General features: G+C 61.5%; 53 protein-coding genes (2 of these 53 running past the window's edge). 17 read left to right on the forward strand and 36 right to left on the reverse strand.

Annotated features, from left to right (window positions below; genetic code table 11):
* The 21 genes from glmS to rpmH form a co-directional block, all read right to left on the reverse strand.
* Positions 1-1523, reverse strand: partial view of a glutamine--fructose-6-phosphate transaminase (isomerizing) gene (gene glmS, locus N430_RS21725; RefSeq protein WP_110638896.1) — the 5' portion only. The gene continues 313 nt to the left of window position 1, outside the view; only the first 1523 of its 1836 coding nucleotides appear in the window; it begins with the start codon at positions 1521-1523; its stop codon lies off the left edge, out of view.
* Positions 1524-1525: 2 nt separating this feature from the next.
* On the reverse strand, positions 1526-2302 hold the full coding sequence (locus tag N430_RS21730) for a DeoR/GlpR family DNA-binding transcription regulator (protein WP_110638897.1): 777 nt from the start codon (positions 2300-2302) through the stop codon (positions 1526-1528).
* Positions 2303-2505: 203 nt separating this feature from the next.
* Positions 2506-3873 carry a bifunctional UDP-N-acetylglucosamine diphosphorylase/glucosamine-1-phosphate N-acetyltransferase GlmU gene (gene glmU, locus N430_RS21735; RefSeq protein WP_110638898.1) on the reverse strand — a complete coding sequence of 456 codons (1368 nt, stop codon included), beginning with the start codon at positions 3871-3873 and terminating at the stop codon, positions 2506-2508.
* 121 nt (positions 3874-3994) lie between these two features.
* A complete protein-coding gene (locus N430_RS21740; RefSeq protein WP_011536500.1) occupies positions 3995-4414 on the reverse strand; it encodes a F0F1 ATP synthase subunit epsilon in 420 nt (139 codons plus the stop codon).
* A gap of 44 nt (positions 4415-4458) precedes the next feature.
* The gene (gene atpD / locus N430_RS21745; protein ID WP_008092236.1) at positions 4459-5835 is read right to left on the reverse strand and encodes a F0F1 ATP synthase subunit beta; all 1377 of its coding nucleotides are present in this window, start codon (positions 5833-5835) and stop codon (positions 4459-4461) included.
* Between the two features lie 27 nt (positions 5836-5862).
* Positions 5863-6723 carry a F0F1 ATP synthase subunit gamma gene (gene atpG / locus N430_RS21750; RefSeq protein WP_013974905.1) on the reverse strand — a complete coding sequence of 287 codons (861 nt, stop codon included), beginning with the start codon at positions 6721-6723 and terminating at the stop codon, positions 5863-5865.
* A 48-nt stretch (positions 6724-6771) separates the two neighbouring features.
* A complete protein-coding gene (atpA, locus tag N430_RS21755) occupies positions 6772-8316 on the reverse strand; it encodes a F0F1 ATP synthase subunit alpha (RefSeq protein ID WP_110638899.1) in 1545 nt (514 codons plus the stop codon).
* Between the two features lie 21 nt (positions 8317-8337).
* Positions 8338-8874 carry a F0F1 ATP synthase subunit delta gene (locus tag N430_RS21760; protein WP_003253191.1) on the reverse strand — a complete coding sequence of 179 codons (537 nt, stop codon included), beginning with the start codon at positions 8872-8874 and terminating at the stop codon, positions 8338-8340.
* Positions 8875-8886: 12 nt separating this feature from the next.
* Positions 8887-9357, reverse strand: a complete 471-nt coding sequence (locus N430_RS21765) for a F0F1 ATP synthase subunit B (protein WP_027917106.1) — start codon at positions 9355-9357, stop codon at positions 8887-8889.
* Positions 9358-9414: 57 nt separating this feature from the next.
* Positions 9415-9672 carry a F0F1 ATP synthase subunit C gene (gene atpE / locus N430_RS21770; protein WP_003097235.1) on the reverse strand — a complete coding sequence of 86 codons (258 nt, stop codon included), beginning with the start codon at positions 9670-9672 and terminating at the stop codon, positions 9415-9417.
* A 143-nt stretch (positions 9673-9815) separates the two neighbouring features.
* Entirely contained in the window at positions 9816-10685 is an 870-nt protein-coding gene (atpB, locus tag N430_RS21775) for a F0F1 ATP synthase subunit A (protein WP_110638900.1), read from the reverse strand.
* A gap of 16 nt (positions 10686-10701) precedes the next feature.
* Positions 10702-11109 carry a F0F1 ATP synthase subunit I gene (locus N430_RS21780; protein WP_008092225.1) on the reverse strand — a complete coding sequence of 136 codons (408 nt, stop codon included), beginning with the start codon at positions 11107-11109 and terminating at the stop codon, positions 10702-10704.
* 149 nt (positions 11110-11258) lie between these two features.
* Positions 11259-12131: a ParB/RepB/Spo0J family partition protein gene (locus tag N430_RS21785; protein WP_110638901.1), complete on the reverse strand. Its 873-nt coding sequence runs from the start codon at positions 12129-12131 to the stop codon at positions 11259-11261.
* A gap of 9 nt (positions 12132-12140) precedes the next feature.
* Positions 12141-12932 (reverse strand): ParA family protein, encoded by a 792-nt coding sequence (locus N430_RS21790; protein WP_060507762.1) that lies wholly within the window; start codon positions 12930-12932, stop codon positions 12141-12143.
* A gap of 18 nt (positions 12933-12950) precedes the next feature.
* Complete coding sequence (rsmG, locus tag N430_RS21795; RefSeq protein ID WP_110638902.1) at positions 12951-13601, reverse strand: 16S rRNA (guanine(527)-N(7))-methyltransferase RsmG; 651 nt, start codon at positions 13599-13601, stop codon at positions 12951-12953.
* Positions 13598-15490: a tRNA uridine-5-carboxymethylaminomethyl(34) synthesis enzyme MnmG gene (gene mnmG, locus N430_RS21800; RefSeq protein ID WP_110638903.1), complete on the reverse strand. Its 1893-nt coding sequence runs from the start codon at positions 15488-15490 to the stop codon at positions 13598-13600. The genes rsmG and mnmG overlap by 4 nt, the downstream gene beginning before the upstream one ends.
* A gap of 558 nt (positions 15491-16048) precedes the next feature.
* Positions 16049-17419, reverse strand: a complete 1371-nt coding sequence (gene mnmE / locus N430_RS21805) for a tRNA uridine-5-carboxymethylaminomethyl(34) synthesis GTPase MnmE (RefSeq protein WP_110638904.1) — start codon at positions 17417-17419, stop codon at positions 16049-16051.
* Positions 17420-17505: 86 nt separating this feature from the next.
* Positions 17506-19182, reverse strand: a complete 1677-nt coding sequence (gene yidC / locus N430_RS21810; RefSeq protein ID WP_110638905.1) for a membrane protein insertase YidC — start codon at positions 19180-19182, stop codon at positions 17506-17508.
* A gap of 2 nt (positions 19183-19184) precedes the next feature.
* A complete protein-coding gene (yidD, locus tag N430_RS21815) occupies positions 19185-19430 on the reverse strand; it encodes a membrane protein insertion efficiency factor YidD (RefSeq protein WP_079230263.1) in 246 nt (81 codons plus the stop codon).
* Positions 19423-19827 (reverse strand): ribonuclease P protein component, encoded by a 405-nt coding sequence (gene rnpA, locus N430_RS21820; RefSeq protein ID WP_082433472.1) that lies wholly within the window; start codon positions 19825-19827, stop codon positions 19423-19425. The genes yidD and rnpA overlap by 8 nt, the downstream gene beginning before the upstream one ends.
* 13 nt (positions 19828-19840) lie before the next feature.
* The gene (gene rpmH, locus N430_RS21825; RefSeq protein WP_003253163.1) at positions 19841-19975 is read right to left on the reverse strand and encodes a 50S ribosomal protein L34; all 135 of its coding nucleotides are present in this window, start codon (positions 19973-19975) and stop codon (positions 19841-19843) included.
* A gap of 583 nt (positions 19976-20558) precedes the next feature.
* Here rpmH and dnaA point away from each other — a divergent pair.
* From dnaA to gyrB, 4 genes are read left to right on the forward strand one after another with little or no spacing between them, the layout of a single operon-like run.
* On the forward strand, positions 20559-22097 hold the full coding sequence (gene dnaA / locus N430_RS21830) for a chromosomal replication initiator protein DnaA (protein WP_110638906.1): 1539 nt from the start codon (positions 20559-20561) through the stop codon (positions 22095-22097).
* A gap of 40 nt (positions 22098-22137) precedes the next feature.
* Positions 22138-23241 (forward strand): DNA polymerase III subunit beta, encoded by a 1104-nt coding sequence (gene dnaN, locus N430_RS21835; protein ID WP_019099412.1) that lies wholly within the window; start codon positions 22138-22140, stop codon positions 23239-23241.
* A 15-nt stretch (positions 23242-23256) separates the two neighbouring features.
* Positions 23257-24360, forward strand: coding sequence for a DNA replication/repair protein RecF (gene recF, locus N430_RS21840; protein ID WP_110638907.1), 1104 nt, complete (start codon positions 23257-23259; stop codon positions 24358-24360).
* A 4-nt stretch (positions 24361-24364) separates the two neighbouring features.
* A complete protein-coding gene (gene gyrB, locus N430_RS21845) occupies positions 24365-26785 on the forward strand; it encodes a DNA topoisomerase (ATP-hydrolyzing) subunit B (protein WP_110638908.1) in 2421 nt (806 codons plus the stop codon).
* A 63-nt stretch (positions 26786-26848) separates the two neighbouring features.
* Here the strand turns inward: gyrB and N430_RS21850 are convergent, their stop codons facing one another.
* Both N430_RS21850 and N430_RS21855 read right to left on the reverse strand, forming a co-directional pair.
* Complete coding sequence (locus tag N430_RS21850; protein ID WP_110638909.1) at positions 26849-27253, reverse strand: RcnB family protein; 405 nt, start codon at positions 27251-27253, stop codon at positions 26849-26851.
* Positions 27254-27426: 173 nt separating this feature from the next.
* Positions 27427-28716, reverse strand: coding sequence for a sigma-54-dependent Fis family transcriptional regulator (locus N430_RS21855; RefSeq protein WP_110638910.1), 1290 nt, complete (start codon positions 28714-28716; stop codon positions 27427-27429).
* A gap of 223 nt (positions 28717-28939) precedes the next feature.
* Between N430_RS21855 and N430_RS21860 the strand changes: the two genes are divergently transcribed.
* Genes N430_RS21860 through N430_RS21870 form a run of 3 tightly spaced genes read left to right on the forward strand, consistent with a single transcriptional unit; the run spans position 28940 to position 31936 of the window.
* On the forward strand, positions 28940-29824 hold the full coding sequence (locus N430_RS21860) for an MBL fold metallo-hydrolase (protein WP_110638911.1): 885 nt from the start codon (positions 28940-28942) through the stop codon (positions 29822-29824).
* A gap of 40 nt (positions 29825-29864) precedes the next feature.
* On the forward strand, positions 29865-31121 hold the full coding sequence (locus N430_RS21865) for an FAD/NAD(P)-binding oxidoreductase (RefSeq protein WP_371922788.1): 1257 nt from the start codon (positions 29865-29867) through the stop codon (positions 31119-31121).
* Complete coding sequence (locus N430_RS21870; protein WP_110638913.1) at positions 31118-31936, forward strand: sulfite exporter TauE/SafE family protein; 819 nt, start codon at positions 31118-31120, stop codon at positions 31934-31936. The genes N430_RS21865 and N430_RS21870 overlap by 4 nt, the downstream gene beginning before the upstream one ends.
* On the opposite strand, the gene N430_RS21875 is transcribed toward N430_RS21870, so the two are convergent.
* On the reverse strand, positions 31925-32812 hold the full coding sequence (locus N430_RS21875; protein WP_110638914.1) for a LysR family transcriptional regulator: 888 nt from the start codon (positions 32810-32812) through the stop codon (positions 31925-31927). The two genes, N430_RS21870 and N430_RS21875, sit on opposite strands and share 12 nt — an antisense overlap.
* Positions 32813-32931: 119 nt before the next feature.
* Between N430_RS21875 and N430_RS21880 the strand changes: the two genes are divergently transcribed.
* Positions 32932-34578, forward strand: coding sequence for a GMC family oxidoreductase (locus N430_RS21880; RefSeq protein WP_110638915.1), 1647 nt, complete (start codon positions 32932-32934; stop codon positions 34576-34578).
* Between the two features lie 97 nt (positions 34579-34675).
* The gene (locus tag N430_RS21885) at positions 34676-36295 is read left to right on the forward strand and encodes an MFS transporter (RefSeq protein WP_110638916.1); all 1620 of its coding nucleotides are present in this window, start codon (positions 34676-34678) and stop codon (positions 36293-36295) included.
* 177 nt (positions 36296-36472) lie between these two features.
* Here N430_RS21885 and N430_RS21890 read toward each other — a convergent pair whose 3' ends face one another.
* The 4 genes from N430_RS21890 to glyQ form a co-directional block, all read right to left on the reverse strand.
* The gene (locus tag N430_RS21890; RefSeq protein ID WP_110638917.1) at positions 36473-37243 is read right to left on the reverse strand and encodes a 1-acyl-sn-glycerol-3-phosphate acyltransferase; all 771 of its coding nucleotides are present in this window, start codon (positions 37241-37243) and stop codon (positions 36473-36475) included.
* A 64-nt stretch (positions 37244-37307) separates the two neighbouring features.
* Positions 37308-37835 (reverse strand): D-glycero-beta-D-manno-heptose 1,7-bisphosphate 7-phosphatase, encoded by a 528-nt coding sequence (gene gmhB, locus N430_RS21895; RefSeq protein ID WP_110638918.1) that lies wholly within the window; start codon positions 37833-37835, stop codon positions 37308-37310.
* 3 nt (positions 37836-37838) lie between these two features.
* Positions 37839-39890, reverse strand: coding sequence for a glycine--tRNA ligase subunit beta (gene glyS / locus N430_RS21900; protein WP_110638919.1), 2052 nt, complete (start codon positions 39888-39890; stop codon positions 37839-37841).
* Positions 39887-40834 carry a glycine--tRNA ligase subunit alpha gene (gene glyQ / locus N430_RS21905; protein ID WP_027592054.1) on the reverse strand — a complete coding sequence of 316 codons (948 nt, stop codon included), beginning with the start codon at positions 40832-40834 and terminating at the stop codon, positions 39887-39889. Before glyQ ends, glyS begins: the two co-directional genes overlap by 4 nt.
* Positions 40835-40917: 83 nt before the next feature.
* Between glyQ and N430_RS21910 the strand changes: the two genes are divergently transcribed.
* Positions 40918-41469 carry a DNA-3-methyladenine glycosylase I gene (locus N430_RS21910; protein ID WP_110638920.1) on the forward strand — a complete coding sequence of 184 codons (552 nt, stop codon included), beginning with the start codon at positions 40918-40920 and terminating at the stop codon, positions 41467-41469.
* 40 nt (positions 41470-41509) lie between these two features.
* A complete protein-coding gene (locus N430_RS21915) occupies positions 41510-42397 on the forward strand; it encodes a lysophospholipid acyltransferase (RefSeq protein WP_085676573.1) in 888 nt (295 codons plus the stop codon).
* A gap of 152 nt (positions 42398-42549) precedes the next feature.
* Here N430_RS21915 and N430_RS21925 read toward each other — a convergent pair whose 3' ends face one another.
* The 5 genes from N430_RS21925 to def are packed head-to-tail and all read right to left on the reverse strand — an operon-like array spanning position 42550 to position 47079.
* A complete protein-coding gene (locus tag N430_RS21925) occupies positions 42550-42864 on the reverse strand; it encodes a tetratricopeptide repeat protein (RefSeq protein ID WP_110638922.1) in 315 nt (104 codons plus the stop codon).
* Between the two features lie 11 nt (positions 42865-42875).
* Positions 42876-44249: a Trk system potassium transporter TrkA gene (gene trkA, locus N430_RS21930; protein WP_110638923.1), complete on the reverse strand. Its 1374-nt coding sequence runs from the start codon at positions 44247-44249 to the stop codon at positions 42876-42878.
* A gap of 23 nt (positions 44250-44272) precedes the next feature.
* On the reverse strand, positions 44273-45583 hold the full coding sequence (gene rsmB, locus N430_RS21935; RefSeq protein WP_110638924.1) for a 16S rRNA (cytosine(967)-C(5))-methyltransferase RsmB: 1311 nt from the start codon (positions 45581-45583) through the stop codon (positions 44273-44275).
* Positions 45580-46512 (reverse strand): methionyl-tRNA formyltransferase, encoded by a 933-nt coding sequence (fmt, locus tag N430_RS21940; protein ID WP_110638925.1) that lies wholly within the window; start codon positions 46510-46512, stop codon positions 45580-45582. The genes rsmB and fmt overlap by 4 nt, the downstream gene beginning before the upstream one ends.
* 60 nt (positions 46513-46572) lie before the next feature.
* Positions 46573-47079: a peptide deformylase gene (gene def / locus N430_RS21945; protein WP_003260000.1), complete on the reverse strand. Its 507-nt coding sequence runs from the start codon at positions 47077-47079 to the stop codon at positions 46573-46575.
* 207 nt (positions 47080-47286) lie between these two features.
* Between def and dprA the strand changes: the two genes are divergently transcribed.
* The 3 genes from dprA (at position 47287) to N430_RS21960 (ending at position 49730) form a co-directional block, all read left to right on the forward strand.
* Complete coding sequence (gene dprA / locus N430_RS21950) at positions 47287-48384, forward strand: DNA-processing protein DprA (protein ID WP_110638926.1); 1098 nt, start codon at positions 47287-47289, stop codon at positions 48382-48384.
* A 42-nt stretch (positions 48385-48426) separates the two neighbouring features.
* Positions 48427-48984, forward strand: a complete 558-nt coding sequence (locus N430_RS21955; RefSeq protein ID WP_011953122.1) for an L-threonylcarbamoyladenylate synthase — start codon at positions 48427-48429, stop codon at positions 48982-48984.
* 437 nt (positions 48985-49421) lie between these two features.
* Positions 49422-49730: a DUF3077 domain-containing protein gene (locus tag N430_RS21960; protein WP_110638927.1), complete on the forward strand. Its 309-nt coding sequence runs from the start codon at positions 49422-49424 to the stop codon at positions 49728-49730.
* 354 nt (positions 49731-50084) lie between these two features.
* On the opposite strand, the gene N430_RS21975 is transcribed toward N430_RS21960, so the two are convergent.
* Complete coding sequence (locus N430_RS21975) at positions 50085-51062, reverse strand: NADPH:quinone reductase (protein ID WP_054884412.1); 978 nt, start codon at positions 51060-51062, stop codon at positions 50085-50087.
* Positions 51063-51197: 135 nt separating this feature from the next.
* Between N430_RS21975 and hemF the strand changes: the two genes are divergently transcribed.
* Both hemF and aroE read left to right on the forward strand, forming a co-directional pair.
* The gene (gene hemF, locus N430_RS21980) at positions 51198-52109 is read left to right on the forward strand and encodes an oxygen-dependent coproporphyrinogen oxidase (protein ID WP_110638928.1); all 912 of its coding nucleotides are present in this window, start codon (positions 51198-51200) and stop codon (positions 52107-52109) included.
* A 25-nt stretch (positions 52110-52134) separates the two neighbouring features.
* The gene (gene aroE / locus N430_RS21985) at positions 52135-52959 is read left to right on the forward strand and encodes a shikimate dehydrogenase (RefSeq protein WP_110638929.1); all 825 of its coding nucleotides are present in this window, start codon (positions 52135-52137) and stop codon (positions 52957-52959) included.
* A gap of 74 nt (positions 52960-53033) precedes the next feature.
* Here the strand turns inward: aroE and choX are convergent, their stop codons facing one another.
* Entirely contained in the window at positions 53034-53957 is a 924-nt protein-coding gene (gene choX, locus N430_RS21990; protein WP_110638930.1) for a choline ABC transporter substrate-binding protein, read from the reverse strand.
* A gap of 14 nt (positions 53958-53971) precedes the next feature.
* Positions 53972-55489: a choline-sulfatase gene (gene betC, locus N430_RS21995; RefSeq protein WP_110638931.1), complete on the reverse strand. Its 1518-nt coding sequence runs from the start codon at positions 55487-55489 to the stop codon at positions 53972-53974.
* 108 nt (positions 55490-55597) lie between these two features.
* On the opposite strand from betC, the gene N430_RS22000 reads away from it, so the two are divergent.
* Positions 55598-56284: the 5' portion of a LysR family transcriptional regulator gene (locus N430_RS22000; protein ID WP_110638932.1), read on the forward strand. 213 nt of this gene lie beyond the right edge of the window; only the first 687 of its 900 coding nucleotides appear in the window; its start codon is at positions 55598-55600; the stop codon falls past the right edge of the window.

Raw genomic sequence — 56284 nt, forward strand, 5'->3', positions numbered from 1 at the left:
CCGTGCTTGAGCTCACCGGCCGGGTAGGCTTCGGCATGGATGTAGGAGATTTCCTTGAGCTTGAGCGCACCTTCCATGGCCACCGGGTACTGCGCACCACGGCCGAGGAACAGGGTGTGATGCTTGTCGGCGAACAGCTCGGCGGTTTTCTCCACGGTGCTGTCCATGGCCAGGGCCTCGCCCAGGCGCGCTGGCAAGCGGCGCAGCTCTTCCACCAGCCCGGCTTCGACGCCCGCTTCGAGGGTGCCGCGCACTTGGCCAAGGGCCAGGGTCAGCAGCATCAGCGAGACCAGCTGGGTGGTGAAGGCCTTGGTCGAGGCCACGCCGATTTCCGGGCCGGCCAGGGTCAGCAGGGTCAGGTCGGACTCGCGTACCAGCGAGCTGATGCCGACGTTGCAAATGGCCAGGCTACCGAGGAAGCCCAGTTCCTTGGCGTTGCGCAGGGCGGCCAGGGTGTCGGCGGTTTCGCCGGACTGGGAGATCGAGACGAACAGGGTGTCTGGCTGCACCACTACCTTGCGATAGCGGAACTCGCTGGCCACTTCGACCTGGCAAGGAATGCCAGCCAGGCTTTCCAGCCAGTAACGGGCGACCATACCGGCGTGGTAGCTGGTGCCGCAAGCGACGATCTGCACGTTGCGCACTTTGGCGAACAGCTCGGCAGCCTGCGGGCCGAAAGCCTGGACCATCACATGGTCTTTGCCCAGACGGCCTTCCAGGGTGCGCTGGACTACAGTCGGCTGCTCGTGGATCTCTTTGAGCATGAAGTGGCGATAGGCACCTTTGTCGGCGGCTTCGGCGCCTTCGTGGTATTGCACGGTTTCACGCTGTACCGGGTGGCCAGCCTGGTCCCAGATCTTCACCTGGTCACGACGGATCTCGGCGATATCACCCTCTTCCAGGTACATGAAGCGGTCGGTGACCTGGCGCAGGGCCAGTTGGTCGGAAGCCAGGAAGTTCTCGCCGTGGCCCAGGCCAATTACCAGCGGGCTGCCACTGCGTGCGGCGACCAGGCGGTCTGGCTGTGCCACGCTGATCAGCGCCAGGCCATAGGCACCATGCAGGCGCTTGACTGCGGACTTCAGCGCATCGGCCAGGTCCGGAACGGTCTTCAGGGTTTGGTGGATCAGATGCACGATGACTTCGGTGTCGGTCTGCGAGGTAAACACGTACCCCAGGCCTTTCAGCTCTTCACGCAGCTCTTCGTGGTTTTCGATGATGCCGTTGTGCACAACGGCCACTTCGCTGCCGGAGAAATGCGGGTGGGCGTTACCTTCGGTCGGCGCACCGTGAGTGGCCCAACGGGTGTGGGCAATGCCCAGCTGGCCGTTCAGCGGCTCGGCAGCAACAGCGGCTTCCAGCTCGGCGACCTTGCCGATACGGCGGCGACGCTGCAGTTCGCCCTGTTGGGTGTACACGGCCAGGCCGGCACTGTCGTACCCGCGATACTCAAGACGCTTGAGGCCTTCGATGAGGATGGCAGTGATGTTGCGCTCGGCTACGGCACCAACGATTCCACACATGGTTATTGCTCCTGGCTGATCGCGGCGCAGATCAGGTTGATGCCGCGGGCTTGAATCTGTTCGCGTGCCGCTGCGGGCAGGCGTTCGTCTGTAATAAGGGTGTGCACGCTGCCCCAGGGCAGCTCGAGATTGGGGATCTTGCGCCCGACCTTGTCGGACTCCACCATCACGATCACTTCACGGGCCACCTCGGCCATCACTCGGCTCAGGCCAAGCAGCTCATTGAAGGTGGTGGTGCCGCGCTGCAAGTCGATGCCGTCGGCACCGATGAACAACTGGTCAAAATCGTAAGAGCGTAGTACCTGCTCGGCGACCTGGCCCTGGAACGACTCCGAATGCGGGTCCCAGGTGCCACCGGTCATCAGCAACACCGGTTCGTGCTCGACTTCGCTGATGGCGCGGGCCACATTCAATGAGTTGGTCATCACCACCAGACCAGGCTGGCGGCCCAGTTCCGGGATCATGGCGGCGGTGGTGCTGCCGCTGTCGATGATGATCCGCGCGTGCTCGCGGATACGCCCGACCGCTGCGCGGGCGATAGCCTTCTTGTAGGCAGAGATGGGTTGCGCGGGTTCACTGAGCATCTCTTGCGGTACCGGCACCGCACCGCCGTAGCGGCGCAATAGCAAGCCATTGGCCTCCAGCGCGGCAAGGTCCTTGCGAATGGTCACTTCCGAGGTTTCGAAACGCTTGGCCAAGGCGTCGACGCTCACCTCGCCTTGCTCGCTGAGCAGGGCCAGGATGTTGTGGCGGCGCTGAGGGGTGTTTCGTTTCGACATGGCTGGTTAAGTTTCGATTCGAAAGATAATGGTTGCAATCAAAACCTAAGATGAGTGTTTCGTCAAGATGTGGATAAGTTTTCCTGACAACAAACATCCCTGTGGGAGCGGGCATGCCCGCTCCCACAGGAGTTTTGTGCAAGCATAAAAAAAGCCGACTTATTCACATAAGTCGGCTTTCGAGACAAACGGCTGTGTATAACTCAGCTTTTCTTGATCTTCTCCGGCCGCTTCCAGCCCGAGATATTGCGCTGGCGCGCACGCGCCACGGCAAGGTCACCGGCTTCGACGGCCTGGGTGATGGTCGAACCGGCGGCCGTGGTCGCACCGGCCTTTATTTCCACAGGCGCCACCAACGAGTTATTGGAACCGATGAACACGTCCTCACCCATCACGGTCTTGAACTTGTTCGCACCATCGTAGTTACAGGTGATGGTGCCGGCGCCGATGTTGGTACGTGCGCCGATCTCGGCGTCGCCCAGGTAAGTCAGGTGACCGGCCTTGGCGCCTTCACCCAGGTGGGCGTTTTTCAGTTCGACGAAGTTACCCACATGGGCCTTGGCTTCCAGCACGCTGCCCGGGCGCAGGCGGGCGAACGGGCCGGCATCGCTGCCCTCGCCCATCACCGCGCCGTCGAGGTGCGTGTTGGCCTTGATGATTGCGCCCTTGCGCAGGGTGCTGTCCTTGATCACACAGTTCGGGCCGATCTGCACGTCGTCCTCGATGACCACCTTGCCTTCCAGGATCACGTTGATGTCGATCAGCACGTCGCGACCCACGGTCACTTCGCCACGTACATCGAAACGCGCAGGGTCACGCAACGTGACACCCTGGGCCATCAGGCGGCGGCCTTCACGCAGCTGGTAATGGCGCTCGAGTTCCGAGAGCTGGCGACGGTCATTGGCGCCCTGCACTTCCATCGGGTCGTGTGGCTGTTCGGTAGCGACCACCAGCCCGTCGGCCACCGCCATGGCGATGACGTCAGTGAGGTAGTACTCACCCTGGGCATTGTTGTTCGACAGGCGGCCCATCCAGTCGGCCAGGCGCGCGGCCGGCATGGCCAGGATGCCGGTGTTGCCTTCCTTGATCGCCTTCTGCGCTTCGCTGGCGTCCTTGTGCTCGACGATGGCGGTCACCTGGCCTTGGGCATCACGCACGATGCGGCCATAGCCGGTCGGGTCCTGCAGGGTCACGGTGAGCAGGCCCAGCTGCTTGTCGCTGACCTTGGCCAACAGGCGCTGCAGGGTTTCCACTTCGATCAGCGGCACATCGCCATAAAGCACCAGCACCGTGTCGGCGGTGATCGCCGGCAATGCCTGCGCAACGGCATGGCCGGTACCCAGCTGCTTGTCCTGCATGACGAAGTTCAGGTCGTCGGCGGCCAAACGCTCACGCACCAGCTCCGCACCGTGGCCGATGACCACGTGGATGCCTTGGGGCTGAAGCTGGCGCGCGCTGTGGATAACGTGGCCAAGCATGGAATTACCGGCTACCGGGTGCAGTACCTTGGGCAGCGCGGAGCGCATGCGGGTACCTTGGCCGGCGGCGAGAATGACGATATCGAGGGACATTGACTGGCTACCAATCCTGGGCGGTCAGGGATGACCGAAGCGGGGAATTCAGAAAAAGAAAAAGGGTAGCCGAGGCTACCCTTTAACTCAATCACAACGGAAGTATGCGGCCTGAACCGGATTACTTGCCCTTGCGCAATTGCTGGACGGTACGCAGCTGAGCTGCAGCCTCGGCCAGACGTGCGGCAGCAGCACCGTAGTCGAAGTCCGAGCTTTTCGCGTTCAGGGCATTCTCAGCAGCCTTGAGGGCTTCCTGAGCCTGAGCTTCGTCCAGGTCGGCAGCGCGCTGCACGGTGTCGGCAAGAACCTTGACCATGTTCGGCTGCACTTCGAGGAAGCCACCGGAGATGTAGAACACCTCACGATCGCCACCTTGCTTGGTCAGCGTGATCGGACCAGGCTTGAGATTGGTGATCAGCGGGGCGTGGCCTGGAGCGATACCAAGATCGCCCAGGTTGCCGTGCGCTACTACCATCTCGACCAGGCCGGAGAAGATCTCTCCTTCCGCGCTGACGATATCGCAATGGACTGTCATAGCCATCTGCTTGCCTCAACCTGATTAGCGCCCCTTGCGGGGCGCCGGGATTACAGTTTCTTGGCTTTCTCGATCGCTTCGTCGATGCTGCCGACCATGTAGAACGCTTGTTCTGGCAGGTGGTCGTAGTCACCTTTGAGGATGCCGCTGAAGCCAGCGATGGTGTCTTTCAGGGAAACGTACTTGCCTGGCGAACCGGTGAAGACTTCGGCCACGAAGAACGGCTGCGACAGGAAGCGCTGGATCTTACGAGCGCGGGCTACCAGTTGCTTGTCGCTTTCGGACAGTTCGTCCATACCCAGGATCGCGATGATGTCCTTCAGCTCTTTGTAGCGCTGCAGAACATACTGAACGCCACGAGCGGTGTCGTAGTGTTCGTTGCCGATCACGTTCGGGTCCAGCTGGCGCGAAGTCGAGTCCAGTGGGTCGACCGCTGGGTAGATACCCAGGGAGGCGATGTCACGGGACAGAACGACGGTGGCGTCCAGGTGGGCGAAGGTGGTCGCTGGCGACGGGTCGGTCAGGTCGTCCGCAGGTACGTATACGGCCTGTACGGAGGTGATCGAACCTTCTTTGGTCGAAGTGATACGCTCTTGCAGAACGCCCATCTCTTCGGCCAGGGTCGGCTGGTAACCTACTGCCGAAGGCATACGGCCCAGCAGTGCGGATACTTCGGTACCGGCCAGGGTGTAACGATAGATGTTGTCGACGAACAGCAGAACGTCGTTACCTTCGTCACGGAACTTCTCAGCCATGGTCAGGCCGGTCAGCGCTACGCGCAGACGGTTTCCTGGTGGCTCGTTCATCTGACCGTAGACCAGCGCTACCTTGTCGAGAACGTTGGAGTCCTTCATCTCGTGGTAGAAGTCGTTACCCTCACGAGTACGCTCACCCACACCAGCGAACACGGAGTAACCGCTGTGTTCCATGGCGATGTTACGGATCAGTTCCATCATGTTTACGGTCTTGCCGACACCGGCACCACCGAACAGACCAACCTTACCACCCTTGGCGAACGGGCAAACCAGGTCGATAACCTTGATGCCGGTTTCCAGCAGGTCGTTGCCGCCTGCCTGGTCAGCGAACGAAGGCGCTGGCTGGTGGATACCGCGACGCTCTTCTTCGCCGATCGGGCCGGCTTCGTCGATTGGGTTGCCCAGTACGTCCATGATACGGCCCAGGGTGGCCTTACCAACTGGAACGGAAATGGCAGCGCCAGTGTCGACGACATCCAGACCGCGCTTCAGGCCTTCGGTCGAGCCCATCGCAATGGTACGAACCACGCCGTCGCCCAGCTGCTGCTGAACTTCGAGGGTGGTTTCCGCGCCTTGTACTTTCAGCGCGTTGTAAACACTCGGTACGACGTCACGTGGGAATTCCACGTCGATGACGGCGCCGATGATTTGAACGATACGTCCGCTACTCATAGCTGGATCCTCTGAATTTTTGAACCGTTAAACCGCGGCAGCGCCGCCGACGATTTCCGAGATCTCCTGGGTGATCGCAGCCTGACGCGCCTTGTTGTAGATCAATTGCAGCTCTTTGATCAAATCACCGGCGTTGTCTGTGGCGTTCTTCATGGCGATCATCCGGGCTGCTTGTTCAGCAGCGTTGTTCTCGACCACCGCCTGGTATACCTGCGACTCCACGTAACGCACCATCAAGCCGTCCAGCAGCTCTTTTGCGTCGGGTTCGTACAGGTAATCCCAGTGATGCTTGAGATCCTGATCCGGGGTTGCCACCAACGGTACCAATTGCTCGACCGTCGGTTTTTGGGTCATGGTGTTGATGAACTTGTTCGAAACCACCGAGAGGCGATCGATACGGCCGTCCAGGTAGGCGTCCAGCATCACTTTGACGGAGCCGATCAGATCGTTGATCGATGGCTCTTCGCCCAGGTGGCTGATCGCGGCTACGACGTTGCCGCCAAAGATGCGGAAGAAAGTCGCACCCTTGCTGCCGATCACGCACAGGTCGATTTCAACGCCCTGTTCGCGGTTTTCGTTCATGTCCTTGACCAGGGCCTTGAACAGGTTGGTGTTCAAGCCACCGCACAGACCACGGTCACTGCTCACCACGATATAACCGGCGCGCTTTACAGGGCGCTCGATCATGAACGGGTGGCGGTATTCCGGGTTGGCGTTGGCCAGATGACCGATCACCTGGCGGATACGCTCCGCGTAAGGACGGCTAGCAGCCATGCGCATTTGTGCTTTGCGCATCTTGCTGACCGCCACTTTCTCCATGGCGCTGGTAATTTTTTGCGTGCTTTTGATGCTCGCAATCTTACTGCGAATCTCTTTTGCGCCTGCCATGTATCACCTATCAGGTTAGCAAGCGGGGGCCTGGGCCCCCGCTGCGGCTTACCAGGTCTGGGTGGCCTTGAACTTCTCGATACCGGCTTTCAGGCCAGCGTCGATTTCGTCGTTGAAGTCACCCTTCACGTTGATCTTCGCCATCAGTTCGGCGTGATCACGGTTGAAGAAGGCGATCAGTGCTTGCTCGAAGCTGCCGATCTTGGAGACTTCTACGTCAGTCAGGAAACCACGCTCAGCGGCGTACAGCGACAGGGCCATGTCCGCGATGGACATAGGCGCGTACTGCTTCTGCTTCATCAGCTCGGTTACGCGCTGACCATGCTCCAGCTGCTTGCGGGTCGCTTCGTCCAGATCGGAAGCGAACTGGGCGAATGCAGCCAGTTCACGGTACTGAGCCAGAGCGGTACGAATACCACCGGACAGCTTCTTGATGATCTTGGTCTGAGCGGCACCACCTACGCGGGATACCGAAACACCGGCGTTCACTGCAGGGCGGATGCCCGAGTTGAACATGGCCGATTCCAGGAAGATCTGACCGTCGGTGATGGAAATCACGTTGGTCGGAACGAACGCGGAAACGTCGCCAGCCTGGGTTTCGATGATCGGCAGGGCGGTCAGGGAACCGGTCTTGCCAGTGACTGCGCCGTTGGTGAACTTCTCGACGTACTCTTCCGAAACGCGCGATGCACGCTCCAGGAGACGGGAGTGGAGGTAGAACACGTCGCCTGGGTACGCTTCACGTCCTGGTGGACGGCGCAGCAGCAGGGAGATCTGACGGTAGGCAACAGCCTGCTTGGACAGGTCATCGTAAACGATCAGGGCGTCTTCACCGCGGTCACGGAAGAACTCGCCCATGGTGCAGCCGGCGTATGGCGCCAGGAACTGCAGTGCGGCGGATTCCGAAGCACTGGCAACGACCACGATGGTGTTGGCCAGGGCGCCGGTTTCTTCCAGCTTGCGAACGATGTTGGCAACGGTGGAACGCTTTTGGCCGACAGCAACATAAACACAGAAAATACCGGAGTCTTTCTGGTTGATGATGGCGTCGATGGCCATGGCGGTCTTGCCGATCTGACGGTCACCGATGATCAGCTCGCGCTGGCCACGGCCGACAGGGATCATGGCGTCGACGGACTTGTAGCCAGTCTGTACAGGCTGGTCTACCGACTTACGCCAGATCACGCCTGGAGCGACTTTCTCGACCGCGTCGGTCTGGGTGTTGCCCAGAGGACCTTTGCCGTCGATCGGGTTGCCCAGTGCGTCAACGACGCGACCCAGCAGTTCCTTACCAACCGGAACTTCCAGGATGCGGCCGGTGCACTTGGCGCTCATGCCTTCGGCGAGGGTGTCATAGGCACCCAGGATCACTGCACCTACGGAGTCTTGCTCCAGGTTCAGGGCCATGCCGAATACGCTGCCAGGGAACTCGATCATTTCGCCGTACATGACGTCGGCCAGACCGTGGATCCGCACGATACCGTCGGATACCGAAACAACGGTACCTTCGTTACGGGCTTGGGAGCTCACATCGAGGTTGTCGATGCGGCCCTTGATGATTTCACTAATTTCGGAAGGATTGAGTTGCTGCATTGCTCTGCTGCCCCTTCAAACTCAAGATTTCAATGCTTCGGCCAGTTTCGCGATCTTGCCGCGAACAGAGCCATCGATTACCAGGTCACCAGCGCGGATGACGACGCCGCCAATCAGGCTGGCATCCTCCGACGCGTGCAGGCGAACTTCCTGGCCTAGCCGTGCACTGAGAACCTTGGCGAGTTTGTCTTGCTGTTCTTGGTTCAACGCGAAGGCACTGGTGACTTCCACGTCCACGGATTTCTCTTGCTCGGCCTTGTACAGGTCGAACAGGGCGGCAATCTCCGGCAGAAGCAGGAGACGGTCGTTTTCCGCGGCAACATGAATGAAATTCTGTGCCTGTGCATTGAACTTGTCACCGCACACGTCAATGAACGTGGCGGCCTTTTCTGCGCTCGTCAGTCGCGGGGCCTTGAGCAGGCGCTGCATGGTGTCGTCTTGCGACACCGCAGCAGCCAGGCCGAGCATGGCTGACCAATTGGCCAGTTGCTGATGGGCCTGGGCATGCTCAAAGGCAGCCTTAGCGTAAGGTCGGGCCAACGTGGTCAGTTCTGCCATGATCGCCCTCGCTTAAATTTCAGCGGCCAGTTTGTTAACCAGCTCCGCATGCGCGTTTTGATCGATTGTGGCGCCAAGGATCTTTTCAGCACCGCCAACAGCCAGGGCACCCACTTGGGCACGCAGGGCGTCTTTAGCGCTGTTCAGTTCCTGTTCGATCTCGGCCAGAGCCTGAGCCTTCACACGGTCAGCTTCGACGCGGGCCTGGTCACGGGCTTCCTCGACAAGCTGAGCAGCGCGTTTCTTGCTTTGCTCAATGATTTCGGCTGCCTGTGCTTTAGCTTCACGCAGTTGCTGACCCACTTTCTCTTGGGCCAGCTCCAGGTCGCGAGCTGCGCGGTTGGCAGCGTCCAAGCCGTCGGCAATCTTCTTTTGACGCTCTTGCAGAGCAGTGATGACCGGAGGCCATACGTACTTCATGCAGAAGAGTACAAAAATCAGGAAGGCAACGGATTGGCCAATCAGGGTTGCATTAATGTTCACGCCAACACCTCGCTCGGTCTTAATTCATCACAGCCATCAACTCGTGGTTACGAGTGATTAGCCGGCGATCTGACCAACGAACGGATTCGCGAAGGTGAAGAACAGAGCGATACCAACACCGATCATGGTTACGGCGTCGAGCAGACCGGCAACGATGAACATTTTCACCTGCAGCATCGGAACCATTTCTGGTTGACGAGCAGCGCCTTCCAGGAATTTGCCGCCCAGCAGGCCGAAACCAATGGCGGTACCCAGAGCACCCAGGCCGATCAGCAGAGCAACAGCGATAGCGGTCAGACCAACTACAGTTTCCATCTTTCCTCCCGACTTTTACGTCGTATTGGTTAGGTTTTTAAGTTGAAGCGGTAAAACAAATCGTTTGGTACAGCTGCCCTTGCGGACTTTTAAAGCCCTCCCCCCAAACGAGCGGGGAAGGCTACAAGACACGCCAGGCGGTCTTAATGGTTATCTTCATGAGCCATCGACAGGTAGACGATGGTCAGCATCATGAAGATGAAAGCTTGCAGCGTGATGATCAGGATGTGGAACACAGCCCACGCCCACTGCAGCACGATACCCAGGCCGCTCAGCCAGAGGATGCCGGCGCCGAACATCACGGCGATCAGGATGAACACCAGCTCGCCGGCGTACATGTTGCCGAAAAGACGCAGTGCCAGCGAGATCGGCTTGGCGATCAGGGTGACGAATTCCAACAGGAAGTTCACCGGGATCAGCAGGATCTGAACGAAGATGTTCTTGCTGCCGAACGGGTGCAGGGTGAGCTCACCGATGAAGCCGCCCAGGCCCTTGACCTTGATGCTGTAGAAGATGATCAGGGCGAACACGCAGAAGGCCATGGCCAGGGTCGCGTTCGGGTCGGTGGTCGACACGGCACGGAACGGAATGTGCGGATCACCGGAGATCTTCATGGCCAGTTGAGGAATCCAGTCGACCGGTACCAGGTCGATGGCGTTCATCAGGAATACCCAGACGAAGATGGTCAGCGCCAGCGGAGCAATGACCGGGCTGCGGCCGTGGAAGGAGTCCTTCACGCTGCCATGGACGAAATCGACCATCACTTCAACGAAGTTCTGCAGGCCGCCTGGTTGGCCGGAAGTCGCCTTCTTGGCCGCCATGCGGAAGATGAACAGGAAGATCAGACCCAGCGCGACGGACCAACCCAGGGTGTCCACGTGGAACGCCCAGAAGCCCATTGCCTTGGCTTCTGCAGCCGAATGGGCAAAGCCCCAGCTGCCGTCTGGTAATTGACCGTAGGTCAGGTTCTGCAAGTGGTGCTGGATATAGCCCGAAGCGGTTTCTGCTGCCATGGTTGCCTCAAACGCCCTAAGGTCTCGAAAGTCTTTTATTCATCAGCAGGGGCGCGAACCAGCTGACCAAAAGGGTCAACACGAAGACGCCGAATACTGCTAACGGCGCCAGTGGCTTCACTCCTGCGAAGGTCAGTGCAAAGAGCACTGCCGTCAAAATCATCTTGCCTGCCTCGCCAGCGTAAAACGACTTGACGATAGCTTGTGCCGCCCGAGCTCCGCTGAAGCGAAAAGCCTTCCAGGCGAAATACACATTGGGCAGCCAGGCAATCAAACCTCCGCAAAGGCCTGAATATCCACTGACCGCCCCTTTCCACTGCCACAACACCAAAGTTGCCAGCAGTAGTACGACGAATTGAGCCAGCAGTACCGGAAAAACCGCCCAGCGATGGAAAGGCAGGCGGTTTGGCGTGCGGATTTCCATCACAACTGCTCCTCGGAAGTCGACCAACAAGTCAGCTATGACTTGGCATAATTTGTGCCGACAAAATGCGCGCAGAGTATAGGGGTGGATTAACCCCTATTCAACTCTTCGGTAGTGATTTCCGACTGCGCGCTACAACGGGAATTGTTTCAGCGGATGTGAGCAAGCACGCCTTGCAACTCTTCAAGCGAGTTGTAGCGAATAACCAATTGGCCTTTGCCCTTGTTGCCGTGGCGTATCTGCACGGCAGAGCCCAGGCGCTCTGCGAGCCGCTGTTCAAGGCGCGCGATGTCCGGATCAGGTTTGCTCGGTTCGACCGGCTCAGGCTTGCCGTTGAGCCACTGACGGACCAGTGCCTCGGTTTGGCGCACAGTGAGGCCACGTGCGACAACATGACGCGCCCCCTCTTCCTGACGATCTTCCTCGAGGCCGAGCAATGCACGTGCATGGCCCATCTCCAGGTCGCCGTGGGCGAGCATGGTCTTGATTGCCTCAGGCAGCGAGATCAGGCGCAGCAGGTTGGCCACGGTCACCCGCGACTTGCCCACAGCATCGGCTACCTGTTGCTGGGTCAGCTCGAACTCCTGCTGCAGGCGCTGCAGGGCCAGGGCTTCTTCCAGCGGGTTGAGGTCCTCGCGCTGGATGTTCTCGATCAACGCCATGGCGATGGCGGCTTCGTCCGGCACTTCGCGGACCATCGCCGGGATGGTGTCGAGACCGGCTTGCTGGGTGGCGCGCCAGCGGCGCTCACCGGCAATGATCTCGTAGCGGCTACCGTCGATCGGGCGGACCACGATCGGCTGCATCACCCCATGGTTGCGAATCGAGTGAGCGAGTTCTTCCAGTGCCTCGGGGTCCATGTCGCGGCGCGGCTGGTACTTGCCGCGCTGGATCAGGTCGACGGGCAGGTGTTGCAGTTCTTTCTGGTCGATCGTCACAGCCTGCTCTTCGAGCGCGCTGACGGAAGGACCACTGAGCAGTGCATCCAACCCACGTCCGAGACCCCGTTTCTTAACGGCCATGCGGATTCCTTAAGTTGTTTGTGCAGTGCGAGATTGACGGCGTTGACGGCGTACCAGTTCCCCGGCCAGGGCCAGATAGGCCAGTGCGCCACGCGATTGCTTGTCGTAGGCCAGCGCTGGCATGCCGAAGCTCGGGGCCTCGGCCAGGCGGATGTTGCGCGGAATGACCGTGTCGTACAGTTGCTCGCCGAAGTGTTCCTTGAGCTGCGCCGAAACATCGTTGTTCAGGCTCAGGCGCGGGTCGTACATGGTCCGCAGCAGGCCTTCGATCTTCAGCTGCGGGTTCAACCGGGCAGCGATGCGCTTGATGTTATCCACAAGGTCGCTGAGACCTTCCAGTGCGTAGTACTCGCACTGCATCGGGATGATCACGCCATCGGAGGCGACCAGCGCGTTGAGCGTCAGCATGGACAGCGACGGCGGGCAGTCGATGAGGATGAAATCGTAGTTTTCGCGGATCGGCGCCAGCGCGTTGCGCAGGCGGCTTTCCTTGACCTGCATTTCCAGCAGCACCACTTCCGCGGCGGTCAGGTCGCGGTTGGCCGGCAGCAGCTGGTAGGCGCCATGCTCGGAGTAGTGCATGGCCTGGGCAAGGTCGCATTCCCCGATCAGCAGGTCATAGACCGAATGCTCGAGTTCGTGTTTGTCCACACCGCTGCCCATGGTCGCGTTGCCCTGCGGATCGAGGTCGATCAGCAGCACACGACGCTTGGTCGCGGCCAGCGATGCTGCGAGGTTGATACAGGTGGTGGTCTTGCCGACACCACCTTTCTGGTTCGCGATTGCGAATACCTTAGCCATTGTTGCGTGTGTTCCCAATCAAGCCTTGCGGCGCAGTATCAGCAGATGGCGCTGGCCCTGGCAACCTGGAACGGTCAGGGCCTGCTCGCTTTCCACTGTGAAGTCTGCGGGCAATGCTACCAGTTCATCGGCAGGATGCAGCCCCTTCATTGCAAGCCATTGCGTCCCGGTGTCGCCCAGATGGCGGGTCCAGTTGGTGAAGTTCTCCATGCTGCTGAAGGCGCGGGAGATGATTCCGCTGAACGGTAGCGACGGCTGGAAGGCTTCGACCCGGCTGTGGATAACCGTGAGGTTGTCCAGTTTCAGTTCCATCTTCACCTGGGTCAGGAAACGCGTCTTCTTGCCATTGGCGTCCAGCACCGTCACCTGCTTGTGCGGATGCAGGATAGCCAATGGGATGCCGGGCATGCCACCGCCGCTGCCAACATCCAGCCAGTTGTCACGCTCGCTGTGGATAAACGACATGACACTGAGGCTGTCGAGCAGATGGCGGGAAACCATCTCATCCGGATCGCGCACGGCAGTGAGGTTGTAGGCTTTGTTCCATTTGATCAACAGGGCCAGGTAACCCAGCAGCTTTTCGTGCTGCTCGGCGCTCAGCTCGACACCAAGCTGGCGCGCACCTGTGGACAACTCTTCGGCGTGTTGCGGGGTGACCAGGGAACTCAAGCGCTTTGCTCCAATTCGCGGCCAGCGCCGCGTTTTTTCAGATGAATCAGCAACAGGGAAATCGCCGCCGGGGTAACGCCGGGGATGCGCGAAGCCTGGCCCAGGGTCTCCGGACGGGTCTGGCCGAGCTTGCCCTGGATTTCCTTCGACAGCCCGGAAATCGTGGTGTAGTCGATATCCACAGGCAGGCGGGTGTCTTCGCTGGCGCGCAGGCGAGCGATCTCGTCCTGCTGACGGTCGATGTAACCGGCGTACTTGGTCTTGATCTCGACCTGTTCGGCGACCTGTGGATCGATTTCTGCACCGCCGGTCGCTTCGATCAGCCCGGCATAGTCGATCTCTGGACGGGCCAGCAGGTTGAGCAGGCTGTACTCGTGGGCCAGCGGGGTACCGAACTTATCCACAATGGCTTGGCCTTGCTCGGTGTTCGGGCGTACCCAGGTCGACTTCAGGCGCTGCTCTTCCCGCTCGATGCCGTCGCGCTTGGCGCAGAACGCCGCCCAGCGATCATCGTCGATCAGACCGAGCTCGCGACCTTTCTCGGTCAGGCGCAGGTCGGCGTTGTCTTCGCGCAGGATCAGCCGGTATTCGGCGCGCGAAGTGAACATGCGATACGGCTCCTGGGTACCCAGGGTAATCAGGTCGTCGACCAGTACGCCGATGTACGCCTCGTCGCGACGCGGGCACCAGCTTTCGCGGCCTTGTGCACGCAGCGCGGCGTTGGTCCCGGCCAGCAGGCCCTGGGCGCCGGCTTCTTCGTAGCCGGTGGTGCCGTTGATCTGGCCGGCGAAGAACAGGCCACCGATAACTTTGGTCTCGAGGCTGTACTTCAGGTCACGCGGGTCAAAGTAGTCGTACTCGATGGCGTAGCCCGGGCGGACGATATGGGCGTTTTCCATACCGCGGATCGAGCGCACCAGCTCCAGCTGCACATCGAACGGCAGCGAAGTGGAAATACCGTTGGGATACAGCTCGTGGGTGGTCAGGCCTTCCGGCTCGATGAACACCTGGTGGCTTTCCTTGTCGGCGAAGCGGTGAATCTTGTCTTCGATCGACGGGCAATAGCGCGGGCCGACACCTTCGATCACACCGGAATACATCGGCGAACGGTCAAGGTTCGAGGCAATGATCTCGTGGGTGCGGGCGTTGGTGTGGGTAATCCAGCAACTCACCTGGCGCGGGTGCATGTCGGCGTTGCCCATGAACGACATGACCGGGATCGGCGTGTCGCCTGGCTGCTCGGTCATGACCGAGAAGTCCACGGAACGCCCGTCGATACGTGGCGGGGTACCGGTTTTCAGGCGGCCGACGCGCAGCGGCAGTTCACGCATGCGGTGAGCCAGGGCAATCGACGGCGGATCACCGGCGCGACCACCGGAATGATTCTGCAGGCCGATGTGGATAAGGCCACCGAGGAAAGTGCCGGTGGTCAGCACCACGGATTCGGCGAAGAAGCGCAGGCCCATCTGGGTCACCACGCCTTTGACCTGGTCCTGTTCGACGATCAGGTCATCACAGGACTGCTGGAATATCCACAGGTTCGGCTGGTTTTCCAGGATCTCGCGGACCACTGCCTTGTAAATGGCGCGGTCAGCCTGCGCACGGGTGGCGCGTACGGCCGGGCCCTTGCGGTTGTTCAGGATGCGGAACTGGATGCCGCTCTTGTCGGTGGCCAGCGCCATGGCGCCGCCGAGTGCATCGATCTCTTTGACCAGATGGCTTTTACCAATACCGCCGATGGCGGGGTTGCAGCTCATGTGACCGAGGGTTTCCACGTTATGGGTCAACAGCAGGGTTTTCACACCCATGCGTGCTGACGCAAGCGCAGCCTCGGTACCGGCATGGCCGCCGCCGATGACGATCACTTCAAAACGGGAAGGGAAATCCACCACGCACCTCGTGCCTGTTTTTGCGAATAGAGAAGGTAAGCGGACAAGTATAGGGACTTCACCCCCTCTAAAGGAACCGTCTGAGCAAATTTTGACCAGTCTGTGGATGAATGGCAGACAACAGAAATCAAAGAGGAGAAATTTAAAAAAGCTTTGTTTTTATGTTTATTCTTATGCACAGGCTTCTCTGTGGATAAGGTTCTACAGGCCAATACATACATAGTGTACAGAGAAATTGAACCCTGTGGCTTACCCACCATGAGGGCTATGGATAACGTCTTTTAGCCTGTGGATTAAATGGCTGTTTACCCACAGGCGGATTCGTCCTCAGAAAAAAAGCCTGCTTATCAACGGAGCTGAAGCCGGGTTTTCCACAGGGCTCCTGAACAGGGTTTTGCATCTGTGGATGGATTTCCGTATGCCTGAATGGGCCTCTTCGCGGCTAAAGCCGCTCCTACAGGGCTGGGGGTGGTATTTGAAAGATCCGACGAGTGGATAAATTGCAGGCAAAAAAAAAGCCGCTCCCGGAGGAGCGGCCTTGGTTTAGCCAGCTGTGGATTACTTGCCGATGCAGAAACTGGAGAAGATCCGCCCCAGCAGGTCATCGGAACTGAACGCACCGGTGATCTCACCGAGCGCCTGCTGCGCCTGACGCAAGTCCTCGGCCAGCAGTTCACCCGCGCCAGCCAGGGTCAGCTGTGCGCGACCATGCTCCAGGTGCGAACTGGCCTGGCGCAAGGCATCGAGGTGGCGCCGGCGGGCGCTGAAACCGCTCTCGGCGGTCTGTTCATAACCCATGCAGGCCTTGAGGTGATCGCGCAGCAGTTGCAGCCCCTGGTCGTCACCCTTGGCGCTGAGGGTGATGGTCACGTGGCCGTCGTCGCATTGTTCCAGGCCTACCCGCTCACCGCTGAGATCGGCCTTGTTGCGAATCAGCGTGACCTTGCCCGGGTCTGGCCGCTGGTCGAGAAACTCAGGCCACAAGGCGAACGGGTCACTGGCCTCGGGGGCGGTGGAGTCGACTACCAGCAGCACTCGATCAGCCTCGCCAATGGCCTTCAGCGCGCGTTCCACGCCGATCTTTTCCACATGGTCGTCGGTATCCCGCAGGCCGGCAGTATCGACCACGTGCAGGGGCATGCCGTCGATGTGGATATGTTCGCGCAGGATATCCCGGGTGGTGCCGGCAATGTCGGTGACGATGGCCGCCTCGCGCCCCGCCAGCTGGTTCAGCAAGCTCGACTTGCCGGCATTAGGCCGGCCGGCGATGACCACCGTCATGCCGTCACGCAGCAAGGCGCCCTGCCCGGCCTCGCGCTGCACGGTGGATAACTCGACACGCACAGCATCTAGCATCGACAACACATGGCCATCGGCGAGGAAGTCGATTTCCTCTTCGGGGAAGTCGATCGCCGCCTCGACGTAGATACGCAGGGCAATCAGCGCCTCTGTCAGGCTGTGAACACGTTTGGAGAATTCCCCTTGCAGCGAGCGCAAAGCATTACGCGCAGCCTGGCTGGAGCTCGCCTCGATCAGGTCAGCGATGGCTTCGGCCTGGGCCAGGTCGAGCTTGTCGTTGAGGAATGCCCGCTCACTGAATTCACCTGGGCGGGCCAGGCGGCAGCCGACTTGTACACAGCGCTGCAGCAGCATGTCGAGGACCACCGGGCCACCATGGCCCTGCAGCTCCAACACATCCTCGCCGGTAAACGAGTTTGGGCCTGGGAAGAACAGCGCGATACCTTCATCCAGTACCAGACCCTCCTCGTCACGAAACGGTCCGTAATGAGCGTGGCGTGGGGTCAGGGTACGGCCGGTGATCAGTTGGCCAGCCTGGCTCGCCAGTGGCCCGGACAGCCTGACGATGCCCACACCTCCGCGGCCCTGGGCGGTGGCGATGGCGGCGATGGTTTCACGCACAGTGTTCATGCTCGAAAGCCTCTACGACAAAAACGACAGATAGCAAAAACGCCCCCGAGGGGGCGTTTTTATTCACAGGCTAGCGCAGTAGCCCGTCAAGCAGCAGCTTTTTTGGTGGCTGCTTCGATACGGCGGGTGATGTACCACTGCTGAGTGATCGACAGGCAGTTGTTCACAACCCAGTACAGCACCAGACCAGCCGGGAACCACAGGAAGAAGAAGGTGAAGATGATCGGCATCATTTTCATCACCTTGGCCTGCATCGGATCCGGCGGAGTCGGGTTCAGACGCTGCTGGATGAACATGGTGGCGCCCATGATGATCGGCAGGATGAAGAACGGATCCTTGATCGACAGGTCGGTGATCCACAGCATCCATGGGGCCTGGCGCATCTCGACGCTTTCCAGCAGTACCCAGTACAGGGACAGGAACACTGGCATCTGCACCAGGATCGGCAAGCAGCCGCCCAGCGGGTTGATCTTCTCTTTCTTGTACAGCTCCATCATCGCCTGGGACATCTTCTGGCGATCGTCACCGAAGCGTTCCTTCAGTGCGGCGAGCTTCGGCGCCACGGCACGCATGCGCGCCATCGAGCGGTAGCTGGCAGCCGACAGCGGGAAGAACAGGCCTTTGATGAGCATGGTCAGCACGATGATCGACCAGCCCCAGTTGCCCAGCAGGCTGTGGATATGTTGCAGCAGCCAGAAGATCGGCTGGGCGATGAACCACAGGAAGCCGTAGTCGACGGTCAGTTCCAGGCCTGGGGACAACTCTTTCAGCTTGGACTGGATCTTCGGACCGGCATACAGCATGGCGCTGGTTTCGACCTTGCCGCCAGCAGGAACACTGAGGGCCGGGCCGGTGTAGCCGATGATGTAGTTGCCCTGGCTGTCCTTGCGGGTCTGGACAACATTGTTGTCCGACTTGGCCGGAATCCAGGCGGTCACGAAGTAGTGCTGCAGCCAGGCAACCCAGCCGCCCGACACATTTTCTTTCAAACTACCTTTGTCGATGTCCTTCATCGAGACCTTTTTGTAAGGCTCGGAAGCTGTCCACATGGCGGCGCCCAGGTAGGTCGCGGTGCCGGTGGCGGTGCTCGACGATGGATCGGAACTGGCGTCACGCTTGAGCTGGGCAAACATGTTGCCGTTCCAGGCCTGGCCGCTCTGGTTGTCGATCAAGTAGCTGACGGTCAGGTCGTACTCACCGCGCTTGAAGCTGAAGCGCTTGATGTAGTTGACGCCGTTGTCGCTGAACTTGAGGTCGACGACCAGTTGGTCCTGGCCATCAGCCAGCTGGTAGCTCTTCTGCTCGGCAGCATACAGCGGGCGACCCGACGAACGGGCATCCGGACCGTTGGCGCCGGTCAGGCCGCTTTGTGCCAGGTAGACACGCTCGCCACCGTTGTCGAACAGCTGGAACGGAATGTCCGGATGGTCCTGACGGCGAGGGTACTTCGGCAGGTTAAGCTGGACGATGTCACCACCGACCGGATCGATAGCCAGTTCCAGGACATCGGTCTTGATCCGGATCAGATCCTTGCTGACCGCAGCCGGCGCCAGTTCGGCAGGGCTGGATTCAGCATTGGCGCTTGGCACATCGGCGCTGGCGGTACCGGCCGGTACACCATCCGGCAAGGCCGGGGCAACAGTGTTGGCAGCAGTAGTCTGAGTCGGCAGGGCAGCCTGGCCGTAGTCCTCGTTCCACTTGAGGACCATGACGTAGGACACGATTGCCAGGGCGACGATCAGGATCGTGCGTTTAATATCCATGATTACTCGGCTATCGAAGAAGTTCGGGAGGAAGGAGCGGGGGGAACGGGATCGAAACCGCCGTCGTTCCACGGATGACAACGCCCCAGGCGACGAACGGCTAGCCACCCGCCACGCAGGAGGCCATGGTTTTCAATGGCTTCAAGAGCGTAACAGGAGCAACTGGGGTAGAAACGACAGTGATTGGCCATCAGGGGACTGATGGCGTAACGGTAAAACTGGATCGGAACGAGGGCCAGTTTACGCATTTTGACTGTCTACCCCTGCGGAATCGGCGTTTGCCGCTGGAGTTGGCCGGCTGCGCGCCAGGCGTTTCCAGAGCTTGCCAAAGTGTTGGTGCAGTTCCGGGTTTTCTATCTCACCCAATCCCTTGCGCGCGACGATCACTATATCCAGGCCACCCAGCAATTGCTGGTTGAGCCGGAAGGAATCGCGCATCAAGCGCTTGAGGCGATTGCGTTGAACGGCAAGCTTGACGCTCTTCTTGCCGATCACCAGGCCGAGGCGCGGGTGATCCAGGCCGTTCTCGCGAGCAAGGATCAGCAGGTTTTTCCCTGGAACCTTGCCGGTTGGGGAGTCGAAGACCGCTTTGAAGTGCCGGGGTGTAAGCAGTCGCTTTTCCCGACTGAAGTCCTGACTCACCACCTGTGCCGAAAAATCAAATGGCCAGACGCTTACGGCCTTTGGCACGACGACGCGACAGAACAGCGCGGCCGTTCTTGGTAGCCATACGGGCACGGAAGCCGTGGGTGCGAGCGCGCTTGATGGTGCTTGGTTGGAAAGTACGTTTCATGGCGTTGTTACCTGGTTTGTCGACTACGGGCCGGAATGGCCCCCTTTTTAAGAGATCGGCGATTCTAGAGAAAGCAAGCCCATAGGTCAATTTCCAACCAGCCTTTCCTTATAGAAGGCGACCTGAGTGCTGGATGCCAGGGAGGGTTGATCAGGCAGGCAGACGGACGACAAAATGAAAAAAAAGAAGAGACATATAAAAAGCTTTTCTGAAGAACTTATAAATCTTAGGTGGATAACCTTCTGTGGATAACTGTATGCAGCCCTTGAATTACGAGCTGTACAGAGATTTACAACCTTGTCGGTAACACGTGCTGCGCTTGTGTCGGACGTGCGCATAGCTTGTGGATAGAAAAGGCCGTTATCCACAGCCGAGTTATCAACAGGGCTGACCTCAGGGTTGTGCATAGCCCTCATGGTCGGTTATCCACAGACCTTATTCACAGAGGTAAAGGGACGTTTTTGCCGCTAAATGGCTGTTTTGTCATGGCTCAGAATGTTTCCACATGTGGATAACTGATCGCTCGACCGGTACAATGGCGGTTTGTTTTTGCCTCATCCGGCTTTCAACTCAGGGGATATCCGTGTCAGTGGAACTTTGGCAGCAGTGCGTGGAGCTTCTGCGCGATGAACTGCCTGCCCAGCAATTCAACACCTGGATCCGTCCGCTACAGGTCGAAGCCGAAGGCGACGAGTTGCGCGTCTATGCGCCTAACCGTTTCGTGCTCGATTGGGTGAATGAAAAGTACCTTGGCCGTCTGCTCGAACTGTTGGGTGAAAACGGCAGCGGCATGGCGCCAGCCCTTTCCTTGTTAATAGGCAGTCGTCGCAGCTCTGCTCCACGGGCCGCACCTAATGCGCCCGTCAGCGCCGCAGTTGCAGCCACGCTTGCACAAAGCCAGACACAACAGGCCGCTGCGCCTGCCATTGCCGCCGTTGCCGAACCGGTCCAGGCGGCAGCCGTTGAGCCGGTGCACGTGAACGAGGTCGTTGAGCCGGCTTCGCGTGACAGCTTCGATGGCATGGGCGACAGCGCTTCGACACCTGCAGCTGGCAGCCGCACCGAACAGCGTACGGTTCAGGTGGAAGGTGCGCTCAAGCACACCAGCTACCTGAACCGTACGTTTACCTTCGAGACCTTTGTCGAAGGTAAGTCGAACCAGTTGGCCCGCGCTGCGGCCTGGCAGGTCGCCGACAACCCCAAGCATGGTTACAACCCGCTGTTCCTTTATGGTGGCGTGGGCCTGGGTAAGACCCACCTGATGCATGCTGTGGGTAACCACCTGCTGAAGAAGAACCCGAATGCCAAGGTCGTGTACCTGCATTCCGAGCGCTTCGTCGCGGACATGGTCAAGGCGCTGCAGCTCAACGCAATCAATGAATTCAAGCGCTTCTACCGCTCGGTCGATGCGCTGCTGATCGACGACATCCAGTTCTTCGCCCGTAAGGAGCGTTCCCAGGAAGAGTTCTTCCACACCTTCAACGCCTTGCTCGAGGGCGGCCAGCAGGTGATTCTCACCAGCGACCGTTACCCCAAGGAGATCGAAGGCCTGGAAGAGCGCCTGAAGTCGCGCTTCGGCTGGGGCCTGACAGTGGCTGTCGAGCCGCCGGAACTGGAAACCCGCGTGGCGATCCTGATGAAGAAGGCAGACCAGGCCAAGGTCGAGCTGCCGCATGACGCCGCGTTCTTCATCGCCCAGCGCATTCGCTCCAACGTACGTGAACTCGAAGGTGCCCTGAAGCGGGTGATCGCTCACTCGCACTTCATGGGCCGTGACATCACCATCGAGCTGATTCGCGAGTCGTTGAAGGACCTGCTGGCGCTGCAGGACAAGCTGGTCAGTGTGGATAACATCCAGCGCACCGTGGCTGAGTACTACAAGATCAAGATCGCCGATCTGTTGTCCAAACGCCGCTCGCGCTCCGTTGCGCGACCGCGTCAGGTCGCCATGGCGCTGTCGAAGGAGCTGACCAACCACAGTCTGCCGGAGATCGGCGACATGTTTGGCGGCCGCGACCACACCACCGTGCTGCACGCCTGCCGCAAGATCAACGAATTGAAGGAATCCGACGCGGACATCCGCGAGGACTACAAGAACCTGCTGCGGACGCTGACGACGTGATGGTCGTCAGCGCAGCTAATTGAAGGCAAGGGACTAGACCATGCATTTCACCATTCAACGCGAAGCCCTGTTGAAACCTCTGCAACTGGTCGCCGGTGTCGTCGAGCGCCGCCAGACCTTGCCGGTGCTGTCCAACGTCCTGCTGGTCGTACAAGGCCAACAGCTGTCGTTGACCGGTACCGACCTGGAAGTCGAACTGGTTGGCCGCGTGCAACTGGAAGAGCCGGCAGAGCCAGGCGAGATCACTGTCCCAGCGCGCAAGCTGATGGACATCTGCAAGAGCCTGCCGAACGATGTTCTGATCGACATCAAGGTCGACGAGCAGAAGCTGCTGGTCAAAGCCGGCCGTAGCCGTTTCACCTTGTCGACCCTGCCTGCCAACGATTTCCCTACCGTTGAAGAAGGCCCAGGCTCGCTGACCTGCAACCTGGAGCAAAGCAAACTGCGTCGCCTGATCGAGCGCACCAGCTTCGCCATGGCTCAGCAGGACGTCCGTTACTACCTCAACGGCATGCTGTTGGAAGTGTCGCGCAACACCCTGCGTGCGGTGTCCACCGACGGCCACCGCCTGGCGCTGTGCTCCATGACTGCGCCGATCGAGCAGGATGATCGCCATCAGGTCATTGTTCCACGCAAAGGTATTCTGGAGCTGGCGCGCCTGCTCACCGATCCGGAAGGCATGGTCAGCATCGTGCTCGGTCAGCACCACATCCGTGCGACCACCGGTGAATTCACGTTCACTTCCAAGCTGGTCGATGGCAAGTTCCCGGACTATGAGCGTGTACTGCCGAAGGGCGGTGACAAGCTGGTGGTCGGTGACCGTCAGGCGCTGCGCGAAGCGTTCAGCCGTACCGCCATTCTTTCCAACGAGAAGTACCGCGGTATTCGCCTGCAGCTGGCGGCCGGTCAATTGAAGATCCAGGCCAACAACCCTGAGCAGGAAGAAGCAGAAGAAGAGATCAGCGTGGACTACGAAGGTAGCTCGCTGGAGATCGGCTTCAACGTCAGCTACCTGCTCGACGTGCTGGGCGTTATGACTACTGAGCAAGTTCGTCTGATTCTGTCCGACTCCAACAGCAGCGCCCTGCTGCAGGAAGCTGGCAACGACGATTCTTCCTACGTTGTCATGCCGATGCGTCTGTAATTCGTAGCAGGCGAAATGTCCCTTCGACGTATCATGGTCACCGCGGTGCGCAACCTGCACCCGGTGACCCTCTCACCTTCCCCCCGCATCAATATCCTCTACGGCGCTAACGGCAGCGGCAAGACCAGTGTGCTCGAAGCCGTGCACCTGCTTGGCCTTGCCCGGTCATTTCGCAGCACTCGATTGAACCCGGTCATTCAGTATGAGCAACCCGCTTGTACGGTATTTGGCGAAGTGCAGTTGGCTGAAGGTGGCACCAGCAACTTGGGCGTTTCACGGGAGCGGGCGGGCGAATTCACTATCCGCATCGACGGGCAGAACGCCAGGAGCGCTGCTCAACTGGCTGAACTGTTGCCGCTGCAATTGATCAACCCGGACAGTTTTCGGTTGCTGGAAGGCGCACCGAAGATCCGCCGGCAGTTTCTCGATTGGGGAGTGTTCCACGTGGAACCTCGATTCCTGCCTGCGTGGCAGCGTCTGCAGAAGGCGCTGCGGCAGCGGAACTCGTGGTTGCGGCATGGTACACTTGACCCAGCTTCGCAAGCCGCCTGGGACCGGGAGTTATGCCTGGCCAGCGCGGAAATAGATGAATACCGTCGCAACTACATCAAGGCCTTGAAGCCCGTCTTCGAGCAAACCCTGAGCGAGCTGGTCGAGCTGGACGGGTTGACCCTGAGCTACTACCGAGGCTGGGACAAGGACCGGGAACTGCAAGAAGTACTCGCCTCCTCTCTCCTTCGCGATCAGCAGATGGGCCATACCCAGGCCGGTCCGCAGCGTGCTGATCTGCGTCTTCGTCTGGCTGCCAATAACGCAGCCGACATTTTGTCGCGTGGTCAGCAAAAGCTGGTGGTGTGCGCACTGCGCATTGCCCAGGGCCATCTCGTCAGTCAGGCTCGCCGCGGCCACTGTATTTATCTCGTTGACGACCTGCCGTCCGAGCTGGATGACCAGCATCGCCGCGCGCTGTGCCGCTTGCTTGAAGAATTACGCTGCCAGGTGTTCATCACCTGTGTAGATCACGAATTACTGAGGGAAGGCTGGCAGACGGAAACGCCAGTTGCTTTGTTCCACGTGGAACAAGGCCGTATCACCCAGACCCACGACCATCGGGAGTGAAGGCATGAGCGAAAATCAAACGTACGACTCCTCCAGCATCAAGGTGCTGAAAGGTTTGGATGCCGTACGCAAGCGTCCCGGCATGTACATTGGCGACACCGATGATGGTAGCGGCCTGCACCACATGGTCTTCGAGGTGGTCGACAACTCGATCGACGAAGCCCTCGCCGGTCACTGCGATGACATCACCGTCATCATCCACACGGACGAATCCATCAGCGTGCGCGACAACGGTCGCGGCATTCCGGTCGACGTGCATAAAGAAGAAGGCGTTTCCGCAGCCGAGGTCATCATGACCGTGCTGCACGCCGGCGGTAAATTCGACGACAACTCCTATAAGGTATCCGGCGGTCTGCACGGCGTAGGTGTGTCGGTAGTGAACGCCCTGTCCGAGAAGCTGGTGCTGACCGTTCGCCGCAGCGGCAAGATCTGGGAACAGACCTATGTTCACGGTGTTCCACAGGCGCCAATGGCGGTTGTCGGTGACAGCGAAACCACCGGTACCCACATCCACTTCAAGCCTTCGGCTGAAACCTTCAAGAACATCCACTTTAGCTGGGACATCCTGGCGAAGCGGATTCGCGAACTGTCGTTCCTCAACTCGGGTGTCGGCATCCTGCTGAAGGACGAGCGTTCGGGCAAGGAAGAGTTCTTCAAATACGAAGGTGGCTTGAAGGCATTCGTTGAATACCTCAACACCAACAAGACCCCGGTCAACTCGCAGGTCTTCCACTTCAACATCCAGCGTGAAGACGGCGTGGGTGTCGAGATTGCCCTGCAGTGGAACGACAGCTTCAACGAAAACCTGCTGTGCTTCACCAACAACATTCCGCAGCGTGACGGCGGTACTCACCTGGTCGGTTTCCGCTCCTCGCTGACCCGTAGCCTGAACAGCTACATCGAGCAGGAAGGCCTGGCCAAGAAGAACAAGGTCGCCACCACCGGTGACGATGCCCGTGAAGGCCTGACCGCGATCATTTCGGTAAAGGTGCCGGATCCGAAGTTCAGCTCGCAGACGAAGGACAAGCTGGTCTCCTCGGAGGTGAAAACCGCCGTGGAACAAGAGATGAACAAGTACTTCGCCGACTTCCTCCTGGAAAACCCGAACGAAGCCAAGGCCGTGGTCGGCAAGATGATCGACGCTGCCCGTGCCCGTGAAGCGGCGCGTAAAGCCCGTGAAATGACTCGCCGCAAAGGCGCACTGGATATCGCCGGCCTGCCGGGCAAACTGGCCGACTGCCAGGAGAAGGACCCTGCCCTTTCCGAACTGTACCTGGTGGAGGGTGACTCCGCAGGTGGCTCGGCCAAGCAAGGCCGTAACCGTCGCACCCAGGCGATCCTGCCGCTGAAGGGCAAGATCCTCAACGTCGAGAAAGCCCGTTTCGACAAGATGATCTCGTCCCAGGAAGTGGGCACGTTGATCACCGCGTTGGGCTGTGGCATCGGCCGCGAAGAGTACAACATCGACAAGCTGCGCTATCACAACATCATCATCATGACCGATGCTGACGTCGACGGTTCGCACATCCGTACCCTGCTGCTGACGTTCTTCTTCCGTCAGCTGCCGGAATTGGTCGAGCGCGGCTACATCTATATCGCCCAGCCGCCGCTGTACAAGGTCAAGAAAGGCAAGCAGGAGCAGTACATCAAGGACGACGAGGCCATGGAAGAATACATGACCCAGTCGGCCCTCGAAGATGCCAGCCTGCACCTGGACGAATCGGCGCCAGCCGTTTCCGGCGTACAGCTGGAAACCCTGGTGAACGAATTCCGCGCCGTGATGAAGACCCTCAAGCGCCTGTCGCGCTTGTACCCGGAAGACATCACCGAGCACTTCATCTACCTGCCGGAAGTCACGCTGGAGCAACTGGCCGACCACGCCGCGATGCAAGCCTGGCAGGTGAAATTCCAGGAGCGCCTGAGCAACAGCCAGAAGTCGGGCCTGGTTTATCAGGCCAGCTTGCGCGAAGACAAGGAGCGCAATGTCTGGCTGCCGGAAGTGGAAGTCACCTCCCACGGCCTGGCCAGCTATGTCACTTTCAACCGCGACTTCTTCGGCAGCAACGACTACCGCTCAGTGGTCACCTTGGGTGCCAAGCTGTCGACCCTGCTGGGTGAAGGTGCCTATGTACAGCGCGGTGAACGTCGCAAGGCAATCACCGAGTTCAAGGAAGCCCTCGACTGGCTGATGAACGAAAGCACCAAGCGCCACACCATTCAGCGATACAAAGGTCTGGGCGAGATGAACCCGGAGCAGCTGTGGGAAACCACCATGGACCCAACCGTCCGCCGCATGCTCAAGGTCACCATCGAAGACGCGATTGCCGCCGACCAGATCTTCAACACCCTGATGGGCGACGCGGTGGAGCCACGCCGTGACTTCATCGAAAGCAATGCGCTGTCGGTGTCGAACCTGGACTTCTGATCCGGTGTAGACCGCCAGAAACAAGAAAGCCCGCTGATGCGGGCTTTTTTGTGGCTGTGAGAATCAGTAGCCGGAAAGAACGCTGACGACCACACCACTGGCGATCGCCACCAGCACGTAGTCCCCGTTCACGTACAACCAGCGGTGATCACGAGGTGGTGCGTACAGATGGCGCGCGCGCCAGTCGGTCACCCAGTAGCGGTCGGCGCGGTAACGCGGTTCCACCACATAGCCGCGATGCCATTGCTGATGCGGCATCGGCATGCCCGCTTCAGGTCGGAAGTTCGGGTTGTGGTAGGCCGGGTAGCGGCCGTTGTCGTGACGGTCATGCCGTTCGGGTTGACCATGTGGCGGGTAGCCCTGATGGGATGGACCGCCGTCATAGTGGTCCGGGCCCGGTTGAGCGAAGCTGGCCAAGGGTGTGCTGAGCACAAGTGCGGCGCAGAGTACGGTTAGGGCTTTCTTCATTTGCGGAACCTCTACCTGTTAACGCCCGGCAGGTAATGCGGTCTGCCTGGTGCGGTTAACTGATCAGACCACAAACTTTTCCAGTTAATGTAAGGGCAGAGGTAAAGGTCAGGTAAAGGTCCTCTGGGTGCACAATCCTGTAGGAGCGGCCTTGTGTCGCGAAAGGGCTGCTCCTACAGACCCAGCGCTTTCAAGCGGCGATAGAGGGTTCGCTCACTCAGGCCAAGGTGACGGGCCAGTTCGCTGCGTGATCCTTGGAACTGCTCCAGTGCATGCGCGAGATCACCCAGATCGTTTCGCCCTCTGCTCATGGCCAGTGCCTGCTGTGGCCCAACCTCTTCCGGCAGATGCTCAGGTCGGATCAGCCCGTCATCGGCAAACAGCCGAGCCCTTTCCAGAATATTGCGCAATTCGCGAATGTTCCCTGGGAACCCATGCAGCTTCAGTTGCTTCAGCGCCTCTTCGGTCAGGCTCGGTGTCGGCTTGCCGGCCATGCGCTGCAGCAGGCTCTCGGCCAGTAGCGGCAAATCTTCCACGCGCTCGCGCAAAGCCGGTAGGCGGATCGGGAAGCCGCTGATGCGGTAGTACAGATCTTCGCGGAACGTTCCTTCGGCCACCATTTTCTTCAGCGGTTTGTGGGTTGCTGATACCAGGCGGAAATCCGAATGCACAGTGCGCAGGCTGCCAACCGGGCGAAAGCTCCCGGACTCGATCAGGCGCAGAAGTTTGACCTGCATCGCCAACGGCACCTCGCCGATTTCGTCGAGGAACAACGTGCCGCCGTGGGCGGCTTCGGCCAGGCCGATCTTGCGCTGGTTGGCGCCGGTGAAAGCGCCTTTCTCGTAGCCGAACAATTCGCTCTCGAACAGCGACTCGGTCAGGCCGGTGCAGTCGACGACGACCAGCGGGCCATTGGCCCTTGGGCTACCCATGTGAATTGCGCGTGCAAACAGTTCCTTGCCGGTGCCTGACTCGCCCTGAAGCAACACCGGTATCTGCGCGGGTGCTGCTCGCTGCAGACTGGCCAATGCGGTCTTGAAAGCAGGTGCTCGCCCGACAAGCCCTTGTTCCTGAGGTTGCGCGGACGCCAGGGTGATGCTGGTCAGCCGCTCGACAAAGGCTACCACCCTGCCCTGTTCATCAAGGATCGGCCGCAGCTCCACATCCACATGCTCGGGACCACGCGGCGTGTGATGAATGTGCAGCACACGCTCCGGTACTTTGCTGTCCCACGCCTTGCGCATCGGGCAGTGCTCACCGGCCTGGTCACAGGGGACGGCGTAGTGATGTGACACACGATGGCATTTCTCACCCAACGGAGCCTGCTTGTCTCGACCGAACTGCCGGCGATAAGCCGCGTTGGCCGCGAGGATGTTGTAGTCGGTGTCCAGCACGATGGTAGGCAGGGCATCGTGCTCAAGGTAGGAAACCAGAGCTAGGATGAGTGGATGAGATTCAGGCATGGCGACACCGATTGGATAACCTGGCGCAGGGTAACAAGGACTGCCAAACACTGCCATTGGCTGACAGTCGACTGCCAAAACCACTGCCACCCGTGCTGATAGCTGTGATCAAGGCCCCCTGTTCATTGGGCCGGAAGTAGAAAAACGCCTGGCATGCATCTTGATAAACCTCCACCCACTGCCTACGCCTGTACAAGGCGAGGCAGACAATCTGGAGAACGTGATGATCATCGGCAACAACCTTCACGTGGACGCCTTCTATGACAAGGCGACCTCGACCATCAGCTACCTGGTCATGGATCGTGAAACCCTTCAGTGCGCACTGATCGACAGCGTGCTGGACTACGACCCCAAGTCCGGGCGCACTTGCACCGCTTCGGCGGATCGCCTGATCGATCGTGTGACCGAGCTCAACGCCAAGGTGCAATGGGTGCTGGAAACCCACGTGCACGCCGACCACCTTTCGGCAGCGGCTTACCTCAAGGGCAAGCTCGGTGGCCATACCGCCATCGGTGCGCACATTACCCAGGTGCAGAAAGTCTTTGGCACGCTGTTCAACGCCGAGCCAGGCTTCGCCCGCGATGGCAGCCAGTTCGATGTGCTGTTCGAAGATGAAGAGGGCTTTAGCATCGGCAACCTGCATGCCCGGGCGCTGCATACCCCCGGGCATACGCCGGCATGCATCAGTTACATGGTGGTGGACGCTGGTGAGACGGCGGTGTTCGTCGGCGATACCCTGTTCATGCCTGACTACGGAACCGCCCGCTGCGACTTCCCCGGTGCCGATGCGCGCACGCTGTACCGCTCCATCCGCCGCTTGTTGGCCTTCCCCGACCAGACCCAGCTGTTCATGTGCCACGACTACCTGCCAGGCGGGCGCGAGATGCAGTACGTCACCACGGTGGCCGAGCAGCGCGCCAGCAATATCCACATCCATCAAGGCGTCGACGAGGACAGCTTCGTGGCCATGCGCGAAGCTCGCGACAAGACCCTCGACATGCCCGTGCTGATCCTGCCATCGGTGCAGGTGAACATGCGCAGCGGCCAGCTCCCCGAGCCCGAAGAAAACGGTGTGAGCTACCTGAAGATCCCGCTGAACAAGCTTTGACTGCCCTGCCCCATTACCAGAAATTCCAGGATTGACTGCCATGCCTGCCAATGCCGACCACCACAAGGTGGTCATCGTCGGTGCCGGTGCCGCCGGTATCGCCACTGCTTCCAGCCTGATCGCCCGTGACCCGACACTGGACATCGCCCTGATCGACCCTGCCGACGTGCACTACTACCAGCCAGGCTGGACCATGGTCGGCGCCGGCGTCTTCAGTGCGCCGAGCACCGCCCGCACCATGGCCTCGGCCATCCCGCGCGGCGTACGCTGGATCAAGGCGCGCGTCCAGGGCTTCGACCCATCTGCCCAGTTGGTCACCCTGGAGGGAGGCCGCGCCATCAGTTATGAACAGCTGGTGGTCTGCCCCGGCCTCAAGCTCGACTGGGACGCGATCGAGGGGCTCAGCGAAACCCTTGGCCGCAACGGTGTCACCTCCAACTACCGCTACGACCTGGCACCTTACACCTGGGAGCTGGTGCAATCGCTCAAGCAAGGGCGTGCGCTGTTCACCCAGCCGCCGATGCCGATCAAGTGCGCTGGTGCGCCGCAAAAAGCACTGTACCTGTCCTGCGACCATTGGCTGCGCAGTGGTCGGCTGGGCGACGTGAAAGCCAGTTTCTTCAATGCCGGTGCCGTGCTGTTCGGCGTTCCCGACTACGTGCCAGCCTTGATGGCCTACATCGACAAGTACGGCGTTAACCTCAATTACAGCCATCGTCTGGTGGCCGTGGATGGGCCCAACCAGCGTGCCACCTTCGTGCGTACGCTAGCCGACGGCAGCAGTGAAACCCGTACCGAAGCCTTCGACATGCTGCACGTGGTGCCGCCGCAGGTTGCCCCGGACTTCATCCGCCAGAGCCCCTTGGCCGATGCCGCCGGCTGGGTTGACGTCGACCCGCATACCTTGCGCCACCGTCAGTTCGGCAACGTCCACGCCCTGGGCGATGTGGCCAACACCAGCAATGCCAAGACTGCTGCGGCTGCGCGCAAGCAGGCGCCAGTGGTCGCCAACAATGTGCTGGTAGCGCTGGGCCGCCTCCCTACCCTGGCCCAATACGACGGCTATGGCTCCTGCCCACTGACTGTCGAGCGCGGCAAGATCGTCCTGGCCGAGTTCACCTATGGCGGCAAGGTCGCACCGAGCTTCCCTCGCTGGCTGCTCGATGGGCGCCAGCCGACACGCCTGGCCTGGCTGCTCAAGGCTCGGGTGCTGCCGCCGTTGTACTGGCAAGGGATGCTCAAAGGCCGTGAGTGGCTGGCGCGCCCGCAACCGTTGGACACCGAGGCCGCACAGTGATCGAACATCAACTGCTGGGCGCAGGCCTGGGCGCGATCATCGGTGCGGTGCTGGCGCTGACCGGCGCCGGTGGTGGCATCCTGGCAGTGCCGCTGCTGGTGTTCGGGTTGGGCCTGTCGATGGTCGAAGCGGCACCCATCGGGTTGCTTGCCGTCGGGCTTGCTGCGGCGGTGGGTGCGATACTTGGCTTGCGCGAAGGGCTGGTGCGTTATCGCGCTGCCCTCTTCATCGCCTTGATCGGTATCGCAGCGGCACCGTTCGGCCTGATGCTGGCCCACCGCTTGCCCAATACACCCTTGGCGCTGGTGTTCGCTGCCGTGCTGATCTATGCCTGCCTGCGCATCTGGCGCAAGGCGGCCAAAGAGCTGCGTGGCGAAGGCAGCGAAGCCCATCGCTACATCGAGCCCTGCGTACTGAACCCATTGCAGGGGCGCTTGCGCTGGACGTTACCCTGCGCTCGTGCCCTGGCGTTTACCGGGGCTATGTCCGGCTTGCTCTCCGGCCTACTCGGGGTCGGCGGCGGCTTTGTGATCATCCCCGCCTTGAACCGCTACACCAACCTGCGCATGAAGAGCATCGTCTCGACTTCCCTGGCCGTCATCGCGCTGGTTTCCACGGGGAGCGTGGTCAGCGCCAGCGTGGCCGGAGTGATGCACTGGCGGATTGGCGCACCTTTTGCCATCGGAGCAGTGATCGGCCTGTTGCTGGCCCGACCCCTGGCGGCAAAGATCGCCGGGCCCCGCCTGCAGCAGATGTTCGCTGTCGCCGGTTGGCTGGCGGCCTTGCTACTGGCCGGCAAGGCGCTACTCGGCTAGCAGCTCGTCCTGTTCCGCCGCGCACAGCGCCAGCAGGTAGTCCCACACCACCCGCAGGCGCACCGACTTGTGCAACTCGCGGCGGGTACAGATCCAGTAGCTGCGCTGGATGGTCTCGCTGGGCAGCACGCGTACCAGTGTCGGGTCGTGGCGAGCCATGTAGTTGGGCAGCACGGCAATGCCGAGCCCTGCCCGTGCGGCGGTTTGCTGGGCGATCACACTGGTGCTGCGGAAGGCCACGTTCGGTGCGCGGCAGAAGCTGTTTAGAAACAGCAGCTCCTGGCTGAACAGCAGGTCGTCGACGTAGCCGATCCAGCTGTGCCGGGCCAGGTCCTCGCGGTTGCGCAGTGGGGGCGCCCGGTCCAGGTAGTCCTGGCTGGCGTACAGCGCCAGGCGGTAGTCGGTGAGCTTGCGGGTGATCAGCAAGTCGGCGTTGGGCCGCTCCAGGTGGATACTGATCTCGGCCTCGCGGTTGAGGATGCTGACGAAGCGCGGTACCGCCACCAGCTCCACCTCCAGCCCCGGATAACGGGCGAACAGCTCGCTCATGCGCGGGGTGAAGAACATGATGCCGATGCCTTCGGTGACGCCCAGGCGAATCTTGCCCAGCGGGGTGATGGCCTGGGTGATTTCTTCCTGTGCCAGCAGGGCAACGTTCTCCATGGCTTCGGCGTGCTTGAGCAGCGCCTGGCCTGACGGGGTCAGTTCATAGCCCTGGGCGTGCTGTACGAACAGTGGCGTGCCCAGGCTCTTCTCGATGCTTTCGATATGCCGGGCGACCGTGCTGTGGGTGGTATTGAGGCGCTTGGCTGCCGTGAGCAGGCGGCCGCTGCGCTGCAACTCGAGGAAAAACCGCAGATCGTTCCAGTCGAACATGCTGATCCTTAGGGCTGTGCTAAAACGCACAACGGCTGCGTGAAATCTCGTGTTTCCTTGGCGAAATTACTCACTAAGATGGATCGGGACAAGAATAATAATCAGGCGCGAGGTTGCACATGCCATCAGCCGATTCTGTCTTCGACTACGTGGTCGTAGGCGCTGGTCCTGCCGGTTGCCTGCTGGCCAATCGTTTGTCCGCCGACCCTTCCTGCCGCGTATTGCTGCTCGAAGCCGGTGGCCGCGACAACTATCCCTGGATTCACATCCCCGTCGGTTACCTCTACTGCATCGGCAACCCCCGCACCGACTGGTGCTTCAAGACCGAAGCACAGCCCGGCCTGCTCGGTCGCGCCTTGGGATATCCACGGGGCAAGGTGCTGGGTGGTTGTTCGTCCATCAACGGCATGATCTACATGCGTGGTCAGGCCGCCGATTACGACCATTGGGCCGAGCAAGGCAACGAGGGCTGGGCCTGGAATGATGTGCTTCCGTTGTTCAAGGCCAGCGAGAACCACTTTGCCGGCGCCAGCGAACACCATGGCGGTGAGGGTGAATGGCGGGTCGAGCGCCAGCGCTACAGCTGGCCAATCCTCGATGCCTTCCGTGACGCTGCCGAACAGAGTGGCATCGGCAAGGTCGACGACTTCAATACCGGCGACAACCAGGGCTGTGGATACTTTCAGGTCAATCAGCGCAGCGGCGTGCGTTGGAACGCTTCCAAGGCCTTCCTGAGGCCGATCAAGGACCGCCCCAACCTCACCGTGCTGACCGGCGTGGAGGTTGACCAGGTGCTGTTGAACAACACCCGTGCCCGTGCAGTGAAGGCGCAGTGGCAAGGCGCCTGGCATGAGTTTGCTGCGCGCCGCGAGATCATCCTCTGTGCTGGCGCCGTCGGCTCGCCCGGCATTCTCCAGCGCTCGGGTATCGGCCCGCGCAAGCTGCTCGAAAGCCTGGGCATCGGTGTGCGCCACGATATGCCTGGCGTTGGCGGAAACCTGCAGGATCACCTGCAGCTGCGGCTGATCTACCAGATCCGCAACACCCGCACGCTTAACCAGATGGCCAACAGCCTGTGGGGCAAGCTGGGCATGGGCCTGCGCTATCTCTACGACCGCAGTGGCCCGCTGGCCATGGCGCCGAGCCAACTGGGTGCCTTCGTACGCTCGAGCCCGGAGCAGGCCACGCCCAACCTGCAGTACCACGTGCAGCCGCTGTCACTGGAGCGCTTCGGCGAGCCGCTGCATCAGTTTCCGGCCTTCACTGCCTCGGTGTGCAACCTGCGCCCGGCCAGCCGCGGGCGCATCGACATCCGCAGCGCCGATATGCACAGCACGCCGCGGATCGATCCGAACTACTTGAGCGATCCCCAGGACCTGCGCGTTGCCGCCGATGCCATCCGCATGACCCGGCGCATCGTCCAGGCCCCTGCCCTCGCCGCGTTCGATCCCCAGGAATACCTGCCAGGCCCGTCCCTGCAAACCGAGGAAGAACTGTTCGACGCCGCCGGCAAGATCGGCACCACCATCTTCCACCCGGTCGGCACCTGCCGCATGGGCAACGGCGAGCTGGACGTTGTGGATAACCAGCTGCGCGTGCACGGCATCCCTGGCTTGCGTGTGGCCGACGCCTCGATCATGCCGCAGATCACCTCCGGCAATACCTGTTCACCCACCCTGATGATCGCCGAGAAGGCGGCGCAACTGATCCTCAAAGGAGCCGCAACCCAGACCTACCTGAACGAAGACGCAGTACCGACCCCCTGACCCGGGAGCGTGCAACACCGGCAGCTCGCGGTCACAAGCTGCCGACAGTGGAACAACAAGAATAATCACTGTGGCCTGCGGGCCGAGGACAGCAACGATGTCGGATTACATCCAAGAGCAGGGTGCGGCGGCGAGTACCTCCAGCCGTCGTGAAGAACGCAAGATCATTTTCGCGTCATCCCTCGGGACGGTGTTCGAGTGGTATGACTTTTTTCTCTATGGGGCGCTGGCTGCTGTCATCAGCAAGCAGTTCTTCGCCGGGGTAAATGACACCACGGCCTTCATTTTCGCCCTCATGGCCTTTGCCGCCGGCTTCCTGGTGCGGCCGTTCGGTGCGCTGGTGTTTGGCCGCCTGGGCGACATGATCGGGCGCAAGTACACCTTTCTGGTGACTATCGTCTTGATGGGCCTGTCGACGTTTGCTGTCGGTCTGCTGCCCACCTACGCCAGCATCGGCATCGCGGCACCGATCATCCTGGTGATCCTGCGCATGCTCCAGGGGCTGGCCCTGGGCGGGGAATACGGCGGTGCTGCCACCTACGTGGCCGAGCACGCGCCACCTGGCAAGCGTGGCTTCCACACCGGTTTCATCCAGTCCACTGCGACCCTGGGCCTGCTGCTGTCATTACTGGTAGTACTGGGCAGCCGCTACATCAGTGGTGACCAGTTCGAGACCTGGGGCTGGCGCCTGCCGTTCCTGCTGTCGATCTTCCTGTTGGCGATCTCCACCTGGATCCGCATGAGCATGCACGAGTCGCCGGCCTTTGTGAAAATGAAGGCCCAGGGCAAGGTCAGCAAGTCGCCGATCCGTGAGTCGTTTACCTCCTGGCCCAACCTGAAGGTCGTGCTCACCGCGCTGTTCAGTATCAATGCCGGGCAAGCCGTGACCTTCTACACGGCGCAGTTCTACGTGCTGTTCTTCATGACCCAGATGCTCAAGATGGACCCGGCCCAGGCCAACACCTTGCTCATTATCAGCGTGGTCATCGGTGCGCCGTTCTTCGTGTTCTTCGGGTGGCTTTCCGATCGCATTGGGCGCAAGCCTATCCTGATGCTCGGCCTGCTGCTGGCCACCGTGCTGTACTTCCCGATGTTCAAGGCCCTGAGCCACTACGCCAACCCGCAGATCGATGCGGCCAGCCGTCAGGCGCCAATCGTGGTCACCGCCGATCCGCAAGGCTGTACCTTCCAGTTCGACCCGGTTGGCAAGGCGCGTTTCGACAGCCCGTGCGACAAGGTCAAGACCTTCCTGGTCAAGCAGGGCCTGCCGTACAGCTCGGTGAACGTGGCCGGCAGTGATGTGGTGGTGAACATCGGCGACAAGACCATCAACGGCTTCGATGAAGCGGCCATGCGCACGGCGATCGATCAGGCGGGCTACCCGGCCAAGGCCGACCCGGGGCAGGTCAACCAGGTGATGGTGGTGGTGCTGATCGTGGCGATGATCCTGATCGCGACCATGACCTACGGGCCGCTGGCGGCGGTGATGGTCGAGCTGTTCCCGACCCGCATCCGCTACACCTCGATGTCGCTGCCCTACCATATCGGCAACGGCTGGTTCGGCGGCTTCCTGCCAACGGTGTCGTTCGCGCTGGTGGTGTATACCGGGGATATCTTCTACGGCCTGTGGTACCCGGTGCTGGTGACCGGCATCAGCCTGGTGGTGGGGATCTTCTGCCTGAAAGAAACCAAGGACGTGGATATCGACAAGGTCTGACGCTATCACCACGCCATAAAAAAACCGGCTGTAAAAGCCGGTTTTTTTATGCCTCGAAAAAACTTATGCACGTTTTTCAGAAAAATGTCACACCAGGAAATAAACAGCTAATTCATACACTTAGCTTCGTATTCGGGCGTTTCAAGAAAAAACTGTTCACAAGTTATCCACAGATGGTCAGGCCATCTGCTCCTGCGGTTTTTCATCCACTGGCGGCAGCGAGCCCATGGCCCGCTGGGTGGCTTCGTTCCATGCCGCAGCACGGTCGTTGAGCTCGGCAATGGCCCGTGGCCCGGTGCCCTCGGCGTACATCGGCTTGCCGATCACCACCTCGATGGTGCCCGAGCGCTTGCCCCAGCCCGTCTTGGGCCAGAACTTGCCAGCGTTGTGGGCAATTGGCAGCACTGGCAACCCGGCATTCACGGCCAGTGCGGTACCGCCCCGGGAGAATTTGCCCACGGTACCGAACGGCACACGGGTACCTTCCGGGAAGATCAGCACCCAGGTTTTCTGTTTGAGCAACTCGTCACCCTTGCTGGCGACCTGGCGCAGGGCTTCCTTGGGGTTGTCGCGGTTGATCGCGATCGGCCTCAGCATGGCCATGGCCCAACCAAAGAACGGCACATACAGCAGCTCGCGCTTGAGCACCTGGCTCAGCGGCGAGAAGTACTGGGAAAGGAAGAAGGTTTCCCAGGTGCTCTGGTGATTGGACAGGATCACGCAGGGCTCATCCGGTACGTTCTCGGCACCGGTGACCTTGTAGTTGATACCGAGGATGGTGCGCACCAGGAACAATGCGCAACGGCACCAGTACACGTTGATGAACTTGTAGCGCTTGGGGAACGACAAGAACGGCGCGACGAAGAAGCTCAGCGAGCACCACAGCAGCGAACTGGTGCCCAGCAGCAGGTAAAAAAGAAAGATTCTGATCGCCTGCAGGATCGACATAGTGGCAAGTACCGTTGCGGGGCGTGCCCGCCTGGGAAAAATGCGCCCGAGGGCGCATTGTTGTTTAAATAATTTCTCTGGCGATGGCTGCCAGATCGTCGAAAATCAGTGTAGTTTCCGGGACGCCTTTTTCCAGGGTCCGCTCACCCTTGCCGGTTTTCACCAACACGGGTTGTGCACCGACGGCCAGGGCGGCCTCCAGGTCACCTTTGCTGTCGCCGACAAACCAGACGCCTTCAAGGCCCACCTGGTAATGCTCGGCGATCGCCCGCAGCATGCCAGGCTTGGGCTTGCGGCAATCGCAGCCTTCGTCCGGCCCGTGCGGGCAATACACGATGTGGCCTACCTCGCCGCCCTGCTCGGCCACCAGCGCGCGCAGGCGCGCGTGCATGGCCTCGAGGGTTGCCAGCGAGTAATAACCACGGGCGATGCCGGACTGGTTGGTGGCCACGGCCACCGTCCAGCCCGCCTTGCTCAACTGCGCGATGGCCTCGACCGAGCCAGGGATCGGGATCCACTCTTCCAGCGTCTTGATGTAGGCGTCGGAGTCAAAATTGATCACCCCGTCACGATCGAGAATCAGCAGTTTCAAGGTTTACCCCAGCAGCGAAATGTCAGCCACGCCCAGGAACAGGCCGCGCAGGCGGCTGAGCAGGGCATAACGGTTGGCACGGACCTTGGCGTCTTCGGCGTTGACCATCACCGCCTCGAAGAAGGCGTCGACCGGGTCACGCAGGGCCGCCAGGCGGGCCAGCGATTCGCTGTACTGACGGGCGGCTGCCATCGGTTGCACGGCCTGGTCGGCCTGCTGGATGGCCGAGTACAGGGAGAACTCGTTGGCGTTGTCGAAGTACTTCGGCTCGACCTGGTCGGCGATGGCGCCTTCGGCCTTGCTCAGCAGGTTCGACACACGCTTGTTCACCGCGGCCAGGGCTTCGGCTTCCGGCAGCTTGCGGAAGGCCTGCACGGCCTGCACGCGCTGGTCGAAGTCCAGGGCAGAAGCCGGCTTCAGGGCACGTACCGACAGGTAGGTGGCAACGTCGATGCCTTCGTCTTCGTAGCGAGCGCGCAGGCGGTCGAAGATGAACTCCAGCACCTGCTCGGCCAGGCCAGCGGCCTTGACCTTGGCACCGAACTGCTTGACCGCGAACTCGACCGCAGCGCTCAGGTCCAGGTCCAGCTGCTTCTCGATGAGGATGCGCAGCACGCCCAGGGCGGCACGACGCAGGGCGTACGGGTCTTTGCTGCCGGTAGGCAGCATGCCGATGCCGAAGATGCCGACCAGGGTGTCGAGCTTGTCGGCGATGGCCACGGCAGCACCGGTGAGGGTCTGCGGCAGCTCGGCGCCAGCACCGCGCGGCATGTACTGCTCGTTCAGGGCCAGGGCGACGTCTTCCGGCTCACCGTCGTTGAGCGCGTAGTAGTAGCCGGCAACACCCTGCATTTCAGGGAATTCGCCGACCATCTCGGTTGCCAGGTCGCACTTCGACAGCAGGCCGGCACGGCCAGCGCGCTGGGCGTCGCCGCCGATCAGCGGGGCAATGAAAGCAGCCAGCCTGGAAACGCGCTCGGCCTTGTCGTAGACAGTGCCCAGCTGGGCCTGGAAGACAACGTTCTTCAGGCGCTCGTTGAAGGTTTCCAGCGGCTGCTTCTTGTCTTGCTTGAAGAAGAACTCGGCGTCGGTCAGGCGTGGGCGCACGACCTTCTCGTTACCCTGCACGATCTGCTTGGGGTCACGGCTCTCGACGTTAGCCACGGTGATGAAGCGCGGCAGCAGCTTGCCTTCGCTGTCCAGCAGGCAGAAGTACTTCTGGTTGTCCTGCATGGTGGTGATCAGGGCTTCCTGCGGCACTTCGAGGAAACGCTCCTCGAACGAGCACACCAGCGGCACCGGCCATTCGACCAGGGCAGTCACTTCGTCCAGCAGCGCCGGCGGCACGATGGCGCTGCCTTCCTGCTGCATGGCCAGCTCGGCGGTGCGCTTGCTGATCAGCTCGCGACGCTCGGCGAAGTCGGCCAGCACGTAGGCCTTGCGCAGGTCTTCGACGTAGTTGGCCGGGGTGGTGATGACCACGTTTTCCGGGTGGTGGAAGCGGTGGCCACGGGATTCACGGCCGGCCTTCTGCGACAGGATGGTGCAGTCGACCACCTGGTCGCCGAGCAGCATCACCAGCCATTGGGTCGGGCGCACGAACTCTTCACGGCTGGCGGCCCAGCGCATGCGCTTGGGGATCGGCAGGTCGTTGAGCGAATCCTCGACGATGGTCGGCAGCAGGCTTGCAGTGGCCTTGCCCGGGATGTGCTGGGAGAAGCGCAGCTTGGCGCCGCTCTGGTCGATTTCGGCCAGCTCTACGCCGCACTTCTTGGCAAAGCCCAGGGCAGCCTGGGTCGGCTCGCCGTCTTTGAAGGCCGCCTGCATGGGCGGGCCATCGATGTTGATGCTGCGGTCAGGCTGCTGCACGTCGAGCTGACGGATCAGCACGGCCAGACGGCGTGGCGCTGCGTACACCTGCTTGCCGGTGTAGTTCAGGCCTGCGGCCTGCAGGCCCTTCTCGATGCCGGCCAGAAAGGCGTCGCCGAGGCTGGCCAGGGCTTTTGGTGGCAGCTCTTCGGTGCCCAGTTCTACCAGGAAATCTTGAGCACTCATTGTGCAGCCTCCAGCTTCGCCAACACTTCGTCACGCAGTTCAGGGGTGGCCATCGGGAAGCCCAGGCGTGCGCGGGCTTGCAGATAGCTTTGCGCCACGTCCCGGGCCAGGGTACGTACGCGCAGGATGTAACGCTGGCGCTCGGTTACCGAGATGGCGCGGCGGGCGTCCAGCAGGTTGAAGGTGTGCGAGGCCTTCAGGACCATTTCATAGGTCGGCAGCGGCAGCTCCAGCTTGATCAGGCGGTTGGCTTCGCTTTCATAGAAGTCGAACAGTTCGAACAGCTTCTCGACGTTGGCGTGCTCGAAGTTGTAGGTCGACTGCTCCACTTCGTTCTGGTGGAACACGTCGCCGTAGGTGACCTTGCCGAACGGGCCGTCTGCCCAAACCAGGTCGTAGACCGAGTCGACGCCCTGGATATACATCGCCAGGCGCTCGAGGCCGTAGGTGATTTCACCGGTGACCGGGTAGCACTCGATGCCACCAACCTGCTGGAAGTAGGTGAACTGGGTGACTTCCATGCCGTTCAGCCAGATTTCCCAGCCCAGGCCCCAGGCGCCCAAGGTCGGCGACTCCCAGTTGTCTTCGACGAAGCGGATGTCGTGGACCAGCGGGTCCAGGCCGATGGCTTTCAGCGAGCCGAGGTACAGCTCCTGGAAGTTGGCCGGGTTCGGCTTCAGGACCACCTGGAACTGGTAGTAGTGCTGCAGGCGGTTGGGGTTTTCGCCATACCGCCCGTCGGCAGGGCGACGGCTAGGCTGCACATAGGCGGCGTTCCAGGTTTCTGGACCCACGGCGCGCAGGAATGTAGCGGTGTGGAAAGTGCCGGCGCCTACTTCCATATCGTAGGGCTGAAGCACCACACAACCTTGAGCTGCCCAGTAGTTTTGCAGGGCGAGGATCAGGTCTTGGAAGGTACGCACGGCTGGCGTAGGCTGGCTCACGAAATTCACCTGTATCTGGGGATGCGGATGTAAAGAGCGGGAGTATAACCTGATTCGCCTCGCCCTCTACTCATTGGAGCCTTATGCCACGCTGCTTTTGGTGTACCGACGATCCGTTGTACCAGGCCTACCACGACCAGGAATGGGGAACGCCACAGCGTGACCCGGCGTTGCTGTTCGAGATGCTTTTGCTCGAAGGGTTCCAGGCGGGGCTTTCATGGATCACCGTTTTGCGCAAACGCGAGCGTTATCGCGAGGTGATGCATGGCTTCGACCCCGTGAAACTGGCGGCCATGAGCGACGAACGGATCGAGGAGCTGATGCTCGACGCCGGCATCATCCGCAACCGCCTCAAGCTCAAGGCTGCCCGGCGCAATGCGCAGGCCTGGCTGGCTGTGGATAACCCCGCCGAGTGGCTGTGGTCGTTCGTGGGCGGCGAGCCGAAGATCAACCATTTCCAGGGCCGTGGCGACGTGCCGGCGGTCACCGACGAAGCCAAGGCCATGAGCAAGGCCCTGCAGAAAGCCGGCTTCACCTTCGTCGGCCCGACCATCTGCTACGCCTTCATGCAGGCCACCGGCATGGTCATGGACCACACCACCGATTGCGATCGCTACGCCGCCTTGTTGCGCTGAGGGGTTACAATGCGCGCCTTGCTGAAATAAGGAATTGCCTGTGGAAAAGTTCAAGGGCGCCCTGATGGTCGGGGTGCTGCGTCTGTTTGCCAAGCTGCCCTGGGGCGCTGTGCAGCGCGTCGGCGCCGGTATCGGCTGGCTGATGTGGAAAGTCCCCAACGGCTCGCGCAATGTCGTGCGCATCAACCTGGCCAAGTGCTTCCCGGAGATGGATCCGGTCGAACGCGAGCAGCTGGTCGGCCGTGCACTGAAGGATATCGGTAAATCCTTCGTCGAAAGTGCCTGTGCCTGGATCTGGCCGCCGCAGCGTTCGCTGGAGCTGGTCAAGGAAGTGCACGGCCTGGAAGTGCTGGAGCAGGCCCTGGCTTCGGGCAAGGGCGTGGTTGGCATCACCAGCCACCTGGGCAACTGGGAAGTGCTCAACCACTTCTACTGCAACCAGTGCAAACCGATCATTTTCTACCGCCCGCCCAAGCTCAAGGCAGTAGACGACCTGCTGCGCGAGCAGCGGGTGCAGATGGGCAACCGCGTGGCGCCTTCGACCAAGGAAGGCATCCTCAGCGTGATCAAGGAAGTGCGTCGTGGTGGCCAGGTGGGCATTCCTGCTGACCCGGAGCCGGCGGAATCGGCGGGTGTGTTCGTGCCGTTCCTGGGCACCCAGGCGCTGACCAGCAAGTTCGTGCCGAACATGCTGGCTGGCGGCAAGGCGGTGGGGGTGTTCCTGCACGCGCTGCGGCTGCCGGATGGGTCGGGCTTCAAGGTGTTCCTGGAAGCGGCGCCGGAAGAGATGTACAGCACCGACGTGAACGTGTCGGCGGCGGCCATGAGCAAGGTGGTCGAGCGTTATGTGCGCGAGTACCCGAGCCAGTACATGTGGAGCATGAAGCGCTTCAAGAAGCGCCCGGCTGGCGAGCCGCGCTGGTATTGAGTTATCCACTGCTCTACTGAAGGCATGAATACATGTCTGCCAGATTTAGCAGGGGCTCTGTGGGAGCGGGCTTGCCCGCGAAGAAGGCACCGCGGTTCATGGCACCGGCTTCGCCGGTGTTCGCGGGCAAGCCCGCTCCCACAGGGATCGCGTCAGCTTGAAGTTTTGTTGAGCTTTTTCAGGAACACGGTCATTTCTTTTTCGGCTTGCTTGTCGCCATGGGCTTGAGCCGCAACAATCCCGTCTTCCCACGCCTTGCGCGCCGCTGCCAGGTCACCGACCAGCTGATACGCCTTCCCCAACAGCTTCCACGCCGCCGAGTACTTCGGGTCCTGTTCCACACACCGCGCCAGGTGCACCGCCGCTTCCGCGCCATTGCCCTCGTCCAGCCAGGCCTTGCCCAGGCCAAATCTCAGCAGCGGGTTATCCACACCCTTGGCCAGCATTTTTTCCAGCGACTCACGCATGCCCTCTTCTCCTAGAAGAAACTCAAGCCGACGTGGAACAGCTTCTCCACATCGCGAATGTGCTTTTTATCCACAACGAACAGGATCACGTGGTCGCCCGACTCGATCACCGTGTCGTCGTGAGCAATCAACACTTCCTCGTCGCGGATGATCGCGCCGATGGTGGTGCCCGGTGGCAAGGCGATGTTTTCCACAGCCTTGCCGACTACCTTGCTCGACTTCGAATCGCCGTGCGCCACCGCCTCGATGGCCTCGGCCGCACCGCGGCGCAGCGAGTGCACGCTGACGATATCGCCGCGACGTACGTGCGCCAGCAAGGTGCCGATGGTGGTCAGCTGCGGGCTGATGGCGATGTCGATTTCGCCGCCCTGCACCAGGTCGACATAGGCCGGGTTGTTGATGATGGTCATGACCTTGCCCGCGCCAAGGCGCTTGGCCAGCAGCGACGACATGATGTTGGCTTCGTCGTCGTTGGTCAGGGCCAGGAAGATGTCGGCGTCGGCGATGTTCTCTTCGAGCATCAGGTCCTTGTCCGAGGCGCTGCCCTGCAGCACCACGGTGCTTTCCAGGGTATCGGAGAGGTGCCGGCAGCGTGCCGCGCTCATCTCGATGATCTTCACCTGGTAGCGGCTCTCGATGGCTTCGGCCAAGCGCTCGCCGATCTGCCCGCCGCCGGCGATGACAATACGCTTGTTGGTCTCGTCGATGCGGCGCAGCTCGCCCATCACGGCGCGGATGTCCTTCTTCGCGGCGATGAAGAACACTTCGTCATCGGCTTCGATCACCGTGTCGCCCCGCGGGGTGATCGGCCGGTCGCGGCGGAAGATCGCCGCCACGCGGGTATCGACGTTGGGCATGTGCGCGCGGATCTGGCGCAGCTGCTGGCCCACCAGCGGGCCGCCGTAATAGGCCTTCACCGCTACCAACTGGGCCTTGCCCTCGGCAAAGTCGATCACTTGCAGCGAGCCTGGGTGTTCGATCAGGCGCTTGATGTAGTTGGTCACCACCTGCTCGGGGCTGATCAGCACATCGACCGGGATGTGGTCGTTGTCGAACAGCTCCTCGCGGGTCAGGTAGGCCGACTCGCGCACCCGGGCGATCTTGGTCGGGGTGTGGAACAGGGTGTAGGCCACCTGGCAGGCGACCATGTTGGTTTCGTCGCTGTTGGTCACCGCCACCAGCATGTCGGCGTCGTCGGCGCCGGCCTGGCGCAGCACCGTCGGCAGCGAGCCGCGGCCCTGCACGGTACGGATGTCCAGACGGTCGCCGAGGTCGCGCAGGCGGTCGCCATCGGTATCGACCACGGTGATGTCGTTGGCTTCGCTGGCCAGGTGTTCCGCCAGCGTACCGCCTACCTGCCCTGCGCCGAGGATGATGATCTTCATCCGCTACTCCCTAACCTTTTTGCTTACCCGCGCGAGGCGGCGATCTTGATCAGCTTGGCATAGTAGAACCCGTCGTGACCGCCCTCCTGGGCCAGCAGCTGGCGGCCGTGGGGCTGGCGCAGGCCGGCTTCGGTGGCCAGGTCCAGCTCACGGGCGCCCGGGGTGCGGGCGAGGAAGGCATCGATCACTTCGGTGTTCTCGGTCGGCAGGCTGGAGCAGGTGGCGTACAGCAGCATGCCGCCCACTTCAAGGGTCGGCCACAGGGCATCGAGCAGCTCGCCTTGCAGCGCGGCCAGGGCCGGAATGTCGTCGGCCTGGCGGGTCAGCTTGATGTCCGGATGGCGACGGATTACACCCGTGGCCGAGCACGGCGCGTCGAGCAGGATGCGCTGGAACGGCTTGCCGTCCCACCAGTTGGCGGTGTCACGGGCATCGCAGGCGATCAGCTCGGCATCCAGCTGCAGGCGGTCGAGGTTCTCGCGCACCCGGGTCAGGCGCTTGGCTTCGAGGTCGATGGCCGTCATGTGGGCCAGGCCCGGTTCGGCTTCGAGCAGGTGGCAGGTCTTGCCGCCGGGGGCGCAGCAGGCGTCGAGCACGCGCTGGCCGGGGGCCAGTTCGAGCAGGTCGGCGGACAGCTGCGCGGCTTCGTCCTGCACGCTGACCCAGCCTTCGGCGAAGCCTGGCAGGCCGCGCACGTCGCAGGCTTCGGCCAGCACGATGCCGTCACGGCTGTACTGGCAGGCGCTGGCGCTGACGCCAGCTTCGGCCAGCAGTGCCAGGTAGGCGTCACGGCTGTGGTGGCGGCGGTTGACCCGCAGGATCATCGGCGGGTGGGCGTTGTTGGCGGCGCAGATGGCTTCCCACTGCTCGGGCCAGAAGGCTTTGAGCGACTTCTGCAACCAGCGCGGGTGGGCGGTGCGCACCACCGGGTCGCGCTCCATGCCGGCGAGCAGTTCCTCGCCCTCGCGCTGGGCGCGGCGCAGCACGGCATTGAGCAGACCCTTGGCCCACGGCTTCTTGAGTTTGTCTGCGCAGCCAACGGTTTCGCCAATGGCGGCGTGGGCCGGAATGCGGGTGTAAAACAGCTGGTACAGGCCGACCAGCAGCAGTGCCTGCACATCGGCATCGGCAGCCTTGAACGGCTTCTGCAGCAGCTGCGCGGCCAGCAGATCCAAGCGTGGCTGCCAGCGGGCAGTCCCGAACGCCAGGTCCTGGGTCAGGCCCCGGTCGCGTTCTTCGACCTTGTCCAACTGTGCGGGCAGCGAGCTGTTCAGCGAAGCCTTGCCGCTGAGCACAGCGGCAAGGGCACGGGCGGCGGCGAGGCGTGGGTTCATTGGCCCAGCACCTTGCCGGCAGCGAACTTCTCACGGCGGCTGTTGAACAGGTCGCTGAAATTCAGCGCCTTGCCACCAGGCAGCTGCAGGCGGGTCAGGCTCAGGGCCTGATCACCGCAGGCGACGACGAGGCCGTCCTTGCTGGCGGAGAGGATCTCGCCCGGGGCACCTTTGCCTGTGGACAAGTTGGCAGCCAGCACCTTCACGCTTTCGCCATCCAGGGTGCTGTGGCACACCGGCCAAGGGTTGAAGGCACGGATCAGGCGTTCCAGCTCGACGGCCGGGCGGCTCCAGTCGATGCGGGCTTCGTCCTTGTTCAGCTTGTGTGCATAAGTGGCCAGGGCATCGTCCTGGACCTCGCCCCGCAGCGAACCGTCCGCCAGGCCGGCGATCGCCTGGACTACAGCCGGCGGGCCCATTTCGGCGAGGCGGTCGTGCAGGCTGCCACCGGTATCGTCGGCGCTGATCGGGGTGACCACCTTGAGCAGCATCGGCCCGGTATCCAGGCCGGCTTCCATGCGCATGACCGTCACGCCGCTCTCGGCATCGCCGGCTTCCACGGCGCGCTGGATCGGCGCCGCACCGCGCCAGCGGGGCAGCAAGGAGGCGTGGCTGTTGATGCAACCCAGGCGCGGGATGTCGAGGACCACTTGCGGCAGGATCAGGCCGTAGGCGACCACCACCATCAGGTCCGGCTTGAGCGCGGCCAGTTCGGCCTGTGCTTCGGCATTGCGCAGGGTTGGCGGCTGGAACACAGGGATGTCATGGGCCACGGCCAACTGCTTGACCGGGCTCGGCATGAGCTTCTGGCCACGGCCGGCAGGGCGGTCGGGCTGGGTGTAGACGGCCACGATCTCGTACGGGCTGTCGAGCAGGGCCTTGAGGTGTTCGGCGGCAAACTCTGGAGTGCCTGCAAAGACGATGCGCATGGAGTTCTCGCTTCCAAAAAGAAAAAGGCTTGCCGGAGCAAGCCTTCTGGGAGGTGGGGATCAGGCTTGCTGGCGGTGCTGCTTTTCCAGCTTCTTCTTGATCCGGTCGCGCTTGAGCTGCGACAGGTAGTCGACGAACAGCTTGCCGTTGAGGTGATCGAACTCGTGCTGCACGCACACCGCCAGCAGGCCTTCGCATTCCAGCTCGTACGGCTTGCCGTCGCGGTCCTGGGCCTTGACCCGCACACGCAGCGGGCGGTCGACGTTCTCGTAGAAGCCCGGGACCGACAGGCAGCCCTCCTGGTACTGGCCCATGTCGTGGGTCAGCTCTTCGACAGTCGGGTTGATGAATACGCGCGGTTCGCTGCGGTCTTCGCTGAGGTCCATGACCACGACCTGCTGGTGCACGTTGACCTGGGTGGCGGCCAGGCCGATGCCAGGGGCTTCGTACATGGTTTCAAACATGTCGTCGATCAGCTGACGCAGGGCGTCGTCGAACACCGTTACCGGTTTGGCAATAGTGCGCAGGCGCGGGTCCGGGAATTCGAGAATGTTCAAGATGGCCATAAGGTCAGGCAGTCACTGTGCGGTCGGTTGAAAACTGAGCACACATAATAAAGGGAAACGGCGATTTCAGCACCTGTGAAAGCTCGGCTAGGGTCTCTATAGGCTTGATAGCTGCCAAATCATGGACAGCTTTTCAAAGTGTTACCCACAAACTTATCCACAGGTTGTGCCACGTAGATGGCCCTGTTTCGATCAAGGATGATCCCCATGCCCACTTACCATTCGTCGCCTTGTCCACCTGCCGAACTGGAGGCCCGATTACGCCTGCATCGCCTGCCCGAGACCGGATTGCGACGTTTTCGCACCTTGCTGGAGGCCTTTGGCAGTGCATCTTCGGCGCTCAGCGCACCCGGCCCCGCCTGGCGCACGTTGGGTATTCCGCAAGCCACCATCGATGCGCGGCGCAGTGCCGAAGTACGTGACGGTGCACTGGCTGCAATGGCCTGGCTAGAGCGCCCGGGCCAGCATTTACTGATGTGGGACGGCCCTGACTACCCCGCATTGCTGAAGGAAATCGACGATGCCCCACCGCTGCTTTTCGTGGCTGGCAATCCGGCGCTGCTCGACCGACCGCAGTTGGCCATTGTGGGTAGCAGGCGTGCCACACCTCCGGCACTCGACACGGCCAGGGCATTTTCCCGCTGCCTGGCGCAGGCCGGTTTCACCATCACCAGCGGGCTGGCCCTGGGCATCGATGGCGCCGCTCATCGGGCGGCGCTGGAGGTCGGAGGGGGCACCATCGGCGTGCTCGGCACAGGCTTGCAAAAACTTTATCCACAGCGCCACCGCGACCTGGCATGCATGATGATCGACATGGGCGGCGCACTGGTGTCCGAGTACCCGCTCGATGCCGGGCCGTTGCCGGGCAACTTCCCGCGGCGCAATCGCATCATCAGCGGCCTGTCGCTCGGCGTGCTGGTGGTCGAGGCCAGCCTTGCCAGCGGCTCGTTGATCACCGCCCGCCTGGCGGCTGAGCAAGGCCGCGAGGTGTATGCGATTCCTGGTTCCATCCACCACCCGGCGGCCAAGGGCTGCCACCAGCTGATCCGCGATGGTGCCCTGCTGGTGGAGAGCGTAGAGCAGATTCTGGAAAGCCTGCGCGGTTGGCAGAACCTGCCGCCAGCTGCTGTGGATAAACCGGCGCATCCGCTGCTTGCCCTGCTGCATGCCGCGCCACAGACTAGCGAGAACCTGGCCCACTTCAGCGACCGGCCGCTGGCCGAGGTGCTGGCGCAACTGACGGAACTGGAGCTTGAAGGGCGGGTCAGCAATGTCGCCGGGCGTTGGTTTGCCCGCGCCGGCTAAGTACACTGCGCGCAAGCAAGGTTAAAAGGCGGAGAGACGCAAATGGTGAGCAGTTTTCGTGTGCAACAAGCCGCACGTGAGATCCGGGCAGGTGCAGTGATCGCCTACCCGACGGAAGCGGTCTGGGGCCTGGGCTGCGACCCGTGGAACGAGGACGCGGTGTATCGCCTGCTGGCGCTGAAGTCGCGGCCTGTGGATAAAGGGCTGATCCTGATCGCCGACAACATCCGCCAGTTCGACTTCCTGTTCGAGGACTTCCCTGAGGACTGGATCGACCGCATGGGCAGCACCTGGCCCGGGCCGAACACCTGGCTGGTACCGCACCAGGACCTGTTGCCCGAGTGGGTGACCGGGCAGCACGACACCGTGGCGCTGCGGGTCAGTGATCACCCGGTGGTGCGCGAGCTGTGTGCCTTGGTCGGGCCGTTGATTTCCACCTCCTGCAACCCGGGCGGGCGCCCGGCGGCCAAGACCCGCTTGCGGGTGGAGCAGTATTTCCATGGCCAGCTGGACCTGGTGCTCGGTGGGGCGCTGGGCGGGCGGAAGAATCCGAGTGTGATTCGCAACCTCGCTACTGGTGAGGTCGTGCGGCCGGGCTGATACATAACCTCAGGACTGGCGCGGGACCCTGTGGGAGCGGGCGTGCCCGCGAACACCGGCGAAGCCGGTGCCATCCATGGCGTTGCCTTCTTCGCGGGCAAGCCCGCTCCCACAGAGGGCCCATTCCCTCGCAGATTTTTCTGAATTTTTCTGGAATGGCTGTCCAGCATGGGCTTTGGGAAATATCCTACGACCCGCGTCCCCTGCCATCACCTTCTCAGTGGGAATCTCTGCCTCTAGGCTTCATCCGTCGCCGAATAACTTGGCGATCGGGTGTGGTAACCCGGAAGTAGGGTGATCTTGGCAGTCTATGGCGGCTGTACGCGGGAGGCTTCGTGCCTGCCGGGGTTTGAGATCTCCCTCCCGGTTTACCACCCCGCGTGCAGCTGCCACCTATCCGTGTGGTAACGAATGGATGCAGCTCTGAAGGAGATCTCATGATGAAAAAGATTGTTCCAGATCCACCCCTACCCTGCACTTCCAGCCGATCTTTCGGCCGCTGTGACGCCGGCCACGAGGCCCTGTTCACCGTCAACCCGAACATAGCTGCTGAAGATGCCTTGGTCCACGTAGCGCTCTACCTGCGCTGCGCCTATGAGACCGGCTACAAAGCCCTGGACTACATGCGCGAAGAAGGTCGCGGCATGTTCTGGTCGAACCTGCATGCGATTGAAATGGCGGAAGGTGTTATCGAGGCGATACTCGATGGCATCGAGACGACGCCTGTGAAGCAGAAGAAGGTGTGAGGGCTGACAGGTGCCTGCCTTGAGACTTGCAGCGTGTATGAGATCGAGCGCCGCCCGCGCGGCGCATCGCGGGCAAGCCCGCTCCCACATTTGTTTCGGGCCAGTCACTCCTATTAGGCCAACAGGGACCGCCTTGGTGCATGACTGGAGACAGCTGGAGCAGCATCAGCGCCCACCGAGATGTATCTCCATGCCAACAAGGCTGCTCCTGTTGGCTTCACAGGAGTGACTGGCCCGAAACAAATGTGGGAGCGGGCTTGCCCGCGATGCGCCGCGCGGGCGGCGCTCGATCTCACAGGCGCTGAAAGCCTAAAGGCAGGCACCTGTTCGCCATGACGCGATCTCCAGCCAGAATCAAGGCAACAAAACCGTAGACCCCACAGTCCTGCGCGCCGACAACTCTTCTTGCGCCTTCGCCGCCTCACTCAACGGATACCGCTGCTGGATATCCACAACCAGCTTCCCACTGCCAATCATCGCAAACAGGTCATCGGCCATGGCCTGGGTATTCTCGGCATTGTTGGCATAGGTCGCCAGTGTCGGCCGGGTCACATACAGCGAGCCCTTCTGCGACAGGATCCCCAGGTTCACCCCGCTCACCGCCCCCGAGGCATTGCCAAAGCTCACCATCAACCCGCGTGGCTGCAGGCAGTCCAGCGAGGTCAGCCAGGTGTCGGCACCGACGCCGTCATACACCACCGGGCATTTCTTGCCATCGGTCAGCTCCAGCACCCGCTTGGCCACGTCTTCGCGGCTGTAGTCGATGGTTGCCCACGCCCCCAGCGCCTTGGCCCGCTCGGCCTTTTCGGCGGAGCTGACGGTGCCGATCAGCTTGGCGCCCAGGGCCTTGGCCCACTGGCAGGCCAGCGAACCGACGCCACCCGCGGCGGCGTGGAACAGGATCACGTCGCCCGGCTTCACCTCATAGGTCTGCTTCAGCAGGTACTGCACGGTCAGCCCCTTGAGCATCACCGCTGCCGCCTGCTCGAAGCTGATGTTGTCGGGCAGCTTGACCAGGTTGGCCTCCGGCAGCGTATGCACCTCGCTGTAGGCACCCAGGGGCCCGCCGGCATGGGCCACGCGGTCACCGACCTTCAGCCGGGTCACGCCCTCGCCCACCGCCTCGACCACGCCCGCTGCCTCGGTGCCCAGGCCAGAGGGCAAGGATGGCGGCGCGTACAGCCCGCTGCGGAAGTACGTGTCGATGAAGTTCAGGCCGATCGCATGGTTGCGCACACGCACCTGCTGCGGCCCGGGTGGGGCGGGGTCGAATTCCACAAGCTGCAGCACTTCCGGGCCGCCATGCTGGCTGAACTGGATACGCTTGGCCATCTCGCACTCCTGTTGTCGGGATCGGGAAAAGGCCTTCTATCGGACGCCTTTGCTTGATCGCCGTCAACTGCGGCGCGCGCGCCGGCGGTGGTATGCTACGCGGCGAATTCTTCCCTGCCCGTTCCTGGTGACCCGATGACTAGCCGCACCGAGGCCGTGAAAGCCTACCTGCTCGACCTGCAAGATCGCATCTGCTCTGCCCTCGAAGCCGAAGACGGCGGCGCCCGCTTCGTCGAGGACGCCTGGGTGCGCGAAGCCGGTGGCGGGGGCCGCACGCGGGTGATTGGGGATGGCAAGCTGATCGAGAAAGGCGGGGTCAACTTCTCCCACGTGTTCGGCGCCGGCCTGCCGCCATCGGCCAGCGCCCACCGCCCAGAACTCGCGGGCCGTGGCTTCGAGGCTCTGGGCGTGTCGCTGGTGATCCACCCGCACAACCCGCATGTGCCGACGTCCCACGCCAACGTGCGTTTCTTCATCGCCGAGAAGGAAGGTGAAGAGGCAGTCTGGTGGTTCGGCGGCGGCTTCGACCTGACCCCCTATTACGGCAACGAAGAAGATTGCATCCATTGGCACCGCGTGGCCGAGCAGGCCTGCGCGCCGTTCGGCGCCGACGTGTACCCGCGCTACAAGGCCTGGTGCGACCGCTACTTCCACCTCAAGCACCGCGGCGAGCCGCGTGGCATCGGCGGCCTGTTCTTCGATGACCTGAACGAGTGGGACTTCGACACCTGCTTCGCCTTCCTGCGAGCCATCGGTGATGCCTACGTCGAGGCCTACCTGCCGATCGTCCAGCGCCGCAAGAACACCCCTTTCACCCCGCAGCAGCGCGAATTCCAGGAATATCGCCGCGGCCGCTACGTGGAGTTCAACCTGGTCTATGACCGTGGCACCCTGTTCGGCCTGCAGTCCGGTGGCCGCACCGAGTCGATCCTCATGTCGCTGCCGCCTCAAGTGCGCTGGGGCTACGACTGGAAGGCCGCACCCGGCAGCGAGGAAGCACGCCTGACCGAATACTTCCTGCAGGACCGCGACTGGCTCGGCCAGTAAGCCTGTGGATAAACAAGGAATCGCCATGGACCAGTACGTTGTTTTCGGTAATCCCATCGGCCACAGCAAGTCGCCGCTGATCCACCGCCTGTTCGCCGAGCAGACCGGCCAGGACCTGGAATATGCCACCTTGCTGGCGCCGCTGGACGAGTTCAGCGATTGCGCACGCGGCTTCTTCAAGCAAGGCAGCGGCGGCAACGTCACCGTGCCGTTCAAGGAAGAGGCCTATCGCCTGTGCGACAGCCTCACTCCACGTGCCCAGCGTGCAGGCGCGGTGAACACGCTGAGCAAGCTGGCTGATGGCACACTGCAGGGCGACAACACCGACGGTGCCGGCCTGGTGCGTGACCTGACGGTGAATGCTGGGGTAGAGCTGGCTGGCAAGCGCATTCTCATCCTCGGTGCCGGTGGTGCCGTGCGTGGCGTGCTGGAGCCGATCCTGGCGCACCAGCCGCAGTCGTTGGTGATTGCCAACCGTACCGTGGAAAAGGCCGAGCAGCTGGCGCGGGAGTTCGATGAACTGGGGCCGGTGGTAGCCAGCGGGTTTGCCTGGCTGCAGGAGCCGGTGGACGTGATCATCAATGCCACCTCGGCGAGCCTGGCCGGTGAGCTGCCGCCGATTGCCGACAGCCTGATCGAGCCGGGGCGCACGGTGTGCTACGACATGATGTATGGCAAGGAGCCGACGCCGTTTTGCCAGTGGGCCGAGAAGCTGGGTGCGGCCAAGGTGCTGGATGGGTTGGGGATGCTGGCTGAGCAGGCGGCGGAAGCCTTCTTCATCTGGCGCGGGGTGCGGCCGGATACGGCGCCGGTTCTTGCTGAACTCCGCCGACAGCTTGCTCGGGGCTGATCCTTCAGGATTACCCATCTCCCTTGTGGGAGCGGGCTTGCCCACTCCCTCAGAGTAATCGGATAAGCCGGGAATCAGAGCTTGGCTTTGACGGCCTCCAGGGCATTGCCATCAGCCTTGGTGGTCACCCCCGCCAACCACCCTTCCAGCCGCTCGGGGTGCTGCTTGACCCAAGCCTTGGCCGCCTCATCGAAACTGATCTTCTTATCCACAACCTCGGCCATGATGGTGTTTTCCATGTCCAGGGTGAAACTCAGGTTACCCAGCAGCTTCGCTGCATTCGGGCAGGCTTGTGGATAACCTTTGCGGGTCAGGGTGAACACTTCGCCCTTGCTGCCGAACCACTTCTCCCCGCCCGTCAGGTAGTGCATCTTCAGCTTCACGTTCATCGGGTGCGGCGTCCAGCCGAGGAAGGTGATGAACTGCTGTTTCTTCACCGCCCTGTCCACCTGCGCCAGCATCGCCTGCTCGCTGGACTCCACCAACTTCCACTGGCCTAGGTTGAATTCGTTCTTGTCGATGATTTCCTTCAGCGACAGGTTCGCTGGCGCACCGGAGCCGATGCCGTACAGCTTCTTGTCGAACTGGTCAGCGTGCTTCTGCAGGTCGGCAAAATCCTTCACCCCGGCATTCCATACGTAATCCGGTACCGCCAGGGTGAACTCGGTGCCTTCCAGGTTACGTGACAGCTGCTGCACATCACCATTGGCGATGAACTTGTCATGGAAACCCTGCTGCGCCGGCATCCAGTTGCCGAGGAAGGCGTCGACCCGGCCGTCCTTGAGGCCGCCGTAGATGATCGGTACCGCCAGGCTGTCGATCTTCACCTGGTAGCCCAGGCTTTCCAGCAGCAGCCGGGCGACGGCGTTGGTCGAGGCGATGTCGCTCCAGCCGGGGTCGGCCATCTTCACGGTGCTGCATTGTGCGTCGCTGTCGGCGGCGTGGGCCGCGGTGGTGGCAAGAGCCAGGGCGAATACGACGGTGGAGAACTTGTGCATGGCGGCCTCTCTTCTCAATCCATGGGGGCGGGCTGTGGATAACGTGCCTTGCGCTCGAGGTCGTCGAGATCGATATGGTTGCGCATGTACTGTTGGCTGGCGTCCACCCATGGTTGGTGGTCCCAGCTTTTCAGCTTGCCGATGGCCAGCGCCTCGGCCACCAGACGGCGGCGGCGTTGGCTGGCCAGCACTTGCTGACGCAGGCTGGGGATATCCCAACGCTGGTGTGCTTCCTCGACGAATGCCTGCAGCAGCGCCTGATGGTCCGGGCTGCCAGTGAGGTTCTCCCGCTCGTGCGGGTCGCGGCTCAGGTCATAGAGTAGGCAGGGGTCATCTTCGCTGTACACGAATTTGTACGGCCCACGGCGGATCATCATCAACGGACCGACGGTGCCTTCGGCCATGTATTCGCCGATCACTTCGTCGTGGCCGCCCTGCCCTTGCAGGTGGCCAAGCAGCGAGCGGCCGTCCAGGTGCAGATGGTTATCCACAGCGCCGCCGGCCAGTTCGACCAGGGTTGGCAGCAAGTCGCAGGTCGATACCGAAGCTGCGACCCGGCCAGGTGCAAAGCGTTTGGGGGCGTGAACGAGCAGCGGTACGCGTGCCGACATCTCGAACCAGTGCATCTTGTACCAGAGCCCGCGCTCGCCAAGCATGTCGCCGTGGTCACCGGAGAACACGATCAGGGTGTCGTCGGCCAGGTTGCATTCTTCCAGGGTCTGCAGCAGTTGGCCGATGTTGTCGTCGATGTAGCTGCAGGCGCCGAAGTAGGCGCGGCGTGCGTCGCGGATCTTGTCCACAGGCAGTGGCTTGTTCCACAGGTCGTAGACCTTGAGCAGGCGCTGTGAGTGGGGGTCGAGTTCGGCCTGGCTGAATTCGGCGCGGGGCATGGGGATATCCACAGCCTCGTAGCGATCCCAGTAGTGCTTGGGGATGGTGTAGGGGTCGTGCGGGTGGGTCATGGACACGGTCAGGCAGAACGGCCGGCCATCGTTTTCGCGCACGTGGTCGTAGAGGTACTGGCGCGCCTTGAACACCACTTCCTCATCGAAATCCAGCTGGTTGGTACGCACGCAGGGCCCGGCCTGCAGCACCGAGGACATGTTGTGGTACCAGCTCGGGCGCACGTCTGGCTCATCCCAGTTCACTGCCCAACCGTAGTCGGCCGGGTAGATGTCGCTGGTCAGGCGTTCCTCGTAACCATGCATCTGGTCCGGGCCGCAGAAGTGCATCTTGCCCGACAGCGCGGTGCGGTAGCCCAGGCGGCGCAGGTAGTGTGCATAAGTCGGCACATCGGCGGGGAAATCGGCCGCGTTGTCGTAGGCGCCGATGCGGCTTGGCAGCTGGCCACTGACCAGGGTGAAGCGTGACGGTGCGCACAGCGGGCTGTTGCAGTAGGCCGAATCGAACACCACCGCCTGCTCGGCGAGGCGGCTGAGGTGGGGCATCTGGATCGGCGAAGGGCCGTAGATCGGCAGCAAGGGCGCGGCCATCTGGTCGGCCATGATGAACAGGATATTCGGGCGCGTCATGGTGGCTTCCATCGTTGAGGATTATGCGAACCGCTTGTCTACCAAGATGCGACTGTGGATAACATGGGTAAAGCCCATGGCGGGCAATGTCTGGGATTAGCTGAGCTTATGTTTGATCACCTTGCCGAGTTGTCGCTGGATGCGTTGCGCGTATTCGAGGCTGCGGCCCGCTTGCGTGGCTTTACCGCAGCGGCATTGGAACTGGGCACCACTCAGCCTGCGGTGAGCCAGCAGGTGAAGCGCCTGGAGGCGCAACTGGGCACCCGCCTGTTCGACCGGATCTACCGTGGCATCGAGCTGACTGAGGCGGGCCAGCTGCTGTTCGAGCAGGTGCACCAAGGCCTGCAGGCGATGGATGACGGCATTGCCCAGGCCAGTGGGCGCGGCCAGCGTGAAGTGCTACAGGTGGCCACCGACTTTGCCTTCGCGGCGTTCTGGCTGATGCCACGGCTGCAGCGCTTTCACGAGGCTTATCCACAGGTCGATGTGAGCCTGGTGACCGGTGAGCGCAGCCAGGGGATGCTGCGCCCGGATATCGATGTGGCGGTGCTGTTTGGGGACGGGCGCTTCCATCAGGGCGAGAGCCGCTGGTTGTTCGACGAGGAGGTTTTCCCGGTTTGCAGCCCGCGGCTGATTCATGGCAAACCCTTGTCAGCCGTGGCTTTACAACGATTGCCGTTGCTTCATTTGCGCGGTGAGCAGGCTAGCCGCTGGTTTGACTGGGCGGGGGTGTTTCGCGGGTTTGGCGTGGCCAGCCCGCCGCCGCCGGGGCAGCTGCGGTTCGATAACTACACC

Origin of the sequence: Pseudomonas sp. CC120222-01a (assembly GCF_003097235.1) — a bacterium.
In the GTDB taxonomy this organism is placed as follows: domain Bacteria; phylum Pseudomonadota; class Gammaproteobacteria; order Pseudomonadales; family Pseudomonadaceae; genus Aquipseudomonas.

What these genes read in the sequence shown, in the direction of transcription:
- N430_RS21730 (WP_110638897.1), bottom strand. Translation starts at nt 2,302, where the DNA reads ATGTCGAAACGAAACACCCCTCAGCGCCGCCACAACATCCTGGCCCTG.
- glmU (WP_110638898.1), bottom strand. Translation starts at nt 3,873, where the DNA reads ATGTCCCTCGATATCGTCATTCTCGCCGCCGGCCAAGGTACCCGCATG.
- N430_RS21740 (WP_011536500.1), bottom strand. Translation starts at nt 4,414, where the DNA reads ATGGCTATGACAGTCCATTGCGATATCGTCAGCGCGGAAGGAGAGATC.
- atpD (WP_008092236.1), bottom strand. Translation starts at nt 5,835, where the DNA reads ATGAGTAGCGGACGTATCGTTCAAATCATCGGCGCCGTCATCGACGTG.
- atpG (WP_013974905.1), bottom strand. Translation starts at nt 6,723, where the DNA reads ATGGCAGGCGCAAAAGAGATTCGCAGTAAGATTGCGAGCATCAAAAGC.
- atpA (WP_110638899.1), bottom strand. Translation starts at nt 8,316, where the DNA reads ATGCAGCAACTCAATCCTTCCGAAATTAGTGAAATCATCAAGGGCCGC.
- N430_RS21760 (WP_003253191.1), bottom strand. Translation starts at nt 8,874, where the DNA reads ATGGCAGAACTGACCACGTTGGCCCGACCTTACGCTAAGGCTGCCTTT.
- atpE (WP_003097235.1), bottom strand. Translation starts at nt 9,672, where the DNA reads ATGGAAACTGTAGTTGGTCTGACCGCTATCGCTGTTGCTCTGCTGATC.
- atpB (WP_110638900.1), bottom strand. Translation starts at nt 10,685, where the DNA reads ATGGCAGCAGAAACCGCTTCGGGCTATATCCAGCACCACTTGCAGAAC.
- N430_RS21780 (WP_008092225.1), bottom strand. Translation starts at nt 11,109, where the DNA reads ATGGAAATCCGCACGCCAAACCGCCTGCCTTTCCATCGCTGGGCGGTT.
- N430_RS21785 (WP_110638901.1), bottom strand. Translation starts at nt 12,131, where the DNA reads ATGGCCGTTAAGAAACGGGGTCTCGGACGTGGGTTGGATGCACTGCTC.
- N430_RS21790 (WP_060507762.1), bottom strand. Translation starts at nt 12,932, where the DNA reads ATGGCTAAGGTATTCGCAATCGCGAACCAGAAAGGTGGTGTCGGCAAG.
- mnmE (WP_110638904.1), bottom strand. Translation starts at nt 17,419, where the DNA reads ATGAACACTGTGCGTGAAACCATCGCCGCCATCGCCACCGCCCAGGGC.
- yidC (WP_110638905.1), bottom strand. Translation starts at nt 19,182, where the DNA reads ATGGATATTAAACGCACGATCCTGATCGTCGCCCTGGCAATCGTGTCC.
- yidD (WP_079230263.1), bottom strand. Translation starts at nt 19,430, where the DNA reads ATGCGTAAACTGGCCCTCGTTCCGATCCAGTTTTACCGTTACGCCATC.
- rpmH (WP_003253163.1), bottom strand. Translation starts at nt 19,975, where the DNA reads ATGAAACGTACTTTCCAACCAAGCACCATCAAGCGCGCTCGCACCCAC.
- dnaN (WP_019099412.1), top strand. Translation starts at nt 22,138, where the DNA reads ATGCATTTCACCATTCAACGCGAAGCCCTGTTGAAACCTCTGCAACTG.
- recF (WP_110638907.1), top strand. Translation starts at nt 23,257, where the DNA reads ATGTCCCTTCGACGTATCATGGTCACCGCGGTGCGCAACCTGCACCCG.
- gyrB (WP_110638908.1), top strand. Translation starts at nt 24,365, where the DNA reads ATGAGCGAAAATCAAACGTACGACTCCTCCAGCATCAAGGTGCTGAAA.
- N430_RS21850 (WP_110638909.1), bottom strand. Translation starts at nt 27,253, where the DNA reads ATGAAGAAAGCCCTAACCGTACTCTGCGCCGCACTTGTGCTCAGCACA.
- N430_RS21855 (WP_110638910.1), bottom strand. Translation starts at nt 28,716, where the DNA reads ATGCCTGAATCTCATCCACTCATCCTAGCTCTGGTTTCCTACCTTGAG.
- N430_RS21860 (WP_110638911.1), top strand. Translation starts at nt 28,940, where the DNA reads ATGATCATCGGCAACAACCTTCACGTGGACGCCTTCTATGACAAGGCG.
- N430_RS21865 (WP_371922788.1), top strand. Translation starts at nt 29,865, where the DNA reads ATGCCTGCCAATGCCGACCACCACAAGGTGGTCATCGTCGGTGCCGGT.
- N430_RS21875 (WP_110638914.1), bottom strand. Translation starts at nt 32,812, where the DNA reads ATGTTCGACTGGAACGATCTGCGGTTTTTCCTCGAGTTGCAGCGCAGC.
- N430_RS21880 (WP_110638915.1), top strand. Translation starts at nt 32,932, where the DNA reads ATGCCATCAGCCGATTCTGTCTTCGACTACGTGGTCGTAGGCGCTGGT.
- N430_RS21885 (WP_110638916.1), top strand. Translation starts at nt 34,676, where the DNA reads ATGTCGGATTACATCCAAGAGCAGGGTGCGGCGGCGAGTACCTCCAGC.
- N430_RS21890 (WP_110638917.1), bottom strand. Translation starts at nt 37,243, where the DNA reads ATGTCGATCCTGCAGGCGATCAGAATCTTTCTTTTTTACCTGCTGCTG.
- glyS (WP_110638919.1), bottom strand. Translation starts at nt 39,890, where the DNA reads ATGAGTGCTCAAGATTTCCTGGTAGAACTGGGCACCGAAGAGCTGCCA.
- N430_RS21910 (WP_110638920.1), top strand. Translation starts at nt 40,918, where the DNA reads ATGCCACGCTGCTTTTGGTGTACCGACGATCCGTTGTACCAGGCCTAC.
- N430_RS21925 (WP_110638922.1), bottom strand. Translation starts at nt 42,864, where the DNA reads ATGCGTGAGTCGCTGGAAAAAATGCTGGCCAAGGGTGTGGATAACCCG.
- trkA (WP_110638923.1), bottom strand. Translation starts at nt 44,249, where the DNA reads ATGAAGATCATCATCCTCGGCGCAGGGCAGGTAGGCGGTACGCTGGCG.
- rsmB (WP_110638924.1), bottom strand. Translation starts at nt 45,583, where the DNA reads ATGAACCCACGCCTCGCCGCCGCCCGTGCCCTTGCCGCTGTGCTCAGC.
- fmt (WP_110638925.1), bottom strand. Translation starts at nt 46,512, where the DNA reads ATGCGCATCGTCTTTGCAGGCACTCCAGAGTTTGCCGCCGAACACCTC.
- def (WP_003260000.1), bottom strand. Translation starts at nt 47,079, where the DNA reads ATGGCCATCTTGAACATTCTCGAATTCCCGGACCCGCGCCTGCGCACT.
- dprA (WP_110638926.1), top strand. Translation starts at nt 47,287, where the DNA reads ATGCCCACTTACCATTCGTCGCCTTGTCCACCTGCCGAACTGGAGGCC.
- N430_RS21955 (WP_011953122.1), top strand. Translation starts at nt 48,427, where the DNA reads ATGGTGAGCAGTTTTCGTGTGCAACAAGCCGCACGTGAGATCCGGGCA.
- N430_RS21960 (WP_110638927.1), top strand. Translation starts at nt 49,422, where the DNA reads ATGATGAAAAAGATTGTTCCAGATCCACCCCTACCCTGCACTTCCAGC.
- N430_RS21975 (WP_054884412.1), bottom strand. Translation starts at nt 51,062, where the DNA reads ATGGCCAAGCGTATCCAGTTCAGCCAGCATGGCGGCCCGGAAGTGCTG.
- hemF (WP_110638928.1), top strand. Translation starts at nt 51,198, where the DNA reads ATGACTAGCCGCACCGAGGCCGTGAAAGCCTACCTGCTCGACCTGCAA.
- aroE (WP_110638929.1), top strand. Translation starts at nt 52,135, where the DNA reads ATGGACCAGTACGTTGTTTTCGGTAATCCCATCGGCCACAGCAAGTCG.
- choX (WP_110638930.1), bottom strand. Translation starts at nt 53,957, where the DNA reads ATGCACAAGTTCTCCACCGTCGTATTCGCCCTGGCTCTTGCCACCACC.
- betC (WP_110638931.1), bottom strand. Translation starts at nt 55,489, where the DNA reads ATGACGCGCCCGAATATCCTGTTCATCATGGCCGACCAGATGGCCGCG.